51 protein-coding genes (1 of these 51 only partly in view) are annotated in these 57189 nt (G+C 69.8%); 23 read left to right on the top strand and 28 right to left on the bottom strand.

Annotated features, from left to right (window positions below):
- From ACYQ78_RS37220 to ACYQ78_RS37210, 3 genes are all read right to left on the bottom strand, one after another.
- Positions 1-124, bottom strand: the start of a protein-coding gene (locus ACYQ78_RS37220; RefSeq protein WP_459805691.1) for an ArsB/NhaD family transporter. It extends 1169 nt beyond the left edge of the window; the window shows 124 of its 1293 coding nt (coding positions 1-124); the start codon lies at positions 122-124; the stop codon falls past the left edge of the window.
- Positions 121-561, bottom strand: a complete 441-nt coding sequence (locus ACYQ78_RS37215) for a CBS domain-containing protein (RefSeq protein ID WP_459805690.1) — start codon at positions 559-561, stop codon at positions 121-123. The genes ACYQ78_RS37220 and ACYQ78_RS37215 overlap by 4 nt, the downstream gene beginning before the upstream one ends.
- Positions 562-1493: 932 nt before the next feature.
- Complete coding sequence (locus ACYQ78_RS37210) at positions 1494-2072, bottom strand: transposase (RefSeq protein WP_459805751.1); 579 nt, start codon at positions 2070-2072, stop codon at positions 1494-1496.
- A gap of 25 nt (positions 2073-2097) precedes the next feature.
- Between ACYQ78_RS37210 and ACYQ78_RS37205 the strand changes: the two genes are divergently transcribed.
- The 8 genes from ACYQ78_RS37205 to ACYQ78_RS37170 all read left to right on the top strand — a co-directional run bounded on the left by ACYQ78_RS37205 (position 2098) and on the right by ACYQ78_RS37170 (position 9561).
- Complete coding sequence (locus ACYQ78_RS37205; RefSeq protein ID WP_459805689.1) at positions 2098-2388, top strand: transposase; 291 nt, start codon at positions 2098-2100, stop codon at positions 2386-2388.
- Positions 2389-2711: 323 nt separating this feature from the next.
- A complete protein-coding gene (locus ACYQ78_RS37200; RefSeq protein ID WP_459805688.1) occupies positions 2712-2915 on the top strand; it encodes a transposase in 204 nt (67 codons plus the stop codon).
- 770 nt (positions 2916-3685) lie between these two features.
- A complete protein-coding gene (locus ACYQ78_RS37195) occupies positions 3686-4591 on the top strand; it encodes an NmrA family NAD(P)-binding protein (RefSeq protein WP_459805687.1) in 906 nt (301 codons plus the stop codon).
- 419 nt (positions 4592-5010) lie between these two features.
- Positions 5011-5673: an isochorismatase family protein gene (locus ACYQ78_RS37190; protein WP_459805686.1), complete on the top strand. Its 663-nt coding sequence runs from the start codon at positions 5011-5013 to the stop codon at positions 5671-5673.
- Between the two features lie 12 nt (positions 5674-5685).
- Positions 5686-6396 (top strand): SDR family NAD(P)-dependent oxidoreductase, encoded by a 711-nt coding sequence (locus tag ACYQ78_RS37185; protein ID WP_459805685.1) that lies wholly within the window; start codon positions 5686-5688, stop codon positions 6394-6396.
- A 12-nt stretch (positions 6397-6408) separates the two neighbouring features.
- On the top strand, positions 6409-7392 hold the full coding sequence (locus ACYQ78_RS37180; RefSeq protein WP_459805684.1) for a zinc-dependent alcohol dehydrogenase family protein: 984 nt from the start codon (positions 6409-6411) through the stop codon (positions 7390-7392).
- A 79-nt stretch (positions 7393-7471) separates the two neighbouring features.
- Positions 7472-8812 carry an isocitrate lyase/PEP mutase family protein gene (locus tag ACYQ78_RS37175; RefSeq protein ID WP_459805683.1) on the top strand — a complete coding sequence of 447 codons (1341 nt, stop codon included), beginning with the start codon at positions 7472-7474 and terminating at the stop codon, positions 8810-8812.
- A 596-nt stretch (positions 8813-9408) separates the two neighbouring features.
- On the top strand, positions 9409-9561 hold the full coding sequence (locus tag ACYQ78_RS37170; protein WP_459805682.1) for a hypothetical protein: 153 nt from the start codon (positions 9409-9411) through the stop codon (positions 9559-9561).
- A gap of 87 nt (positions 9562-9648) precedes the next feature.
- Here the strand turns inward: ACYQ78_RS37170 and ACYQ78_RS37165 are convergent, their stop codons facing one another.
- Positions 9649-9795, bottom strand: coding sequence for a hypothetical protein (locus ACYQ78_RS37165; RefSeq protein WP_459805681.1), 147 nt, complete (start codon positions 9793-9795; stop codon positions 9649-9651).
- Between the two features lie 131 nt (positions 9796-9926).
- A complete protein-coding gene (locus tag ACYQ78_RS37160) occupies positions 9927-13973 on the bottom strand; it encodes a WD40 repeat domain-containing protein (RefSeq protein WP_459805680.1) in 4047 nt (1348 codons plus the stop codon).
- A 129-nt stretch (positions 13974-14102) separates the two neighbouring features.
- Here ACYQ78_RS37160 and ACYQ78_RS37155 point away from each other — a divergent pair, with 129 nt between their 5' ends.
- Positions 14103-14735, top strand: a complete 633-nt coding sequence (locus ACYQ78_RS37155; protein ID WP_459805679.1) for a hypothetical protein — start codon at positions 14103-14105, stop codon at positions 14733-14735.
- Between the two features lie 242 nt (positions 14736-14977).
- Here the strand turns inward: ACYQ78_RS37155 and ACYQ78_RS37150 are convergent, their stop codons facing one another.
- Both ACYQ78_RS37150 and ACYQ78_RS37145 read right to left on the bottom strand, forming a co-directional pair.
- The gene (locus ACYQ78_RS37150; RefSeq protein WP_459805678.1) at positions 14978-15616 is read right to left on the bottom strand and encodes a response regulator transcription factor; all 639 of its coding nucleotides are present in this window, start codon (positions 15614-15616) and stop codon (positions 14978-14980) included.
- Positions 15607-17340 (bottom strand): sensor histidine kinase, encoded by a 1734-nt coding sequence (locus ACYQ78_RS37145; RefSeq protein ID WP_459805677.1) that lies wholly within the window; start codon positions 17338-17340, stop codon positions 15607-15609. The genes ACYQ78_RS37150 and ACYQ78_RS37145 overlap by 10 nt, the downstream gene beginning before the upstream one ends.
- 127 nt (positions 17341-17467) lie before the next feature.
- Between ACYQ78_RS37145 and ACYQ78_RS37140 the strand changes: the two genes are divergently transcribed.
- Positions 17468-18031 (top strand): ricin-type beta-trefoil lectin domain protein, encoded by a 564-nt coding sequence (locus ACYQ78_RS37140; protein WP_459805676.1) that lies wholly within the window; start codon positions 17468-17470, stop codon positions 18029-18031.
- Between the two features lie 48 nt (positions 18032-18079).
- On the opposite strand, the gene ACYQ78_RS37135 is transcribed toward ACYQ78_RS37140, so the two are convergent.
- From ACYQ78_RS37135 to ACYQ78_RS37110, 6 genes are all read right to left on the bottom strand, one after another.
- Positions 18080-18184 (bottom strand): TauD/TfdA family dioxygenase, encoded by a 105-nt coding sequence (locus ACYQ78_RS37135; RefSeq protein ID WP_459805750.1) that lies wholly within the window; start codon positions 18182-18184, stop codon positions 18080-18082.
- A 15-nt stretch (positions 18185-18199) separates the two neighbouring features.
- Complete coding sequence (locus ACYQ78_RS37130) at positions 18200-18376, bottom strand: hypothetical protein (protein WP_459805675.1); 177 nt, start codon at positions 18374-18376, stop codon at positions 18200-18202.
- 453 nt (positions 18377-18829) lie between these two features.
- Complete coding sequence (locus ACYQ78_RS37125; RefSeq protein WP_459805674.1) at positions 18830-19909, bottom strand: iron-siderophore ABC transporter substrate-binding protein; 1080 nt, start codon at positions 19907-19909, stop codon at positions 18830-18832.
- 9 nt (positions 19910-19918) lie between these two features.
- Positions 19919-21643, bottom strand: a complete 1725-nt coding sequence (locus ACYQ78_RS37120) for an ABC transporter ATP-binding protein (RefSeq protein WP_459805673.1) — start codon at positions 21641-21643, stop codon at positions 19919-19921.
- On the bottom strand, positions 21640-23292 hold the full coding sequence (locus ACYQ78_RS37115) for an ABC transporter ATP-binding protein (RefSeq protein WP_459805672.1): 1653 nt from the start codon (positions 23290-23292) through the stop codon (positions 21640-21642). Before ACYQ78_RS37115 ends, ACYQ78_RS37120 begins: the two co-directional genes overlap by 4 nt.
- A gap of 162 nt (positions 23293-23454) precedes the next feature.
- On the bottom strand, positions 23455-23865 hold the full coding sequence (locus tag ACYQ78_RS37110; RefSeq protein ID WP_459805671.1) for a hypothetical protein: 411 nt from the start codon (positions 23863-23865) through the stop codon (positions 23455-23457).
- Positions 23866-23949: 84 nt separating this feature from the next.
- Here ACYQ78_RS37110 and ACYQ78_RS37105 point away from each other — a divergent pair, with 84 nt between their 5' ends.
- Positions 23950-24639 (top strand): GntR family transcriptional regulator, encoded by a 690-nt coding sequence (locus ACYQ78_RS37105; RefSeq protein ID WP_459805670.1) that lies wholly within the window; start codon positions 23950-23952, stop codon positions 24637-24639.
- Here ACYQ78_RS37105 and ACYQ78_RS37100 read toward each other — a convergent pair.
- The 5 genes from ACYQ78_RS37100 to ACYQ78_RS37080 form a co-directional block, all read right to left on the bottom strand.
- Complete coding sequence (locus ACYQ78_RS37100; RefSeq protein ID WP_459805669.1) at positions 24596-26305, bottom strand: alpha-amylase family glycosyl hydrolase; 1710 nt, start codon at positions 26303-26305, stop codon at positions 24596-24598. The two genes, ACYQ78_RS37105 and ACYQ78_RS37100, sit on opposite strands and share 44 nt — an antisense overlap.
- 100 nt (positions 26306-26405) lie before the next feature.
- The gene (locus tag ACYQ78_RS37095) at positions 26406-27521 is read right to left on the bottom strand and encodes a cytochrome P450 (protein ID WP_459805668.1); all 1116 of its coding nucleotides are present in this window, start codon (positions 27519-27521) and stop codon (positions 26406-26408) included.
- 17 nt (positions 27522-27538) lie between these two features.
- On the bottom strand, positions 27539-29275 hold the full coding sequence (locus ACYQ78_RS37090) for an ABC transporter ATP-binding protein (protein WP_459805667.1): 1737 nt from the start codon (positions 29273-29275) through the stop codon (positions 27539-27541).
- A gap of 172 nt (positions 29276-29447) precedes the next feature.
- Entirely contained in the window at positions 29448-32003 is a 2556-nt protein-coding gene (gene lanKC, locus ACYQ78_RS37085) for a class III lanthionine synthetase LanKC (RefSeq protein WP_459805666.1), read from the bottom strand.
- The gene (locus ACYQ78_RS37080) at positions 32003-33559 is read right to left on the bottom strand and encodes a cytochrome P450 (protein WP_459805665.1); all 1557 of its coding nucleotides are present in this window, start codon (positions 33557-33559) and stop codon (positions 32003-32005) included. Before ACYQ78_RS37080 ends, lanKC begins: the two co-directional genes overlap by 1 nt.
- Positions 33560-33755: 196 nt before the next feature.
- Between ACYQ78_RS37080 and ACYQ78_RS37075 the strand changes: the two genes are divergently transcribed.
- Together ACYQ78_RS37075 and ACYQ78_RS37070 are read left to right on the top strand one after the other, a co-directional pair.
- Positions 33756-34079, top strand: coding sequence for a hypothetical protein (locus ACYQ78_RS37075; protein WP_459805664.1), 324 nt, complete (start codon positions 33756-33758; stop codon positions 34077-34079).
- Between the two features lie 106 nt (positions 34080-34185).
- Entirely contained in the window at positions 34186-34917 is a 732-nt protein-coding gene (locus ACYQ78_RS37070) for a DsbA family protein (protein ID WP_459805663.1), read from the top strand.
- Positions 34918-34953: 36 nt separating this feature from the next.
- Here the strand turns inward: ACYQ78_RS37070 and ACYQ78_RS37065 are convergent, their stop codons facing one another.
- Both ACYQ78_RS37065 and ACYQ78_RS37060 read right to left on the bottom strand, forming a co-directional pair.
- Complete coding sequence (locus tag ACYQ78_RS37065; protein WP_459805662.1) at positions 34954-35781, bottom strand: metallophosphoesterase family protein; 828 nt, start codon at positions 35779-35781, stop codon at positions 34954-34956.
- Between the two features lie 54 nt (positions 35782-35835).
- Complete coding sequence (locus tag ACYQ78_RS37060) at positions 35836-36948, bottom strand: serine hydrolase domain-containing protein (protein WP_459805661.1); 1113 nt, start codon at positions 36946-36948, stop codon at positions 35836-35838.
- 82 nt (positions 36949-37030) lie between these two features.
- Between ACYQ78_RS37060 and ACYQ78_RS37055 the strand changes: the two genes are divergently transcribed.
- From ACYQ78_RS37055 to ACYQ78_RS37040, 4 genes are all read left to right on the top strand, one after another.
- Positions 37031-37429 carry a hypothetical protein gene (locus ACYQ78_RS37055; RefSeq protein WP_459805660.1) on the top strand — a complete coding sequence of 133 codons (399 nt, stop codon included), beginning with the start codon at positions 37031-37033 and terminating at the stop codon, positions 37427-37429.
- A 165-nt stretch (positions 37430-37594) separates the two neighbouring features.
- Complete coding sequence (locus ACYQ78_RS37050; RefSeq protein WP_459805659.1) at positions 37595-38929, top strand: SWIM zinc finger family protein; 1335 nt, start codon at positions 37595-37597, stop codon at positions 38927-38929.
- Complete coding sequence (locus ACYQ78_RS37045) at positions 38926-41571, top strand: hypothetical protein (protein WP_459805658.1); 2646 nt, start codon at positions 38926-38928, stop codon at positions 41569-41571. The genes ACYQ78_RS37050 and ACYQ78_RS37045 overlap by 4 nt, the downstream gene beginning before the upstream one ends.
- Before the next feature lie 347 nt (positions 41572-41918).
- Entirely contained in the window at positions 41919-42578 is a 660-nt protein-coding gene (locus ACYQ78_RS37040; protein WP_459805657.1) for a hypothetical protein, read from the top strand.
- On the opposite strand, the gene ACYQ78_RS37035 is transcribed toward ACYQ78_RS37040, so the two are convergent.
- Positions 42548-43615, bottom strand: coding sequence for a sensor histidine kinase (locus tag ACYQ78_RS37035; RefSeq protein WP_459805656.1), 1068 nt, complete (start codon positions 43613-43615; stop codon positions 42548-42550). The genes ACYQ78_RS37040 and ACYQ78_RS37035 overlap by 31 nt on opposite strands.
- On the bottom strand, positions 43612-44271 hold the full coding sequence (locus ACYQ78_RS37030; RefSeq protein ID WP_459805655.1) for a response regulator: 660 nt from the start codon (positions 44269-44271) through the stop codon (positions 43612-43614). Before ACYQ78_RS37030 ends, ACYQ78_RS37035 begins: the two co-directional genes overlap by 4 nt.
- A gap of 152 nt (positions 44272-44423) precedes the next feature.
- Between ACYQ78_RS37030 and ACYQ78_RS37025 the strand changes: the two genes are divergently transcribed.
- The 3 genes from ACYQ78_RS37025 to ACYQ78_RS37015 all read left to right on the top strand — a co-directional run bounded on the left by ACYQ78_RS37025 (position 44424) and on the right by ACYQ78_RS37015 (position 48495).
- Positions 44424-46556, top strand: a complete 2133-nt coding sequence (locus ACYQ78_RS37025) for a terpene synthase family protein (RefSeq protein ID WP_459805654.1) — start codon at positions 44424-44426, stop codon at positions 46554-46556.
- Between the two features lie 112 nt (positions 46557-46668).
- The gene (locus ACYQ78_RS37020; protein WP_459805653.1) at positions 46669-47460 is read left to right on the top strand and encodes an SAM-dependent methyltransferase; all 792 of its coding nucleotides are present in this window, start codon (positions 46669-46671) and stop codon (positions 47458-47460) included.
- A gap of 72 nt (positions 47461-47532) precedes the next feature.
- Positions 47533-48495, top strand: a complete 963-nt coding sequence (locus tag ACYQ78_RS37015; protein WP_459805652.1) for an adenylate/guanylate cyclase domain-containing protein — start codon at positions 47533-47535, stop codon at positions 48493-48495.
- A gap of 62 nt (positions 48496-48557) precedes the next feature.
- On the opposite strand, the gene ACYQ78_RS37010 is transcribed toward ACYQ78_RS37015, so the two are convergent.
- From ACYQ78_RS37010 to ACYQ78_RS37000, 3 genes are all read right to left on the bottom strand, one after another.
- Positions 48558-48863 (bottom strand): hypothetical protein, encoded by a 306-nt coding sequence (locus ACYQ78_RS37010; protein WP_459805651.1) that lies wholly within the window; start codon positions 48861-48863, stop codon positions 48558-48560.
- Positions 48864-48946: 83 nt separating this feature from the next.
- The gene (locus ACYQ78_RS37005) at positions 48947-49681 is read right to left on the bottom strand and encodes an ABC transporter permease (RefSeq protein WP_459805650.1); all 735 of its coding nucleotides are present in this window, start codon (positions 49679-49681) and stop codon (positions 48947-48949) included.
- A gap of 201 nt (positions 49682-49882) precedes the next feature.
- Positions 49883-51964 carry a hypothetical protein gene (locus tag ACYQ78_RS37000; protein ID WP_459805649.1) on the bottom strand — a complete coding sequence of 694 codons (2082 nt, stop codon included), beginning with the start codon at positions 51962-51964 and terminating at the stop codon, positions 49883-49885.
- Positions 51965-52160: 196 nt separating this feature from the next.
- On the opposite strand from ACYQ78_RS37000, the gene ACYQ78_RS36995 reads away from it, so the two are divergent.
- Both ACYQ78_RS36995 and ACYQ78_RS36990 read left to right on the top strand, forming a co-directional pair.
- Positions 52161-52844, top strand: a complete 684-nt coding sequence (locus tag ACYQ78_RS36995; RefSeq protein ID WP_459805648.1) for a TauD/TfdA family dioxygenase — start codon at positions 52161-52163, stop codon at positions 52842-52844.
- Complete coding sequence (locus ACYQ78_RS36990; RefSeq protein WP_459805647.1) at positions 52841-53803, top strand: hypothetical protein; 963 nt, start codon at positions 52841-52843, stop codon at positions 53801-53803. Before ACYQ78_RS36995 ends, ACYQ78_RS36990 begins: the two co-directional genes overlap by 4 nt.
- Here ACYQ78_RS36990 and ACYQ78_RS36985 read toward each other — a convergent pair.
- From ACYQ78_RS36985 to ACYQ78_RS36975, 3 genes are read right to left on the bottom strand one after another with little or no spacing between them, the layout of a single operon-like run.
- Positions 53748-54782 carry a macro domain-containing protein gene (locus ACYQ78_RS36985; protein WP_459805646.1) on the bottom strand — a complete coding sequence of 345 codons (1035 nt, stop codon included), beginning with the start codon at positions 54780-54782 and terminating at the stop codon, positions 53748-53750. The genes ACYQ78_RS36990 and ACYQ78_RS36985 overlap by 56 nt on opposite strands.
- Positions 54783-54804: 22 nt before the next feature.
- A complete protein-coding gene (locus ACYQ78_RS36980; protein WP_459805645.1) occupies positions 54805-55458 on the bottom strand; it encodes an alpha/beta fold hydrolase in 654 nt (217 codons plus the stop codon).
- Positions 55459-55463: 5 nt separating this feature from the next.
- Complete coding sequence (locus tag ACYQ78_RS36975; protein WP_459805644.1) at positions 55464-56156, bottom strand: hypothetical protein; 693 nt, start codon at positions 56154-56156, stop codon at positions 55464-55466.
- Positions 56157-56187: 31 nt separating this feature from the next.
- Here ACYQ78_RS36975 and ACYQ78_RS36970 point away from each other — a divergent pair, with 31 nt between their 5' ends.
- Positions 56188-57111 carry a DUF2332 domain-containing protein gene (locus ACYQ78_RS36970; protein ID WP_459805643.1) on the top strand — a complete coding sequence of 308 codons (924 nt, stop codon included), beginning with the start codon at positions 56188-56190 and terminating at the stop codon, positions 57109-57111.
- The last annotated feature ends 78 nt before the right edge of the window (positions 57112-57189 follow it).

Below are 57189 nucleotides of genomic sequence, written 5' to 3'. Positions count from 1 at the left end.
CGTGGATCGCCAGCATGATCCCCGCGCCGCCGAGCGCGGCGGCCACCCGGTGGATGCGTTCGGTGGCGATGAGGGCGTACACCCCCAGGAAGACCGCCAGCGACAGCCAGGCCAGCGCCGTCACGAGCCGGTGACCCGGTCGAACAGGGTCGTGAGCGTGATCGCACCGAGGTAGCGCCCCTCGCCGACCACGGCGACCAGCGGACTGCGCGTTCTGGCCATCAACGCGGCGACCTCAAGGATCGTCGCATCAGGATCGGTCACCGGGAGCTCCCTCGGTTGGGGCGGCAGCGCGTCTCTGACGGTGCGGTCGCCGACGTCATCGAGGAACCGGTCGGCGTGGGCCTCGTCGACGACCCGGGCCAGCGCCGGATCCTCCTGGCAGTAGCCGGGCACGGCCAGGGCGAGCACCTGCGTGCCGGGCAGGACGCTGTGGGGGAGCCCGTCGTCGAGGACGATCAGCCCGGCGAGGTCGCGTTCGGCCATCAATTGGGCGGTGTCGCGGATGCGGGTGTCGAGCGTGACGGTGGGGAAGTCGGTGAGCAGATCGCGAGCGCGCATGACCCGGGGCCTTTCGGTGGACGGCGAACACCACTGCCGACCAGACTTCCCGGCTCACCTGGCCGGAACTCTAACATCGCGTGGACGAGCAGCCGTGCCAGCCCCACCAGTCCGGAGACGACGCCAGGGGAGTGGTGTTGACCCGCGCCAATAACCTCAGGGGATCGCGCCACGCAGCGCTCAGCATCAGATAAATACGCCAACCATTCCATGTGTTTTAGCGCAGAACGCTGGCGGCAGAAAAAGACAGATTGCGTTTACAAAAGGCAACCTGAGGCGCCGGGCGACACCAGACAGCACACGCATCTTGGTCTGCTGACTGCAGACAAAAGACGGACGGAACCTCCCACCGCCTGCCAAAGCATCAAGGAGAGCCCGTCCGAGCGGGGACCGGTAGCCGGTCCCTCCTGGTTTGAGGGCCCATTCGAGCAACAGCATCGTCACCTGCATCAGCAGGAGCAGAGACTGTGAGTCCTGACGCTCAGTCGGCGTGGGCGCCAACGGTGACCCAACTCCTTCCTCATCGATCCCGATCTTTCATCGACGCGCCCGGGGACCCCCGACCGCGTCGACAAGAGCGGGCCTGATAAGGCTGATGCCGCTGGAGAAACAATAGCTGACTCGCGGCCCTTCTATGGCATCCGATGGCTTTCGGGGAAATGTGTGTCAATTGCCGAACCCTTCGTTGCGCAAGACGCAACTCGCAATACTTCGCGGAAATAGCCGTAATGACAGGTCAGAGGCGTGGTGGCGTTTGTCGGCCGGGAAGAGGCCATCGGCAGTCGGGGCTGCCCCCCGCATCACCCTTCGTCTCGCGTAGCCTTCCCCGCTGGCCGGTGACGGTCTGTCCGAACGGGTTGCGCGGCGTTGCGAGCACGATTTCCTGCTGCTCGACCGCGTGCCCGGAACTCCTCATCGTCCTAAGAGGTTGTTTAATCCTGCGGATAGCGGCTTGCACTGCTTAGGTGTTTCGCCAGGTTGGGGTGTTTTTCGCCGGTCAGGCGGCGGGACATGTTGTCGATCATCGCGAGGTGGATCATGGCCTCGGAACTGGCAGGCAGGGTTTCGTAGTCGCGGGCCAGACGGCGGTGGAACATCAGCCAGCCGAAGGTGCGTTCGACCGTCCATCGCCGAGGTAGTGGGGTGAATCCCCTGGTCGCGGGCGGGCGTTGGACGATCTGGAGGTCGATGCCGACGGTGGCGGCGTGTTCGACCAGGTGGGGGCGGTAGCCGCCGTCGGCCCAGGCTTTGGAGATGGTGGGGTGTTCATCGGCGATGTGGTTGATGAGGGCGGTGCCTGCGGCGGAGTCCTGAACGCTGGCGGCGGTGACCAGGACCGCGAGCAGCAGGCCGAGGGTGTCGGCGACGATGTGACGCTTGCGGCCGACGATCTTCTTAGCGGCGTCGACGCCTTGGCCGGCTGCCGGGACGTCGGTGGAGGTCTTCACGCTTTGGGCGTCGATGACACACGCGGAAGGGTCGGCGTCGCGGCCCTCGGCAGCGCGGACCAGGTGACGCAGCAGACCGTTCAGGTGGGTGAAGACCTCATCGTCACGCCAGGCGGCGAAGATCCTCTACATCGACCGCACGGGGATCCCCTGGCGCTACCTACCCCGTGACTACCCGCCCTGGGGAACTGTCTACTTGGTACGCGTTCAGGATGGCGCGCAGGTCGTGGCCGGGCGGGCGGCCGATGCCCAGTGCGGCGGCCTGCCGCTGCTCGCGCCAGTCGGCCAGGACGGGTCCGATGAGATGCCACCGGGCGTCAGACAGATCGCTGGGATACTTTCGGTGTTCGCTCATGCGCAGGGCGTATCGCAGCGTTGATGGCCCGGTATATCCCCGTCGGGGTCACACTGGCGAGCTTTGAGCGGCGGTCAACCGGCAGTGGGACACGGGCAGGCAACGCGGGTCCAGACAGGATGAGACAGGCAAAACGCCGTCACATCCGTCTCGGGAGTGCGCTAATGAGAAGACGAGCACCACGACGAACGCCCTTCGTGCCGTACCCTGGCCAGCCAAAACGGCGGAGAGCAACGCATAAGCGAATCAAACACCCTCTAAGTGCGTGTTTGAGAAGTGATGATTCCAGCCGATAAGGGCCGGAGTGTCGCACAGGTGTCCGGCGCGACCACGATCAGCCTGGCTTGATGGCCCGTGAACGCCGCTATCCCTCCGACCTGACCGCTGCGAAATGGACGCTGATCGAGCCGCTGTTACCCGCACCGAATGCTGGCGGCCGGCCCGAGAAGCACGCCCGTCGCGATGTCATGGACGCGATCCTGTACGTGGTGCGCACCGGCTGCTCCTGGCGGCAACTGCCCATCGACTTCCCGCCCTGGCAGACCGTGTAGTGGTACTTCGCCCGCTGGGAACAGGCCAAGGTCACCGAACAGGTCCTCGCGGCACTGCGGCGGCGTCTTCGCGCCGGGCAGGGCCGCCAGGCCGAGCGGTCCGTACCCGAGAGCCTCGCAACTGTGAGCGGCCTGGCGCCCGGCGTCGGCCTCGGCGGTCCGCAAGGCGCCGAATCGGACGCCGACCGGCCCGAGCCGTGCCCTGGAGGCTGCCACCATGTCTGCGGTGCTCATCGGCCCGCCCCTGGTTCATCGGCCGAGAAGGCGCCGATCATGGCGGTGCCGCCGAGGTCCCATGAGTGCGGCGCGCTGAAGGCTTCTCCTTTGACTTTCCTGCGGTTGACCACCATGGGGAGTCACTCCCCTTTGCGTATTTTTTGAATTCGCTGACTGTATTTACCGATAGGGCAGACGTGTCCGATTGTCAGTCACTGAAACCAGTGGCGACGACCTGTAAAAACGCGTGGCGCCCGAGAGCGTCGGGGCATAAGCGCCAGCATTCCTACGCTGACCCTGTGATGGCGTCGTAACACTGATGACGAATCAGGCTCCAGCAGGCGGTGATCAGAGTCGCATCTGCCGGGATTAAGCATGTGATCGATGCGGCCAACACTTCAAACGCAGGCCCACGTACCGGGATCAAATCTGCCGACCTGCGGGAACTTCAGGCCGGGCAGACGAATGGAGACCGTGACGGTCGGCACGACAAGATCTATCTCAAGTCGAATCTGACGGAAGCCACGTTCCTGCGGTTCACGAAGGGTGTTCAGATGACCGACGACAGGCTGTTCCTGGTCACCGGAGCGACCGGCAAAACCGGGCGCCCCACTATCGACCTGCTGCTCCGGCGTGGCCATCGCGTCCGGGCGATAGTGCACCGGGAGGACGAGCGTTCGCGTCGGCTGGACGAGGCGGGCGCCGAGGTCGTCGCCGCGGACCTGCTCGATCTGGACGCCGTCAGCGCGGCCATGGAAGGCGTCAGCGGCGCCTACCTGTGCTACCCGATCAGCCCGACCGCCATCGAGGCGACCACCATCTTCGCCCAGGCCGCCATCGACGCCGGGGTCCGGTCTCTGGTCAACATGTCGGAGCTTTCCTGCCGCCGCGACGCACGCAGTGGCGCCACCCGGCAGCACTGGCTGTGCGAACGGATGCTCGACCGGACCGGCCTGCTCGTCACGCACCTGCGGCCGGCCTTGTTCTCCGAGTGGATGACGCAGTACTGGGAGCTACGGGGAGGCGAGGGGTACATGCGGCTCCCGCTCGGCGAAGGCCGGCATGCGCCGATCGCCATGAGCGACCAGGCTCGCGTGATCGCCGAGGTGCTCGCCGATCCTGAGCCGCACGACCACGCGATCTACACCCTGCACGGCCCGGTCGAGATGAACTACCACGAGATCGCCCGCGCCATGGCCGATGAGCTCGGCATGCCCGTGCACTACGAGCCGATCAGCATCGACGAGTTCGCCGCGGCCATGACCGAGCTCGGCATGCCGCCGTACATCATTCAGCACCTGAGCCATGTCGCTCTCGACTGCCAGAACGGCGTACTCGCCGGCACCAACGACAACGTCGAGCGGATCGGTGGCCGCGCTCCGCTGACCGTCCAGGAGATCGTCGCGGCGAACAGGAAGGCCTTCGACGTCAACGGCCCCCGGGTCGTCGCCCCTCACTGACCTCGATGATTCCACGACGGCGGAGGTGATCCATGGTGCTCAACAAAGTTCCGCGAGGAGTGACAGAGACTCTCGAAAGTATTCAACCAACCAGAGGCATCGTTTTCCTGGGCGGCGCAAACTTTGTTATGCACAAGTGTGAATTATGAGGTAACTGTGCGGTGTTACGTTTGTGTATGATGTCACGCCTTCTCCGCAAGTGCCACCGCTTGGGGGTAGGCATATGCACATCTTTGATGCGTCAGAATTCGACGGCAATGACCTTGGGTGCTTTGCTCAGCTATGACGTGCGGCTGAGATCGTGTCATCCCGCCCATTTGTGTTGGGAGCTTTTGGTTACAGCGCGTGAATATATGACCACCGGGCGTCGATGATGAAAGGGAAGGCGCATTATGCTCTTCACACATCACAATCCCGAGATGGAACTCGACAAGGAGCACACGGCTCTGGTGATGGCGGATCTGCAGAATGACTTTCTGCGGGAAGACGGGAGTTACTACCCGCTGATCGCCGACAGCCTCCGGGCCCACGGCACGATCGAACACATCGAACAGCTCCTGGAATGCGCGAAGGACAACGACTTCGCGGTCGTGCACTCCCCGCACTACTACTACCCGACCGACCGTCAGTGGGTCGTCCCGCCGGGTGCGATCGGGCACTACCTGAGCACGATCGACTTCGTGGGCCGCAAGGACCCCGTTGATCTGGAGGGTTTCGAAGGGTCCGGCGCCGACTACGCGGAGGGCCTCAAGAAGTACCTCATGGACGGCAGGACCGAGAACACCTCACCGCACAAGTTCTTCTCCACGGAGTCGAACGACGTGATCAAGCAGCTGCGGCTGCGGCGGATCCAGCAGGTGATCATGGCGGGCCCGGTCGGCAACATCTGCCTGGAGAGCCACATGCGCGACATCATCGAGGCCGGTTTCGAGGTCGCGATGGTGCGGGACGCGGTCGCGGGCGGGCGTAACGACGAGGGCGACGGCTACCAGGCCGCGATGGTCAACTACCGCTTCATGGCCAATGCGGTGTGGACGACCGAGGAGACCGTCAAGCGCATGGAGATGGCGGCAGCCGCCTGAGGAGGCCTTCCCATGAGTACGGATCAGAAAGTCGTGGTCGTGACCGGCGCCTCACAGGGACTGGGTGAGGCGTTCGTCCAGGCCTACCGGGAGCGCGGCTGGCGCGCGGTCGGCAACTCGCGGTCCATCAAGCCCTGGGAGGACCGTGACTACATCGCGATCCCCGGCGACATCGGCGAACCCGCCGTGGCCAGGAAGGTCGTCGAGACCGCACTGGAGAAGTTCGGCCGGGTCGACACCCTGATCAACAACGCCGGCATCTGGCGCCCCGCGCCGATCGAGGACATCCCGGAAGAGCTCTACCGCAGGGTCATGGCGACCAACCTCGACAGCGTGTTCTTCGCCACCCAGGCCGCCGTGCCCGCCATGAAGCGGCAGGGCGGTGGTCACATCGTCCAGATCAGCACGAGCCTGGTCGAACACGCCCTGCAGGGCGTGCCCGCAGTGCTCGCCTCCATGTCCAAGGGCGCCTGCGTGGCGGCCACGCGAGGCCTGGCGATGGAACTGGCCGCCGACAACATCCGGGTCAACGCGCTCTCACTGGGCATCGCCCGGACACCGCTCCACGAACCGGACACGCTGGAGGCCAAGAAGTCCTTCGCGCCGCTCAACCGCATCGCCGAGATCTCCGACGTCGTGCGGGCCCTGATGTACCTGGAGGACGCGAACTTCGTGACGGGCGAGATCTCGTATGTGGACGGCGGCCGCACCGCCGGTCACTAAGGAGCATGCCACGTGAAAGCTTTGCAGCTCCGCGCCCACGGTGATCCGTCTGAGGTCGTCGAGCTCGTCGACGTGCCCGATGTCGGCGCACCCGGACCCGACGAGGTGGTCATCGACGTCGAGGCGTCGCCGATCGAACCCACCGATCTCTACATCATCGCAGGCGGTTACGGGGTGCTGCCGCCGTTGCCCCATGTGCTCGGTGCCCAAGGCGTCGGCCGCGTCTCGGCTGTTGGCGGGGCGGTGAAGTATCTGGAGGAAGGCGATCGCACCCTCGTCCCGCCGCTGAGCAACGCGTGGGCGCAGCAGGTCAAGATGGACGCCTCGTGGCTGCGGCCATTGCCCGAGGGTGACGTCGCCCAGTTGTCGATGCTGGGGATCAATCCGCCGACCGCCTTCCTGCTGCTGACGGAGTTCGTGCCGCTCAAGCCCGGTGACTGGGTGATCCAGAACGGTGCGAACTCGAGCGTCGGCCGGTCGGTGATCGCGATCGCGAAGGCACGCGGCATCAAGACGGTCAACGTCGTACGGCGACCTGAGCTGATCGACCAGCTCACCGAGCTCGGCGGCGACGTCGTCCTGGCCGACGGCCCCGATCTTCCAGAGCGCGTCGCGGCGGCGACGGGCAGAACGGAGATCGCCCTGGCCCTGGACGGTGTCGGCGGCTCGTCAACCCAGCGACTGCTCGACTCCCTGCCCCGGTACGGCATCCTCGTGGTCTACGCGGGCATGAGCGGAGAGCCCGCCACCGTGTCCAGCCCGGACCTGGTCTTCACCGGCCAGTCGATCCGCGGGTTCTGGATCGTCAACTGGTTCGGAGCGCAGACCGACGCCGACAGGGTCGCCGCGCTCTACCAGGAGGTGGCCCCCTTCGTCGCGTCCGGCGCCATCTCATTTCCCGTCGCCGGACGTTACGGCCTGGAGCAGTACCCCGAAGCGCTCGCCGCCGCCGGGAAGTACCACGGCAAGGCGATCTTCGAACCGAATCGATCGTAGCGAGCCTGCCGGCAGCGCCGCGCTGGGCGGCCCCGCCAGACACTCTCGCTGAGATGCGACCATCCGAAGGAAGCGACGCATGACCATCCAGACCAAGAAGGCACTCGCCCTGCGAGCCCTTAACGAGAGCGGAATCTACGTCCTGCCGAACGCCTGGGACGCCGGAAGCGCGGTCCTCATCGAGAGGGCGGGAGCCGACATCGTCGCCACCACCAGCGCGGGAGTGTCCTGGGGACTGGGCCACCCCGACGGAGAGCAACTGACCCGCGAGGAGAACATCGAGGCCATCCGGCGCATCGCCGAAGCCGTCCAGGTCCCGGTCTCGGCCGACGTCGAGGCTGGCTACGGCCTGTCGGATGACGAGGTGGCGCACACCGTCACCGACGTCGTCGCGGCCGGAGCGGTCGGAATCAACCTGGAGGACAGCAACGCCGCCACCGGGCAACTGTTCCCCATCGCCGAACAGGCCGAGAGAATCCGTGCCGCACGTACCGCCGCCACCAAGGCAGGACTTCCGGAACTGGTGATCAACGCCCGCACCGACGTTTTCCTGTTCCAGATCGGCGCACCCGAGGGCCGCTTCGACGACGTCCTGGAGCGAGCCGCCGCCTACGCCGAGGCGGGCGCGGACGTTCTGTTCGTCCCAGGCCTCAGCGACCTGGCGGTGATCAAGAAGCTCACGGCCGCTTCGCCGCTACCGGTGAACATCATGGTCGGCCCCGGATCACCGAGCGTCGAGGAGCTCCAAGCGGCGGGGGTGCGCCGCGTCAGCCTCGGATCCGCGATCTCCCAGGCCGCCTACGCCCTCGCCCTGCGCAGCGCGAGGGAAGTGCTCACCAAGGGCACTTACGAAGAGCTGAGCACCGCTGAGTCATTCGCTGACATCAACGGCGTTCCCGGCTCGCTGAGACCTTGGCGGGCTTCCAGCGAAGAACTCCTAGCGTGCGGACAGGGCGACGCCGCCACTACGGCATGCCGCTCGGAGATCACCACGGAGGCAGTAGGTAGAGCGGCACACCTACCGACTGTTGATCCAAACCGGCTGCTCGCAGCGCCGGGTGACGCTTCTGATGCCGGTGCACACTTGACTACGTCGATCTGGCTGAAGAGAGTGGTCTTCTCGCTGCAGCCCCACTCGGCGCCGTTGGCGTCGGCGACGGTGTGGATGCCGAGGATCGAAGTGGCGTACTCGGCCCCGACGTACAGGTTGTCGGCCTTGTTGTCGCAACACCACGATGTGCCAGCGGTCCTCAGAGACACGAATGCTCCCGGCGCCGGTCGAGTGGCCCCACCCCGGGCCGGGATCAGCAGGCACCGTGGACGCGGCGACCGTCGCGGTCAGGACAGCCGAGAGGGTGAACACACGAAGGAGCACAACGATCCGTTCCAGGAGAGGCCACCAAAACGGCTGTCGTCCTGAACGACGTGCCCCCTGGGGTTCGCGCATTGACGAAGGCTTGACCTTGAGGCGACCGGGTTAAGGGGAAGCAGAGGGCTGGCTGGCTCAGTTCTGGCGGGTGCCCTGTGGCCGTCACATGGGACCAACTTGACGGCGGCCCCGCCTAGCGATCTTCGCCCGGCATGTGGACATACCAATGAGCAATCGGCGAGCAACCACGGTCGATCTCGCCTCGCGGCCGAGGTCCCAAACCGGGGCATAGCCACCGGTCAAATCGGGTCATAAGTGGTGGGACGCCAGGGATTCAAGCCCTGAACCTACGGACTAAAAGTCGATGTTATTAGTGTCGCCGAATTCTGGATGCCATCTATTTCTATTAGATCGCCCGGATTTGTTGCTGTCAAAGTACCCGCTGGTGATGCGCAATGCCGCTCCGGAGGCTGCTTCCGCATATCTTTCATGGTCTGGCTATACGGCGTCCACGGATTGGTGTGCCTGCCGATTATTCCATCCGTCCAGGTGCAGGCAGGCTTCGATTCCTGACGAGGAGTAGTGCGCGCCTTCCTCCGCCGCTTCACCGCCCTGACCGGGCAGCCGCCGCTGACGTACCTGACCTGGTGGCGCCTGACCAGCGTGGCAGGTCTCCTGCGCTCCTCCGACGCCTGCTCGGCGAGGTGGCCGCCCGCGTGGGTTACGACTCCGAGTTCACGTTCGCCCACGGCTTCAAGCGCGCATACGGCCCCACCTCCGGCCGCAACCGTCGAGGCTGACCAAGCTCAGGGCGGGCCGCCGCCAAAGCCGATCTTGTTGCCGTCGGGGTCGCGGTAGGTCATCTTGCGAACGCCGATATCACAGGTCTAGCGCTTGGCGGGTTCTAGCCCGCGCAGGGTGATCCCCTCGATCATCGTGTCGAGGTCATGAGTGAAGATCGCGGTCATCGAGTGCCCGGCATGCGCGGGCAGCAGTTCGATGTGGACGTCACGGTGCTCGGCCAGCTCCCACACCGCCTCGCGGTCGTTGGGAAGAAGACGGCTCTACGCCGAGCGGATTCTCATACCCGTCGAGGGCCGCCTGGAGCTCGGACGCGGCGATAGGAACGCGATGCGCGACACGTGATCTGTTGCGCTACGTGCAGTCACGAAGCACGGGTGACGGTGAAGTCTCCGCAGTAGCGATGGAGGACCTTCCCCTTGAGCTCGACCGGCCGTCTCTGTCCTGCGGCGATGTCGGCGCCTAGGCCGATCATCACGAAGCTGTCCGGTTGTTTGATCCAGCGGCCCGGCCACAGGCGCAGGCGGCCGTTGGTGACCTGACCGTGGACCGTGTATGACCCTTCGGGGATGTCGGGCTGGGTCTTGGTCGGACCCAGATCGAGCCGGGCCGAGATGAAACCGTCCTCGCGTGTCGGCGAGACGGTGAGCTGTAGGGACGTCTCACCCTGAAGGCAGTGATAGCTCCCCTTCCAGACACCAGCGAGATTCACATCATCGCCCGGTGGACGCGGTGCCGGAGGGCGGTCCGCCGAGCACGGTCGGCGGAAGGGGATGTTCGGATCGACGAAACGGCGCCATACGCCCTCCGTCATCGACCCCGCGGAAAGCGCACAGATCCGGTCGATGACCGCGCCGACGTCCATCGACCAGAGAAGTACGGTGTTGTCTTCGCCGGCGCTGGCCAGCAACTGACCGTCGCGGCTGAAGGTGACGCTGCGAACGCTGGCGCTGTGACCGACGAGGGGTTGCCCGATGGTGAACGGATGCGTCGGATCGGACACGTCCCATATTTGGATGGTGTGGTCGTCGCTGCCACTTGCCAGGGTTCTGCCGTCGGGGCTGAACGCGACCATATTCACGGCGTCGACGTGAGTGCTCTCGAGTCTCGCCAACGGCTTCAGCCACTCAGGGCCGACGGCCGACCAGAGCTGGATGTCTTCGTTGGTGCTGACACTCGCCAGGATGCGGCCATCAGGTGAGAACGCCAAAGACGACTGCCGGTAGCCCCTGGTGCCATCGGCGAGGCGGCGGGGCGATGAGGGGTCGGAGACGTCCCAGAGGACGACGTCTCCATTGCCGTGGCCGATGGCCATGACATCACCCGAGGGGCTGTAGAGGGCTGTGAGCGCCGGATACTCATGGTCGTCGGTGCGGCCGATGAGCCGGGCGTTCTCCGGATCGGTCACGTCCCAGAAACGGACCTCCCCTTCGACGGCGGCGGACCATATTCCGCCCTTCGGACTGAACTGCGGAGCGAAGACCGCATCTCCGATGAGGAGGCGCTCCCCGACCGGGACTGGGTCTGAAACATCCGATACATCCCACAACTGCACACTTTCCAGGTCGAACAATGTGGAGAGCAGTCTTCCGTCAGGGCTCCATGCGGATTCCACGGAGAAGAGCCCCTCGCTGGCATGAACGGGTACCCCGGCGAAACGTGGTTCGGCCGGATCGGCTATGTCCCAGAACCGCACGGAACGGTCCGTGCTCGTCGTGGCGAGCTTCGTCCCGGTCTTGTCGAAGACGGCGGCGGTCACACTGGATGAGTGACCGAGGAGTTGTGACCGCGGCAGGCTCCACAGCCGGACGACTCTGTCGGCTCCCGCGGACACGAGATGCTGACCGTCTGGGCTGAACCTGACCATGGAGACGTCGTTGGCGTGCCCGGTCAAAGGCGGACCGACCTGAGTCGGCTGGTTGATGTCCGCCATATCCCAGATCCGGATGGTCTGATCATCGCTTGCGGTCGCCATATATGCGCCGTCAGGGCTGAATGCCATGTTGAAGGCGTTGGTGTGGCCGGTGAAGGTGAAACCGACCACGTCAGAGTCGTCGTCACCGCGAAGGTCGCTGAACTGCACCGTTCCGGTTGTGCCGCGAAATGCGAGATACCTTCCGTCGGGGGTGAATTCGGCGTTGTTGACGGTCGTGCTGCTGAAGGTTCGCTTTGCACGCCGGTACTCGGAGATATCCCATACCTCGATCCCACCGAAGTCCCCGGAAAGAATCATCAACCGGCCGTCGGGGCTGATATGGATCCCGTCGACTGCGGTGGTGAGGTCGGTATCAAGCGTGACGTCCTGCTTTATCGGACGACGAGGGTCGGAGATGTCCCAGACCGCGAGGGTGTCACCTATGCCCGTGCCCCACATGAACTTGCCGTCCGGACTTAACGCGACATCGGCGTCGTCCTCCGGTTGTCCCTCGTTGTCGGTCTGACTGAGCAGCAGGGGGTTCGACGGATCCCGCACGTCCCACAGCCGGTACACACGCTGCCAGTCGGCGGTGGCCATGAGCTGTCCGTCACTGCTGAAAACCACGGAATTGAGCGCGTCCTGCCCGCGGATGATCGGAGGGCCATGAGGCACGGGGTGTTCCGGGTCGGAGAGATCCCAGAGACGGAAGGATTTGTCCCAACTGGCGCTTGCGACTGTCCGGCCGTCTGGGGTGTAGGCCACGGCGCTGACCGCGTCCGTATGTCCCGTCAGGGGAATGGACAGCCCTGACTGCTGGGTGGCGAGCAGTCGCTGAGTGGTTTCCCGACTGGGGCGCAGCCGGTGTGCCACCAGAGCTAGTTGAGCTGAGAGTGACAGATCCGATGAACGTAGCCGATCAGCCTCGGTCGTCACCCGGTTGTACACCGCGAGGTCACGCTCGTTCAGGGCCTCAGCCCTCAACTGGAAGGCGAACACTGCGGCAGCGCTGGCGATGAGACCGAGAGCGGTGAGAACCGCGATGGTAGCCTGGCGCCGCCGCGCGGTCCTGCGGTGCAGCCGATTGGAGGCGTCGAGGAAGTCGGCGATGGGCCGCTGGATCGGATTGACCGCCCGCCGCGCCCATTCACGGGCCTGATCAAGCCGGGTTCCTCGATAGAGGGAATCCTGGTCCCCGCGCTCCCTCCACGAGACGGCGGCTTCCCGGAGCGCCTGCTCGATCAGTTGATCATCTCGATGCGCGGAGAGCCACGTGCGCAGTCTGGGCCAGCTGCGCAGCAGTTCGTCGTGGGTGATCGTGATGGTGTCGCGATCTGCGGTGAGGAGCCGGGCGCGGGTGAAGGTGTTCACGATCTCATCGGCCGCGTCGTGATCATGGCTGGAGTCGACCAGTTCCGATCGCGGCAGAGCGCGCCGGGCATCCGGTGTGTCGGCTTCACCGAACTTGACGAGTCGGGCCAGCAGCCCCGGAGCCATCGCCCTGGCTCGTTCGGTCATGCCGGCGAGCGTGTTGTCGGCCGTCGTCGCAATGGCGCCGCTGATCCCGCCCGTGGTCAGGTAGCCGGAAACCGTGAGAGTACGTCCGTTCCGCTGCTGCCAGCTGGCTCTCAGGGCATGAGCCAGCAAGGGAAGGCGCCCGATCTCATAGTTGCCGTCCTGATCGGCGCCCAGATCGCGGAGAAGAAGTTCTACGAGGCCGTAGTCGACGACCATTCCCACCTGTCGGGCCGGATTGAGAATGGTCTGCCGGAGTTCGTCGACCGTCATGCCCTTCAGAAGAAGGGGTTGATCCTGAACGGCCCTGAAAAGAAGCGGCCATCGAAGGCAGGCGCCGTAGAAATCGGCACGCAGGCCGATCACGACCCAGCCGATCCGCTCGCCGAACTCCTCTAGGAGCATCAAGAACCGGTGCCGTTCCGAATCGTCGGCACACAAGGTGAAGAATTCCTCGAACTGGTCGACCACCAGGACCGCGGGCAGGTCGACAAGATGATGCTTCAGAACATCTACGCAGTCGGCTTCCGCGATCGGACCGGTGACCAGTGCGGCGATCCGTTCCTTGAGCGCGTTCACGGGATGCGTGCCGGGCGTCATCAGAAGTTGCGGCCAGGACCTCGACCCGGGCAATGTGGAATCACGGAGCTTGGGCAGGAGGCCCGCGCCCAAAAGCGACGACTTCCCCGCTCCTGACGGCGCGATGATCATTTGAATGCCGCGATCCCGGCGGTCGAGCAACTCCATCAGCATGGAGAGCACCGCCCCCCGCCCGTGAAACCATGCGGCGTGCTCCGGACCGAACGCGGCCAGGCCAGGGTAGGGGCAGACGTCGACAACCTGGCCGGGGATTGTGCTGCGAAGCACGCGGGTTCCGTCTTCGAAATATAAGTGCTGGTCCCCGCCGACCTGATTGATCTGCGCGGAATCCGTGGCATGAGCTTCGAAGAACACCGCCGGTTCTTCTTCTCGTTCGTTCATCAAGGTTATGGTAGATCGCTTTGCGTAGATATAGAAGTCACGACCTTTTGTCACATCAACATTTTTCGGATGCGTGAATCACATAAAAAATCATGGCCGTTTCTTGCATCCTGAAGTGGAGGGGAGTTCGTGAGCGAAGATATACAGGTGGGCCGTATCGCGATCTTGTGGGTAGCTGCGTCACTGTGTGCGGTGCTGGCAGCGATCCTGGGAATTCTGGTCATCGGACTGGAGGCTGCGGACGAACTCGCGAGCGTATTGGGGTTGGCCGTTGCGCTTTCCGGCCTAGCCCTGACCATGCGTAATGTCATCAAAATCCGCTCTCGCGAAGGAGAACCGATCGTGAATGAACTGACCGGTGCGGAAGCCGCCGCGTTGGTCGATGCCATGGCAGGCGACAACTGGTGGACGGCCAGGGCGGCTCTCCTGTCCGTGTGGGCGGAGGTCCTCCCTGAACGCCAGTCGGCCGTTGAATCCGCCCTGGACGATACGCGCCGGGAACTGGCGGCGCCGCCTCCTTCCGGCGGACCCGGACTTCGCGAGGAACTCGTCACGGAGTGGCAGGCCAGGCTCCGGCGGTATTCACACACTGAGCCGGCGTTTCCAGCCGCTCTGCAGGACGTCATCGCACGGAAGATCCTGCCTCTGTTGCCGCAGCCTCCGGCCGCGAGAGCGGATGTGCAGATGAACGCCATCGCCTTCGACCAAGCCCGGATCAACCAGTCCGGGGGCGACATGCACATCAACGAACGCGGGACATGAGGCTGACCGCCCCAAACGGATGCCCGGCTCAGGTGGATTCCGGACCGGCCACGCGATCAGGGAGCTACGGTGCCGAGACCTTTAGAGGATGCTCACCGCGTCGGTGCCCGGCATGACGACGAGCTTGCAGGTCAGGGTGTACGACCCGCGCGCTGACACGTCGACGTTGAACCGGCTCATCACTGGAACAGCCGGTCATCTCCTCGACACCCATCTGATGATCAGGGCGCCGACCTGACGCTTCACGTCGTCAGCCAGGCCAGGACCGCGTGCACGCGCCGGTTGTCGGTAGAAGTGTCGGGCAGGTCGAGTTTGGTGAAGATGTGCCGCACATGCGAGCCGACCGTATTGAGGGAGATCACCAGGCGTTCGGCGATGCCTCGGTCGGACAGCCCTTCGGCCATCAGCGCCAGCACTTGACACTCACGTTCGCTCAGCGCCGCGAGCGGGCCACGACGCGATCGCATCAGTGACCGCACCAGTTCCGTATCGACGACCGTCTCGCCGCAGCCGACCCTCTCGATCGCCTCCTGCAGCGCCTCGGCGGCGGTGATGCGGTCCTTCAGCAGGTAGCCGACCCGGGCGGGGACGTGTTCGAGCAGCCAGACCGCATACGAGGCGACGACGTACTGGGAGAGCACCAAGGTGCCGACCTCCGGATGCCGGGCCCGGATCGCGGCGGCCGCTCGCAGTCCCTCGTCGGTGTGGGTGGGTGGCATCTTGATGTCGATCAGCACGACCTCCGGCGCGTACCTGGCCACGTCGGCGAGCAGCCGGTCGGCCCGGTCGGCGCGGAAGACGACCTGATGCCCGAGGCCGGACAGCAGCCGGGCCAGACCTTCGCGGACGATCAGGGAGTCGTCGGCCAGCGCTACCCGCACGGCAGCTCCACTCCTACCCGGGTGCCCTGGCCGGGCGGGCTGTCGACGGTGAACGTGCCGTCCAGCGCGGCCACCCGGTCGGCCAGCCCCCGCAGACCGGTCCCCGCCAGGGAGGCGCCGCCGCTCCCGTCGTCCGCGACGGTGAGCAGCAACCGGCCGGGCTCCCGGCGTACCGTGACGCTGATGCCGGTGGCGCCGGCGTGCTTGACGGCGTTGGCGACGGCCTCGCTGGCGCAGAAGTAGGCGGTGACCTCGACCGGAGCGGGGAGCCGGCCGGCGTCGTCGCCGATCACCGTGAGGGGCACCGGGCAGCGCAGAGCCAACACGGCCAGGGCGGGCCGCAGCCCGTGGTCGGTGAGCACCGCCGGGTGGATGCCGGCGGCGAGTTCTCGTAGTTCCCGCAGCGCGCCCGCCAGGTCCCGCTCGGTCTCGGTCAGCAGGGCCGTCCCGGGGCCGTCGGGGCCGATCTCGCGGCGCAGCAGCTGAAGGGCCAGGCCGATGGCCAGCAGTCGTTGCTGCGCCCCGTCGTGCAGGTCGCGTTCCAGCCGCCGCCGGGCCTCGTCACCCGCGGTGACGATCTGGAATCGGGCGGCGCGCACCTGAGCGGTGAGCCGCGCGTTGTCGAGCGCGAGCCAGGCCGCCGTGACCGCCGCGTCGAGCAGGCCCCGGTCATCGAGCAGCGCGGGATCGTGATCGAGGACCGCGATCGGCGGGTCCCCGACGGGGGTCAGCGTGCGGTCGGCGGCGTCGGGCCGATAGGGCGTGCCGGACACGTCCACCAGCCCGTTCTCCGAGGGGAACGCCACCCGCAGGCTCGGGTCGCGCAAGGTCGTGGCCAGGCCCGCCTCCACCGTGTCGGGGGTGGAGTGGCGCAGCCGTCCGACTAGATCGCCCACCGACGCGAACGCCAGTCGCTCCCGTAACAGGCCGGTCAGGAATCCCGCAGGCAGCGCGACGACGCCTGCCCAGCCCATGACCGCGTTCACCCACAATCCGGCCCGGATGGTGCCGGCGACGGACCCGGGCGAGTCGGAGTACAACTTCGCCTGAATGGCGAACAGGGCTGCGAACATCACCACGCTGAAGCAGGCCGCGCCCAATGCGAACCCCAGCACCCGGCGCTGACGTGGGGTCGAGCATGCCATCCTGCGGACCAGCAACATCAGGGCGAGCGCCGCCAGCGCGATCCAGACGCCCGCCAGGCCCGACCTGACCGAGGAGTAGAGCACGGGATCCGCCACCATCTGAAAGGGGGTCGTGCACCGGCCGTCACAGACGCCCGGCACGTGTGTCCTGGTCACCAGGACGAGCGCAGCTCCCACGACGGCGACCGCGAAGCCGGCGGCGACCAGGATCCGCTCGGCCCGGCCCGGCAGGCGCCCGGTCGGGAAGGCGAGGATGAGGTGCCCGGCGACCGGGAACTGGAACCAGAAGGCCACCCCGCCGATCACGACGATCGCCTCGGCACCCGTCAGGTCAGGCGGCAGCCGAAGGCTGATCAGGTTGGACACCAGGATGACCGTGCCCAGCGCGACCATCCACGGGCCGGTCCGGCTACGCGACCGCCACTTCCAGGCGGCCAGACCCGCGACGACGAAACAGCAGCCCACGGCCGCCTCGGAGATCATCGAGGGAACGGGCGCCGTGCCGTATGCCAGGCCGAGCCACAAGCCCGCCCCGGCGAGGCCGGCGGCGAGAGCGCCGCAGGCTACCAGCGGGGGCATGCTCGGAACGGGTGAGCCGTCGGCCACCCTCCCATGATGGCAGCCGAATCACGATTTTCCGTGATGTGGCCGACCGGCACCGGAGCGCACGCTGAATCGCGGCACGACCCCCGTCCAAGGAGTTCAGATGAAGACCGCGATCCGCAAGCTGGCCACTTTCGCGCTGGCCCTCTCCACAGTGGCGCCTTTCTCCGGCCCCGCCTCAGCCGACGTCCCGGCCGCCCGGACTCGGGTGGCCCTGCTCGCCGAAGCGCCGGGCGAGCGGCACAACGTGATCCTCTACAACTACCGCAGCGCCCGGTGTGTCAACGGGCCGGGCACCGACGGCGGCAACGTCCTGCTGCTCAGGTGCAACTCGGGCTGGGGACACGACCGCTGGGAGCTCATCAAGGTGAAGGACGCCGCGGGCCGTGACGTGCCGCGCCAGTACTTCGTGATCAACTCGGCCACCAAGGCCTGTTTGGAGGTGGGCGGCTGGTCCACGGCCGACGGCGCGACCGGCATGACCTTCGGCTGCCACAAGGGCACGAACCAGATCTGGCAGCTCAGCCTTTGGAACGACGGCTACTACGAGTTCCGCAACCTGGCGACGGGAAAGTGTCTCGACGCCCGGTTCGTCGAAGAGTGGACCGACGTCTACTCCTGGCGCTGCCACGGCGGCGGCGAGCAGCGGTGGTGGATCGGGGTCTGATGCGCGGCGGCCGGTCCTCCCGGGACCGGCCGTCCTTCCGGCGTCAGCTCATGGCGACCAACCGGTGAACGGCCGGCGTCCGTGCCCCACGAGCACGTTGTCGATCAGGAGGACATCGCCCGCCTGCCAGTTCACGTTGACCGTGTACTCCAGCCCCAGGTCCCATACCTAGATGACGTGGGCAGCTGGGATCGGCGTACTGAACCGACTGCGGCAGGTCCTCGACGGCGCGATACCCGCCAGCATCATCGCCGTCTCGTCGCCCAGAGACGTCGGGTGCCACTGGTCGGACTGGTCGAGCCAGAGGCGGATCGGGTCACGCGGAGGCCTCCGTCGGAAGGCCATGTCCACTCCTCCGACGACCCGTCGAGGAAGGTCTCGACCGCTTTCTTGTCCGAGGTCTCGGAGGTCCCCTGCCAACTCTTCCCGAGGCCCATCGCCCCATGCAGGTTCTGGGTGTAGCGGACCCCCTTGGCGAAAGCCTCCCGTACATCCGGGTCGAGGGATTCGAGCCAGGTCACCCCGTCGACCAACGTCGGCCTCGACCGCCTTCGCGCTCGTTGTGCATGAAATGGTGTATTCGACCGGGTACTCGGTCAATGACCGAGCGCAGCGAGCTCGACCCGAGCGAAGCGAGGCCCTGCCAAGGAGCGCGAGGGGCGGAGCCCTTCGCACGGAGCGTAGCGACCCCGGAGCGAAGGCGACGGCCCGGACCGCGACAGCGGGCCAGGGGGAGAGTGAGGGGGCGAAGCCCCCTCACAGCGGGGGGTTCGGGGGGTCGTCCCCCCGGACAACCAGCTAGTCCGCAGCCGGCTCCACCCTGGTCGCCGGGTCGCCGTCGACCGCCTGGGCCAGCTGCGGCACCAGCCGGTCGAGCACGTAAGGCAGTGACAGCACCGTCACGAACGAGAACGCCACGCCGTAGTTCGTGCTCTCGCCGATGAAGACCTCGCGGCCCTCCTTCGCCACCTTCATGTCCTTGTAGACGGCGTCCTTGTGGAGCGTCTCGACGTCCTTCGTCGTGTCGGGGACCGTCCAGATGATGAGGTCCTGGTCGAGGAGGTCGGCGCGTTCCTTGGAGATGCTGGCGCCGAACGTGTCGCCGATCACCGAGTCGAGGTCGGAGGGCAGGGTGAAACCGAGGGACACCATGTTGCGCGAGCGCGTGTCCTGGCTGCCGTACACGAAGAAGCCCTCATACGGCGTCGCCACGACGGCCTTCTTGCCGGCGAATTCCGGGTGTTCGGAGGCCAGGGTCTTGAACTTGGTCTCGACCTCGGTGACCAGCGCGGTGGCGTCGGCCTCCTTGCCGAGGGCCTTGCCGATGGTGACGGTCTGCTCCTGCCAGGGGATGCCGTAGTCGTTGTACGCGGCGGGCTGGGCGACGACCGGGGCGAACTTCGACAGGGTCTCGTACTGTTCCTTGGTCAGGCCCGAGTAGAGCGCCAGGATCAGGTCGGGCTTCAGCGCCGCGATCTTCTCCACCTGGGGGCCGGTGCCGGGGTCTTCGAGCAGGGTGGGGACGGGGGCGCCGTTGAGCAGGGGGGTCGCCCACGGGCCGACGGCGCCGGGGAAGCCGCCGAACCAGTTGGTGGTGCCGACCGGGACGACGCCGAGGGCGATGGCGGCGTCCTGGTCGGTGAGGCCGACGGTGAAGACGCGCTGGGGGGCGGCGGGGATGGTCGTGGAGCCGAATTTGTGCTCGATGGTCACCGGGAAGGCGGCGGCGGGGGCCGTCGTGCCGGCCGGAGGGGCGGCCGGGGCGGACGTCGCGGGGGTTGCCGTCTCCGACGACGACCCGCAGGCGGCGATGGTGCCGAGCAGGAGGGAGGAGGCGAGCACCGCGGCGAACCGGATGCCTCTCGTAATGCCGAGCATCGAATTTCCTTATTCGAGATGGTTATCAGTGGGGAGGCGGACTCCGGTCCACGCTTCCCAGAGGGAGGCGTACCGGCCGCCGGAGGAGCGCAGCTCGTCGTGAGAGCCGCTCTCCACGATGCGGCCGCCGTCCATGACGACGACGCGGTCGGTCGCCGCCGCCTGGGTGAGGCGGTGGGCGACGATGAGGGCCGTGCGGCCCTCAATGGTGGTCTCGATGGCCTTCTCCAGGACCCTCGCTCCGGCGCTGCCCGCTTCGGCGGTCGCCTCGTCGAGGACGGCGACCTTCGGGTCGGCCAGGATGAGGCGGGCCAGGGCGAGCTGCTGGATCTGGGTCGCGGTGAGGCGGTGGCCGCCTTCGCCGACGATCGTGTTCAGGCCCTCGGGGAGGGTTTCGGCCCAGACCAGGGCGTCGACCCTGGTCAGGGCCTCTCGGATCTGGTCGTCGGTGGCGTCGGGGTGGGCGAGCCTGAGGTCGTCGGCCAGGGAGCCGGCGAAGACGTGGACGTCCTGGGTGACCATGCCGACCTCGCCGGGGACGGCGATGGTGCCGGTCAGCGGGCGGTGGATGCCGGCGATCAGGCGGGCCAGGGTGGTCTTGCCCGCGCCGCTGGCGCCGACGAGGGCGACCCGTTCGCCGCTCTTGATCGTCAGGTGGACGTCGGTCAGGACCGGGCGGCCCGCTTCGTAGGCGTGGTCGAGGTTCCGCACCTCGACACCGGCGGACTCCGGACGGTCGAGAGGGGCCTCCGCGGGCTGGTCGATGACGCCGACCAGCCGGGCCAGGGCGGCGCCGGCCGACTGGGCGTCGTCGATGAGGACCAATGCCGTGTTCACGGGGGCGAACAGGGAGTGGAAGTAGAGGGCGGCGGCGGTCGCGGTGCCGATCGAGGCCGTGCCGGAGCGGACCATGAAGAAACCGGCGACCAGCACGGCGGCCAGGCCCGCGTATTCGGCGACGTGGAGGCGGCTGTAGAAGCGGAGCACCAGGTTGACGCCGCGCAGGGTCAGGTCGACGGCCGTGGTGGAGCGCTGCGCGACCTTGGCCGTGTGGTCGGCCTCCAGGCGGAAGGCCCGCACGGTGGTGGCGCCGCCGATGGTGTCGAGGAGCTGCTGCTGCTGGGCGCCGCCCGCCACGCGCTGGTGGGCGTAGAGGGGGCCGGCGTTGCGGACGTACCAGCGCGCGGTGTGCCACTGGATCGGCACCGAGATGAGCGCGGCGAGCAGGAACCGCCAGTCGAGGATCGCCAGCGCGCCCAGGGTCAGCACGATGGCCAGGCCCGAGCGGGCCATCTCGGGCAGCGCGATCCTGACCGCCTCGGCGATCAGTGAGACGTCGCCGGTCACCCGGGAGGTCAGGTCGCCGGAACCGGCGCGTTCGACCTGCTCCAGCGGCAGCCGCAGCGCCCGGTCGACGAACCGCTCGCGCAGCCGGGCCAGCACGGTCTCACCCAGCCGGGAGACCAGCGCGAGCCCGGCGGTCATCGCGCCGCCCTGCGTGATCGCGACCACGACCAGCGCCAGCACTGGCCACGTGATCGCCGACGCGGGCTGCTTGGTGGCGACGAGGTCGACGATCCGGCCCAGTAACGGTTGCGTGAGCAGTCCGATGGACGTGGCCACGACCATCACGGCGAATCCGCCGACGGCCAGTCTCCGGTAGGGGCGCATCAGGTCGAACAGCACCGCGCGGGTGCGCGCCGCCGTGGCGACGGGGAGCAGTTCGCGGCTCATGCGAGGACCGCCGTCCGGTAGGTGGCGTTGCGGCGGACCAGGTCGGAGTGCGGGGCGGTGTCGGTGATCCGGCCGCCGTCGAGCAGGGCCACGCGGTCGGCGACCGCGAGCAGCGCGGGGGAGGTGGTCACGAGGATCGTGGTGCGGTCGCGCCGCACATCTCTCAACCGGGAGGCGATGCGGGCCTCGGTCACCGCGTCGACCGCAGTTGTCGGGTCGTGGACGATCAACACGGCGCGATCGGCCGCCAGGGCCCTGGCCAAAGCGACTCGCTGCCGTTGGCCGCCCGACAGCGACTGGCCGCGTTCGCTGATCCGGCCGTCGACGCCGCCGGGGAGTTCGCCCGCCACCTCGTCGGCGCCGGCGGCGGCCAGCACGTCGGGGTGGGCGTCGCCGACATTCTCGCGCAGGGTGCCCTCGAACAGGTCGGCGTCGTGGTCGGCCACGAGGAGGACGTCGCGCAGCGCGCCCGGGTCGAGGTCGGTCAGGGCCACGCCGTCGAGTTCGACCGTGCCGTCGTACGTCGTGGTCCGGCCCAGGCAGCGCAGCAGCGACAGCGCGTCGGCGGGGTCGACGGCGGCGACGCCGAGGACCTCCCCGGGGGACACCTCCAGGTCGACGCCCCTCAGGGTGTCGTGGGAGAGGTCGCGGACGCGGAGCGCACCACGTACAGAACCGGGCAGGTCAGAAGTGCCGGCGGTGACGGCGTGCGGGGCGGCGAGGACCTCCGCGATGCGGGCCGCCGAGGCCCTGCCCATCGCGAACTGGGCGTTGACCCAGGCGAAGACCTCGAGCGGGCCGATCAGGAAGAGGGCGAGGCCGACGGCCGCGACCAGTTCACCGGGGGTGATCTCACCCGAGGCGGCCAACCGGCCGCCGACCAGCGCGACGACGGCGATGAAGATGCCGGTGACCGCGATGACCAGCCCGGTCTGTAACGCCTCCGCGCGGGCCGCGCGCAGGGTCGCGGTGAGGGAGTCGCCGCTGGTGACGCGGTAGCGGGCGACGGCGGCGGTCTCGGCGCCGATGCCCTTCAGCACCCGCAGGCCCTTGACCAGGTCGGCCGCGACGCCGGACGCGTGGGCGGCCCGGTCCTGCTGGTCTTCGCTGGCCTTCTCGAGCGGCTTGCTCAGCAGGTGGCCGAGGAAGAGCAGCAGGGGGGTGCCGACGAGGACGACCAGGCCGAGCGGTATCGAGATGCGCAGCAGCACGGCGGCCGCGACGACGATGCCCATCAGCGCCGACACCGCCAGCATCACCGACATGTTGACCGCGCCGACCCGTTTGGCGTCTTCGGTGGCGGTGTTGGTGAGTTCGCCGGGAAGGTGCCCCTCTTCGGTGCCGCCCCGGGCGTCGAGGACGCGTTCGACCAGTTCCATGCGCAGGGAGTGGGCGGCCTTCTCGGCGGCGCGCTCACCGGCGCGGGCGCCGAACCGGTAGGAGAACGACAGCGCGACGTAGACCACGGCGAGGACGACGAGCCAGCGCGCCAGCGCGGGCAGGTCGCCGCGGGCCACCCCCTGGTCGATGACCACACCGATCAGCACCGGCACCATGACCTCACCGGCCTGGTGGGCCGCCCCCAGCACGGCGCCCGTGACGACATCACGGCGCTGCCCCGAGATCGCCCGTCGCAGGACAGCCCTCACCCGTCACCCTCCGCCTCGACCCAGTAAAACTTAGGTAAGGCTACACTAACCCCTGAGTGTGGGCCAGATCGGCACGGGCGGCGCCGTGGCAGCGACGCCACCCGTACCCTTCGCGCGGCGGCTCGGCGGCATGAGCCGCACCGGCGCGGGTCCCCGGATCCGTCAGGTTCCGCAGGCTTCGTTCAGGGCGTTGCCCTGGTTTCTGAGGGTCTGGTCGAGCTTCTTCACGTTCTCCGCGCGGAGCCGGTCGGATTCGGCCTTCTCGGCCCACTGCTCGGTGATGCTGGAGCCCGACACCGTCACCTGGGTCGGCCGGAAACCGGCCATCGTGGTCTCGACGTCCTTGAGCGCCTTCTTCACCCCTTCGTCGGAGGTGCTCGCGACGATGGGGGTGAGGCGCGTGCCGACCGTCTTGGTGATCTCGCCCACCACCTCTTCGGGGGCGACGGAGGTCATGCTCAGGGCGTACCGGATGAGCTTGTGGCCGTCCTGGCACGCCTTCGTGTCGGCCTCGCTCAGCCCGCCGCATCCGGCGAGCAGCAGGACGGAACCCGCGATCAGCAACCGCCGCATCGGTCCTCCTTCGTAGGGTTCTTTCAACATAAGAATCGTTGAACAATTCGACAAGAGGTTTGTCGGCATGTTCTGCTGGTCACTGTGCGTGAACGGACGACCGGCCCCCATCTCCTGAGAACCAGCACCGCCGAACTCGTGGCGGGCGTCCTGCGCGACCGCATCGCCCAGGGGGTGTACGAACCCGGCGAACGCCTCTCCGAAGAGGCCATCGGCGCCGAGCTCGAGATCTCCCGCAACACGTTGCGCGAGTCGTTCCGGCTGCTGGGCCACGAGAGACTGCTCGTCCACAAGCTCAACCGGGGCGTCTTCGTCCGGGTCCTGTCCGCCGCCGACGTGCGCGACCTCTATCTCGTCCGCCGTGTCATCGAGTGCGCGGCCGTGCGCAACGGCGCCGGGGGAGACGTCGAGGCCTGCCGCGAGGCGGTCGACGACGGCGAGCGCGCCGCCGCCGAGGGCCGCTGGCGCGATGTCGGCACCGCCAACCTGCGCTTCCACCAGGCGCTCGTCGCCCTCCAGGGCAGCTCGCGGCTCGACGAGCTCATGGGGCAGCTGCTCGCGGAACTGCGGCTGGTGTTCCACGTGATGGAGAACCCGCGCGCCTTCCACGAGCCGTTCGTCGCCCGCAACCGGGCGCTGGTCGGCCTGCTCGCCGAGGGCCGCCTGGCCGAGGCGGAGACCTACCTGTCGGGCTACCTCGACGACGCCGAGGCCTTACTGCAGGCGGCCTTCAGCTCAGGATCGCCATCCCGGCCGGGGGCAGGCCGACCCTGACCAGGGCCCTGCCGTCGTGGTGCACCACCGACGGCGGGGTGGTCTCGCCATAGAGGACCGACAGCACCGAGCCCTCCGGATGGAACGGCCGGTGCACGGTGACCAGCGCCGTCATCGGATTCAGGGTCGGGTTGAGCGCGACCAGCACCTCGCGGTCGTGCAGGATGCGCGACCACGCGGTCATCTCGCCCGTCGCCGGCAGCCGGAACGCGTCGCCGACGGAGATCTCCCGCAGGTACATCCGCCCGCGCCGCAGTGCCAGCCCCACGCCGTCGGCGCGGTTCCGCACCGCCGCCAGTTCTCTGATGCGCGTGTACGCGGGATGCTCCGGATCGAAGAAGTGACACCCCTCGGTGCCGAACGCCCCGAACCGCCCGCCGAACATCGACTCACGGATGTACCGGTCGTCGCCTCCGACCGGAGACGCGCCGTCGAACGCCTGCTCGGTGCCGTAGTAGACGCACGGGATGCCCAGCGTGGTGAGCTGCACGCCGACCGCGTGGGCGACCTGCGTGTCGGCGTGGGGCCCGGTGTTCCCGGCGGAGAAGCGCCGCCGCTCACGGCCGACCATGTCGTGGTCGTCGAACATCGTCACGTGGTAGCGGCCGGTCTCGCGGTGGCCGCCGAGGATGTCGTGGCCCTCGTATTGCGCGAAGAACGCCCGGGGATCGGCGAACCCCTTCACCAGCCCCGCGATCAGCGCGGCGGGCTGCCCGATGTCGAGCACGGCGTCGACGTTGCGGCCGAAGACGTCGAGGTAGTCGCGGGCCATCGCGGCGCCGCCGGTCACCTCGCCGAGCAGCAGGAAGTTCTCCTTGCCTATCGACTCGGCGTATTCGCGGATCGCGCCGCAGAAGTTGCGCGACACCTCCCACGGCACGTGCTTCACCGTGTCGATCCGGAACCCGTCGCAGTCGGTGAACTCGATCCAGCGCTTGTAGACGTCGACGACCGCCGACAGCACGTCGCCCCGGGTGAGCGTGAGGTCTTTCAGCGTCTGGAAGTCGCCCCGGCGGAACTCGACGTCGGGGCTCCGCGGGTCTTCCCACGGCTCGGGGTCCCAGCGGCCGATGCTGCCCGCCCGGGTGTACCACTCGGGGTTCTGGAACGGCTCGGGCCAGACGCCGTCGCCCCGGCTCGCGATGTGCCGGATGCTGGCGCCCTGCGCCGAGCGCCAGCCGTGCATCGGGTAGGGCGGGCTGTGGCGGTAGGGGAGCTGGGAGACCGGGACGCCGCCGTCGTCGTAGAACCAGTTGTCGCCGGTGTGGTTGTAGATGACGTCGAGCAGGACGTACATGCCCAGGTCGTGGGCGCTGGCGACGAGGGTGCGCAGGTCGTCGGCGCTGCCGAACCGGGGGTCGACGTCGGTGAAGTCCTGGATGCCGTAGCCGTGGTAGGTCTCCAGGTCGGGGCGCTGTTTCCAGACCGGGCCGAGCCAGAGCGTGGTGACGCCGAGGTCGCGCAGGTAGCCCAGCTTGCTCGTGATGCCGGCGATCGTGCCGCCCTGGAAGCGTGACCCGGAGTCGGCCCAGGCGATCGGGTCGCGGGCCCGGTGGGTGTCGGTGTGGTCATACTTCGGGCGGGTTTCCTCCCGGCCGTCGCTGAACCGGTCGGGGAGCAGGAAGTACAGGAACTGGTCACGCCACGTCACCGGGCTCGGATGCATGGGTTCCTCCCCTTGGTGTCGGCGTCCATGTTTGTCATGGTCCGGACCATCGGAAGGTAAACCGTCCGTGCGCGAAGTGTGACCAAGGAGTGTCGAAACGTCACCCGAGGACGACCATCAGCCTTCCGGGGTGCTCCTGCACCGGCTCCAGCCGCAGGCGGGGGAAGCGGCGGGCCAGGGTGGCGAAGGCGATCCGGGCCTCCGCTCTGGCCAGGGCCGCGCCGAGGCAGTGGCGGTGGCCGAGCCCGAAGGCCAGGTGCGGGTTGACCGGACGGCCGGGGTCGAAACCGCCGGGGTCGGTGAAGTGGGCGGGGTCCTGGTTGGCGGCCGGCAGCGCGCAGTGCACGCCGTCGCCCTTCGGGATCAGGACACCCCCGATCTCGACGTCCTCGGCGGCGTACCGGGAGGCGAGGGCGGCGGGGGAGACCACCCTCAGCAGTTCCTCGCAGATGCCGTCGACCTGGTCAGGGTCGTGGACGAGTTGCTCCCACCTCGCCCGCTCGCCGAGCAGGCACTCGACCCCGCCCACGAGCAGCCGGGTCACCGGGCGGTTGCCGGCGACGAGCAGCAGCCGCACCGACGACAGCACATCCGGCAGTGACGACGTGAGGGCCATCGCGCTGATCAGGTCGTCGGCGGGTTCCTCGCGCCGCTCGGCGATGAGCGTCTTGAGGTACTCCGCCAGGGCGATCCCCGCGGCCTCGGTCACGTCGGTCGACTCGCCCGCCTCGGCGACCCAGCCGAGCACGTAGTCGCTCACGTACCGGCGGCCGTCTTCCGGGACGCCCAGGAGTTCGCACAGCGCCACCACCGGGAACGGGCGGGCGAAGGCCCCGACGAAGTCGATCGGCTCACCGAGGGGCAGGGCGTCGAGGAGCCGGTCGGCCTCCTTCTGGATCCGGCCGGTCAGCGCGGCGACCCGCCGGGGCGTGAGGGGGCGGGAGATCATCCGCCGCAGGCGGGTGTGCTGGTCGTGGGGGAGGAAGAACAGGTCCTCCTCGTCGAGGAGCTCCTCGCCGGTGTCGGGCTTGGCGTACGGATGGTCGCCGCGCAGCCGGGGCTCGACCATCGCCTCGGCGGCGGCGTCGTGGCCGATCACCAGCCAGCCGGGCTCCCGGCCGCCCAGGTTCACGCGCAGGACGTCGCCCTCCGCGCGCAGCCGCGCCAGCGTCTCGGGGTCGCGGATCATCGGGATGGTGATCACCGGCAGGGTCATGACAGGACCTTCCTCGGTCAGCGGGCCGTGGCGGCCAGGAACTGGGTGGCGGCGAACTCGGCGTAGAGCGGGTCGGTCCTGACGAGGTCGTCGTGGGTGCCGACCGCCCGGACCTCGCCGCCGTCCACGACGACGATGCGGTCGGCCAGGATGACCGTCGACAGCCGGTGCGCCACGACGAGCACGGTCGTGCTGCGGGCGGCGTCGGCGATCGTGTCGCGCAGGGCCGCCTCGTTGAGGGCGTCGAGCTGCGAGGTCGCCTCGTCGAGGAGCAGCAGGCGGGGGCGGCGCAGCAGCGCGCGGGCGATGGCCACGCGCTGGCGCTCGCCGCCGGAGAGTTTGGTGCCGCGCGGGCCGACCAGGGATTCGAGGCCGTCGGGCAGCCGGGCCACCAGGTCGTCGAGGCGGGTCGTGCGCAGGGTGCGGTCGATCTCCTCCTGGCTCGCGCCGGGCACGCCGAGCACGAGGTTCTCCCTGAGGGTGCCCGACAGGACGGGGGCGTCCTGTTCGACGTAGCCGATCGTGGCGCGCAGCTCGGCGAGGTCCCAGTCGGGCAGGTCGCGGCCGTCGAGCAGGATGCGGCCCGAGGTCGGCTCGTAGAAGCGCTCGATGAGGGAGAACAGGGTGGTCTTGCCCGCGCCCGAAGGGCCGACGAAGGCGGTCATGCCCCGCGACGGGACGGTGAAGCTGACTCCCTGATGGACGGGGGGCAGGTCGTCGGCGTACCGGAAGTGCACTTCACGGAACTCCAGTCCGGCCGGGCCCGAGCCAGGTGCGGGGAGCGGGACCTCCCGGCCGACCGGCTCGGTCGGCAGCCGTTCGGCCTCCATGATGCGGGCGAGCGCGCCGAGGCCCTCCTGATACTGGCCGATCGCCCGGACGAACTGCTGGAGCGGCATGAGCAGGTAGTAGACGTACATGAGGAAGGCGATCAGCGTGCCGACGCCGATCGCGCCGGAGGCCACCCGGGCGCCGCCCATCGCCAGGACCGTGACGAAGGCGACGTGCATCGACAGTTCGGCGGTGTATCCGGCCGCGGTCTGCCACTTGGCCGCGCGGACGCTGGCCCGCCACGACTCCTCGGCCGCCGCCAGCACACTCGCCTCCTCGCGGTGTTCGGCGCCGCTCGCCTTCACGGTCCGCAGCGCGCCGAGCGCCCGCTCCAGCGCGGCGCCCATGCGGCCCACCGACTCCTGGATCTCCAGCCCGGCCCGGTTGATCGTCGGCATCAGCAGCCGGACGACCACCGCCGCCAGCCCCATCACGCCGAGCGTGACCGAGAGCAGCAGCGGGTCGAGCAGCGCCATCAACACCACCGTCGCGACCAGGGTCAGCCCGCCGGTGAACACGCCGATCAGCGAGTCGGTGGTGACCTGCCGGAGGAGCGTGGTGTCGGAGCCGACCCGCGACATCAGGTCGCCGGGCTCGGTCCGGTCGAGCACGGGGATGCGCAACCGCAGCAGCCGCGTGACCAGACGCCGACGCGCGGCCAGCACGATCGACTCACCGGCCCGCCGCAGCACGTATTCGCCCGGCGGCCCGATCAGCGCGCTGACCAGGATGAGCCCGCTCATCAGCAGCAGCGCCCCGGTCACCGGCCGGCCGGCGTCGAGATCGCCGAGCAGCCGCTGCACCGCGAGGGGCAGCGCCAGCCCCACCCCTCCCGCGACCACACTCGCCAGCCCGCCGAACGCGAGCCACCGCCAGTGCGGGCGCACATGCCGCGCCAGCTCCCGCCAGGAGGGCGTGTCCATGAGTGTCCTCTCCGCTCGCCGCACGGGACCGGGGGCCGTCGCGTCGGCCCCCGGTCACCGTCGTGGGGTTACTTGCAGGTGCCCTTGTACGACGTCACGTGGCTGTAGCACGCGGCCGCCTTCACCTGACGGTCGACGAGGCCCTGCAGCTGGAGAACCTGAGCCATGTGTCTCATTTCCTTTCGTTCGCCCCGCCCCCGGAGGTCCGGAGGTCGAGGACGGGGATGATCGACGCGCTCCGGTCGAACGCGACGCTGAGGGCGACCAGAATTCCGGCGGCACCCGTCCCGAGGTCCATGGACAGCCGCATCAACTGGTTGCCGGGGAAGGCCAGATGGCCCTGGTAGGAGAGGGCGTGCCAGCCGAGCCGCCGGATGTGGTCGCGGACCACCGGCCGGTCGCCGGGCACGCCCATGAGGTGGAGCGCGGCGATGGTGCCCGCCCGGCCCATGAACAGGAACGGGTGCCGGACGAACGCCGCACGGCAGGCCCGCCGGGCGCCGTCGACGACCGCGCGGAAGGCGGGCTCCTCGCGCCGCGTGAGGTACTGCGACAGGACGAGAGCGAGGCCGCTGCTGCCGGTGCCGAGGTAGGTCAGGTAGCGGTTGTCCTCCAGGAGCTGGAAGGTCCCGTCGGGCAGCTGTTGTCCCCGGTCGATCTCCTGGCGTAGTGCCAGCCGGGCCAGGTCGAGGTGGCGGGGGTCGGCGGTGGTGTCGTACAGGCGCAGGAAGAAATGGGCGACGCCGGTCAGGCCGTACTGGAGACCGACTCTTCCCACGGACGGGCCCGCGTGGAGAGCGGCGGCGAGCCGGTCGCCGAGCTTCAGCGCCTCCTCACCCAGCGACGTGTCACCGGTTCTGCTGGCGAACCACAGCAGGTTCGCGCCCGCTCCGGCCAGCCCGTCGTGGAGGCCCATGGGGGAAAGAGCGTCGTGGCGCGCTCGGCCGAGGAGGTCGAGGGCGTCGTCGCGGCGGCCGAGTGACTCCAGCACCGCCGCCACGCCGTGCAGGCCGTCGAGGAGACCGGGACGGGGATCGTCGGCCCGGCGGACCGACGCGAGGAGCCAGTCGATGTACTCGTCGGGAACCGTCGCGCCGACCTCGTGGAGCGCCCAGAGCACCCCGGCGGCGCCGTTGGCCACCGGGAAACCACCGGCGGAGTACTGGAGCGGGTCGCCGGGGAAGAGCCGGTCCTCGCGGTCGGGCGTGGCGCTCGCGTGGATGCCGGCGACGAGGGAGTCGCGGATGGTGGGCCAGTCGGGCTCGCCCTCGAACAGCCGGGCCGGTACGTCGTCGCCCAAGGGACCGTGCGCCGCGTCGAACCGGCGGACCAGCCGCCGCCCGAACGCGGGCGGCACCGGGAAGGTCCGGGTGACGACCTCGGTGAGGCTGCCGAGCTTGACCGGGGCCAGCTCCTGGAGCGGGGTGATCGGCAGGAACATCCACTGGCGCAGGCAGTCCATGACGTAGTCGTCGGCCGCCCGCCCCCTCACGCCCTCGGGGGCGCAGAAACCCGGCGCGGCCAGGCCCGGTTCGTCCGGATCCGCCAGGTCGGAGGCGATCTCGAAGTCGACCAGCGCGACCCGGCCGTCCGGCCGGACGATGACGTTGGCCGGGTGGAGGTCGTTGAAGCACACCCCCTTCGCGTGGACGGCCATCAGCGCGTGGTCCACCTTGGCGAGCGTCTCGGTCGCCCAGGTCGTGTACGCCGCCAGCGCCTCTGGAGGGGGATCGGGATTCACCAGCGGATAGCGGGAGAACACCTCTTCGAGCAGGGTCGTGCCCTCGATGTACTCCTCGACGAGGAAGTGGTGCTCCCAGATCACCCGGTAGTCGAGCACCCGGGGGACGCAGTCGAGGCCGTCCAGCCGCTCCAGGATCGCCGCCTCCCTGGCCAGCCGGGTGACGGCGTCGGCGCCGTGCGCGTCGATCCCGGCGTGCGGGCGCGCCTCCGACAGCACGACGTAGCCGTCGGTCTCCCTGCCCCGCGCCAGGTAGACACCGCCGCCGTTGGAGAAGTGCAAAGGGCGTTCGATCTGGTACGGGAACTCCTCGGCGTCCTCCGGGTGGAGCCGCGCCAGGGACTCCCGCAGCACGTCGGGCGGGGTGACCCACTCGGGGACGGAGAACACGGGCGACCGGTCGTCGGGGACCAGGTCGCCGCCGGGGGTGCGCATGGCGTAGACGACCGTGCCGTCGGGCATTGTGTGGGTGATCGCCCGGAACGCTCCATAGCGGACGTAGAGTGGCCCGTCCTCGTAGCGGAGATCGCCCAGGATGTACGGCCCCGCGACGTCCTTGAGCAGCGCGGCCAGCGGGGGGAGCACGTCGGCCAGCTCGGTGTCGTCGTGCGGGTAGAGCGTGATGAGCTTGCCGCTGGTGCCGCGTTCGGCGTACTTGCTGTTGAGCAGGCGCATGACCGCGCCGCTGCGCAGGAACTTGACCGCGAGGTTCCGGCCGAGGCAGAAGGCGGCCACCCGCTCGCAGACGTCTTTCGCGTCCGCTTCGGTCGACGAGACGTGGACCTTCCAGCCCTGGTCGGGCAGGTCGTCGTCGCCGGGTGGGTGGAAGACCGTCCAGAGGCCCTGTTCACCGCGCCGCCAGCCGCCGGGGAGCGGCATCGAGGTCGTCGGGAAACGGGTGTCGTGGTCGTCGAGGCGCCAGAGCGGTTCGAAGAACACCGGGTCGGCCTGGCAGAACGTCATCAGTTCGGGAAGCGCGTCGTCCATCACGGCTCCAGTACGACGGGCAGGTGCAGCAGGTAGCGCACCCGGCTCTGCCGGTAGTCGAGGGTCCCGGGGGCGACGTCCATCCGGGGGAAGCGGCGGGCGAGCGTGCCGAGGGCGAGTTGCGTCTGCGCCCTGGCCAGGGCGGCACCGAGGCAGTAGTGGTGGCCGTGGCCGAAGGAGCGGTGCGCCGATCCGGGGCGGCCGATGTCGAGCAGGCCGGGGTCGGGGAAGATCCCCGGCTCCCGATTGGCCGCGACGAGCGAGGCGCTGATCAGGTCGCCTTCCGGGATCGTGACGTCACCGACCTCGATCGCGGCCGTGACCGTCCGGGCGAGACCCACCGGGAACGGCGTGACGAACCGCAGCAGTTCCTCGGTGGCCGGCTCGACCAGCGCCGGGTCGTCGACCAGTCGCCGCCACTGGTCGCGGTGGGTCAGCAGGGCGGCGACGCCGTTGGCCAGAAGGGTGGCCGGGGCGCGGTGCCCGCCCACCATGAGGAACCGCACGGCGGAGACGAGGTCGCTGGTGTCTCCTCCGTCGGCGGCGACCCAGCTGATCAGGTCGTCCGCCGGTCGCTGCTTCTTGGATCCGATCAGGTCGCGGAAGTAGTCGTCGATGTCGTCGTGGGCGATGGGCGGTTCGGCGCGCATGCGCTCCACGAGCCATTCGTGGACATAGCCACGGTCGGCTTCCGGGACGCCGAACAGGTCGCACAGCACGATGATCGGCAGCGGGATGGCGAACCCCGCGACGAGATCGGCCGGCTCGCGTGGGTCGATGTCGTCGAGCAGGGCGTCGATCTCGTGCTGGATGCGCGGGCGCAGCGGGTCGATCCGCCTGGGGGTGAGATACGGCCCGACCAGGCGGCGCAGCCGGGCGTGCTCACCGCCGTCGATCGTGATGAGGTCCTTCTCACCGCGATGCGTGAGCGCCGGGTCGTCGGACTGGAGCCGGAAACCCGCCGTGATCGCGACCCTTCCGGCCAGCCGGGCGTCGGCGAGCGCGGTGGAGGTGGCCTCGTGGCCGGTCAGGATCCACGACGTGGCGACGCCGGGGATGTTGACCCGGTGGACGGGGCCCATCTCCCGTAATCGGCTCATCACATCGGGGTCGTTGAGCAGGACGGGGGTGAGCGCGGGAAGCCTCACCGGGCAGTCGGCGGGTTCCGCTGTGTCCAGGTCGTCGAGGAACCGGAGGACCTTCCCCAGGTCGGTGGTGACCAGCGCCGGGCAGGACAGGTCCCCGGCTTCTGAGTCTGCGTTCACCGACACGACGGCGGTGACCCGCTCAGGGTGGAGATCGGCGACCTCCATCGCCGCGTGTCCCGCCGTGCCGTCTCCGATCAGGACGGCCTGGTCGGGGCGGTCGGGCGCGGCCAGGAAATCCCTGATCGCGTCGACGGACGTTTTCATGTCGGTGATCGGCACTTCCGTCGTGGATACCCGCCAGCCGCGGTCTTCGAGTTCGGCGGCCAGGCTTTCCGCGCCCAGGTTGAGGAGAATCGCCCAGGCGAATTTCCGGTCCGGATGGTTTTCGAGCGCGCTTTGGGCAGCCATTGACGATCAACCCCTTGAGTCCCCCGTGGACGCGCGGGGACCTTCCCCATCAGGGCACCCGCCCTGGGGAGGATCCCCGGCCTTTCCTCTGCAATGCTGAATCAGGCGGCGTCCCTCGGTATCGGGACAAACAGCCCTTTTCTTTGGGACGTCAGGGCTTGAGCTGGGCTTTTGTCGAGGGGTGACCGTGATGGGAATGTTCAACGTCCTCCGGAACGCCGTCCGGATCACCTGCGAGCACTGCGGGAGCGCGGGTTTCCGGGTGATGCAATTCACCTATGGCGCCCTGGAGTTGCGCTTCTACGAAATCGACGACAGGCTCAGATGGGACGACGATCCGGAAGGTGAACCGGGCCTCGCGGAAGTCAGAGTGGAAGCCATTCTTGAAAGCTGCCCGGACTGTGGCGGGGATTCCAGCGAAGAGATGTATGAAATCCTCGTTCGGGACGACGTCATAACTTCCGTGAAGCCGACCGAATTAGGCGCGCTGTATCCGGGCTACGTCGTCGTCCGCCGCTAGGCTCTGATGATCTTTGCGGAGTGACGCCACCCTTGCTTCTATGGTCCATAGAAGTTCTCGTCGTCATCTTCTACATTGGGTAGAAATTGACGGCGGGAGGACTGCGGTGGCGGCGAGAGAAGTCCGGGCCAGGGCGCGGCGAGCGAAGATCGACTCGATGCGCGCCCGTAACCGGCGGCGGGAGGCGCGCCGGCGCAACGTGAAGGCCACGCTCGCGGTCATCGCGGCCTTCGCCGTCGTCGCGGTGGCGTTCGTGCTGATCAACCGGGCGACGAACGATCCCGGCACCACGCTCACGGCGGGGGAGACCCAGTACGTCCGGGCCGACAGTCACCGGCTCCAGACGGCCGCCGACGGCAAGGTGACCCTGGTCGAGTTCCTCGACTTCGAGTGCGAGGCCTGCGCCGCGTACTTCCCGCTGGTGGAGAGCCTGCGCGAGCAGTACGACGGCAAGGTCACCTTCGTCGCCCGCTACTTCCCGCTCCCCGGCCACTTCAACGCCGAGCGCGCGGCGCGGGCGGTCGAGGCGTCGGCACAGCAGGGCAGGTTCGACGACATGTACAGGAAGATGTACGAGACCCAGAAGACCTGGGGCGAGAAGCAGGTCCCGGCCGACGCCCTGTTCCGCGGGTTCGCCGAGGAGATGGGCCTCGACATGGCGCAATGGGACACGTCCTACGACGACCCCGCCACCCTGACGCGCGTCAGGAAGGACATGGCCGACGGCGAAGCGCTGGGAGTGAGCAGCACCCCGACCTTCTTCCTCAACGAGAGGAAGATCCACCCGCAGTCCGAGGAAGAGTTCAAAGCGGCCATCGACGCAGCCCTCGCAGGCTGACCCTGCTTCTGGTCACCCTGGGGCCGACCGGCGGGGTCAGGCGATGGGCAGGATCTGGCGGAGTTCTCCGGGGGTCTTCGCCCTCGGGCGCCACTCTCTCGGGTAGCCCAGGGAGACCTCCTCGAAGCGCACCCCGTCGTGCCAGGTCGTGCGGGGAATGTGGAGGTGGCCGTAGACCATCGCGACCGCGCCGAACCTGATGTGCCAGTCGGCGGTGCGGTCGGTGCCGCACCAGATGGCGAACTCGGGGTGGCGGAGCACGAACGTGGGGTCGCGGACCAGCGGATAGTGGTTGACCAGTACCGTCGGGAGGCCGCCGGGGCGGTCGGCCAGGCGGCGCTCGGTCTCCTCGACCCGGGCCGCGCACCACTCGTCGATGCCGTCGTAGGGGTCGGGGTGCAGGACCATCTCGTCGGTGCAGACCACGCCCTTGTCGTAGGCCAGCTTCAGGGCCGCCTCTTTGGTCGTGATGCCGGGCATTCTGTACGAGTAGTCGTACAGGACCATGAGAGGGGCCACCGTCACGGGGCCGTCGGGGCCCTCCCAGGTCGGGTAGGGGTCTTCGGGGGTGACGACGCCCAGGTCACGGGCCACCTTCACGAGGTGTTCGTAGCGTTCCACGCCCCGGAGCTGAACGGTCTCGCTCGGGTGGGTCCACAGGTCGTGGTTGCCGGGCGCCCAGACGACCTTGGCGAAGCGGCGCGCGAGCGTGCCGAGCACCCATTCGAAGTCGGCGACCTTCTCGGACACGTCTCCGGGCAGCAGCAGCCAGTCGGTTTCCGACCGGGGCCGGATGCGCTCGACGATGCCCCGGTTCTCGGGGTAACCGACGTGCACATCGCTGATCGCCAGAAGAAATGTCATAACGGGCAGTCTCTCCAACCTGGACGCCCAAATCCACCTGCGAGCCGCTCGCCGTCACGTGGCGACGTCACGGCGTACCAGATCGCTGATCGCCGCGGCGGTCGTGAAGTCGGCACTCAGCACGTTCTTCGTGAGGGCGAAGGCCAGACCGGTGCGGGTGTCGGCATAGGCCGTGCCGCCCCCGGCGCCGGGGACGCCGAACGTGGTCGGGTGAGGGTCGTCGAAAGCGCCCGGGTGGCCGATGCCGTAGCCGAGGCTCCAGCGCATCGGGTTGCCGAAGACCGCGTCGGTGCCCTCGCACGAGATCGCCGAGATCTCCTCCAGCCGTTCGGGCGAGACCAGCCGCACGCCGTCGACCTCGGTCATCAGCGCCGAATAGAGCCGGGCCATCGCGCGGGCGGTCATCTTGCCCCCGGCCGGGATGTCGGCGGCGAGGATGTCGGGACGGTTGCCCAGCGCGGCGGTCGGCATCAGCGACATCGGGCCGGCCTTGAACATCGGCAGGTCGGGCAGTTCGGCGGGCATCTCCATCGGCATGTCGGAGGGGGCGTCTTCCAGGACGGCCAGCCGGGGCTGCTGGTCGGCGGGCATGCCGAAGTAGAGCTCGTCGGCGACGCCGAGCGGGGTCGCGACCTCCTCCAGCAGCACCTGGGAGATCTTCTTCCCGGTCACCCGCCGGACGATCTCACCCACGATGTAGCCGAAGCTGTAGGCGTGGTAGCCGATCTGGGTGCCCGGCTCCCACCAGGGCTCGGCCGCCGCGATGGCCGCGCACATGGCGTCCCAGTCGCAGAGATCCTCCTCGGTCGTGCTGAGAGGGATGCCCGGCACGCCCACCGAGTGGTTGAGCGCCATGCGGACCGTCGCCTTCTCCTTGCCGTGGGCGGCGAACTCGGGCCAGACGTCGGCGATCGGCGTGTCGTAGCCGACGAGACCCCGCTCGGCCAGCACGTGGAGCACGGTGGAGGTCGCGCCCTTGCCGACCGAGTAGTTGTAGAACGGCGTCGCGGACGTCACCGCGCGGCCGGTCGCCGGATCGGCCACCCCGGCCACGGCGTCGACCACGGGTTTCCCGCCGATGTAGACCGACACCTGGACACCTCGCTCGGTGCCCTTCTCGACGAGTTCGTCGATCGCGGCCTGCACCTTCCCCTGAAGATCGCTCATGTGTTCGAGTCTATCGCAGAACCCGATACGTCATCCGCCGATCACGTTGTGTGCTCCTGGTGGTTGGCGAATGATGGCCACTATGGGCAGGCGTGTGCTGATACGGGGTGGGATCGCGGTAGCGGTGGCCGCCGCGGTCGGGCTGGGTGTCTATTTCTCCCAGGTGGAGTTGGCCGAGGCCGACCAACTGGCCAGCGTGATCGGGGTGTTCGTCGCACTGGCCGGGCTGGGGGTGGCGCTTTACGGGCTGCTCTCCCGCCGAAGCGGCGATGCGAGTGATGTCGCGGCTGCGGAGCCCGGCGATCGGCAGGCCGAACGAAACGTCACGGCGTCGGGTGAGCGGTCGGTCGCCATCGGAGGGGACAACAGCGGGATCGTCTCCACCGGTGACGGGGCCCGCAACGTGCAGATGAACGCGAAGGCGTCGGGGTCGGCCCGGGTGTATCAAGCCGGGGGCGACCAGACCATCAACGAGCGTTGAACGCTCCACCAACGCCGACCGCGCACTTCCGGTGAGCTGCTAACGATCATGCCGGCGATCGGGATCCGTGCTCGCAGGCGCCGTCGTAGCGCCTGAGAACTTCTGCCCGGTGGCGCAAAATCGCTTCTGCCCCGAATGTCGGTCTCCGCCGTTAGAGTCCCGCCCATGTCTGACGCGCACATCGCGTACTCCTATTCGCGAGCCTCCGAACTCGACCTCGACGCCGGCTTACTGGGCCTGTCCACCTCCGGTGGGCTCACCTCGTCCGGACTGGTCGCCCGGCCTCATTTCTTCAGCGGGCTGCTGACCCGTGCGGCGCCCGCCGCGGCCGCGCTGATCGGCCTCGCCGACGTGGCCAAGACGCGCTACTACGACGTGCGCGCGGTGACGTTCATGCGCGATCCCGTGGTGACCTGCAACGGCGACCGGCTGCGGTTCGAGTCGTTCTCCGCCTGCGGCGGCGTCTACGCGCGGCTCGACGTGCTCCAGGAGGCGCTCGACGGTGACGTGGTCGAGCTCGGCACCACCAACGTCGACGTCAATGTGCCGCTGCGCAAGGCGCTGGCCCGGGTCGGCGGCAACGATCCGCTCCACCTGGCGGTGGGCGACGACGAGGTGGTCGCGACCACGCTCGACGGCGCCGTGGTCGAGAAGAAGGTGCCGCTGCCCGAGCGCTGGCTGCGCGGGTTCGCCGAGGTCCAGGTGATCGCCTCCGGGTTCGACCTGCGGGCGTCGCTGGGGCGGGCCGAGGCGGTGAAGTTCGTGCGCGACCTGCCCAAGAAGGGGGTGCTGTGGGCGGTGCCCGCGGGGCGGACGCTGCGGCTGGCGGCGCGTCCGGCGCCCGGCGCGGTCTGCCTGGCCGGGCCCGAGCGGCTGGCCGTGCTCGCTCCGCTGCTGCGGTTCGCGACCGCGCTGCGCGCCTACGGTCCCGTGGTCGAGGGCGGGCTGCCGATGGCGTCGGCGTGGGAGCTGGAGCTGCCCGGCATGCGCTTCACGCTCACCCTGTCGCCCGAACTGCGTCGAGGATTCTCCGGCGAGGGGGCCGTCCTCGACGATCTGACCGGTGACACCGTGGCGGACGACGCCGATCTCGTGGGCGCGCTGCTGCGCTTCGAGCCCCGGCTCGACGCCGACCTGCTGGCCGAGCAGTCGGGCCTGACCCGGGCGCGCGTCGGCGCCGCCCTCACCCGCCTCGGGACCGGCGGCCGGGTCGGCTACGACGTCGCCGAGGCCGCCCACTTCCACCGCGAACTGCCCTACGACGCCGGACGCGTGCTGGCCATGAACCCCCGACTCAGGTCGGCCCTCGACCTGGTCGAACGGGGGGCCGTCCACTTCTCCGCGCCCGGGGTCGCCCAGGTCAACGGGAAGACGGTCCGGCTCGACGGGAAACCCACCTGCACCTGTCCCTGGTGGATCGACTACCGGGGGTCGCGGGGGCCGTGCAAACACGTGCTGGCCGCGCAGAAGGTCGCGTCCCAGGTGGAGGTGTCCGCGTGAACGCCGTCGTCGAGCTGATCTCGAAGCGCCGTCACGGCGACATCCCCGCCGCCGTGGCCGCCCTCGACCCGGCGGAGCGCAAGGAGCTGCTGGCCGCGCTGACCGAGCGGGCCAGGAAGTTCTCCGAGTGGCGCTGGGCCAGTGACCACGGCCACGAGATCACCGGGCTGCGGCTCGCGGGCGCGCTCTGCCAGGGCGGTGCCGCGCAGGTCGCCACCTGGCTCAACCGGCGTGAGCTGCGCCAGCCCGACGACGCCTGGGCCGACGCGCGGATCATCACCGCGGCTCTGCGGGAACGTCCACTCGAATGGCGCGCCGACCTGACCGAGCGGCTGGTGGCCGCGCTCAAGCCGCCGCGCGACGCCAACTGGTCGTGGCGCCGCCGCGACAACGGCCCGCCCGGCTACGCGCTGGCCCGGACCATGGTCCTGGAGACCGGCGTCGAGCCCGAGGGCGACGCCTTCGTCGCCTGCTGGGCCTGGCACGTCTACCTCAAGCCCGACCTGAAGAACGACCCCGTGGCCGCGATGATGGTGCCGCGCCTGTTCGAGGTCGAAGCGGCGTCGGCGCCGTTCCGGCAGAACTTCGACACCACCCGCTTCGACCTGTTCGTCGACCGCCTGGCCGCCGAGGTCGCGAAGGGCCGCTTCGACCGGGCCATGGTCCTCGACGGCACGGTCGGCCGGTTCCTCATCGGCGGCGACGCCGTCAACACCGGGCTGTTCGTCGAACTCCGCCGCAAGCTCGACCCGGCGCTCGACGAGATGCCCGCCCGCGACCTCGTCCGCTGCCTGCCCGCCGGGGCCGCCAACGTCGCCGACCGCGTCCTCGAGGAGCTGCGCGCGCTCGACCTGGCCGGGGGGCTCGACGCCGGGCTGTTCGGCGAGGCCGTCGGCGCGCTGGCGCTGCGCGCGGAGAAGCGCCACGTCACCGCCGCGCTCAAGTGGATCTCCGAGACGTTCAAGGCCACCAGGGCCGACCCCGTCAGGGCCGAGGGCGCGCTGCTCGCCCTGGTCGACGTGTTCTCCTCCGAGAGCCCCGCGACCCGCCTCCGCGCGGTCCGCCTCGCGGTCAAGCTCGGCGCCCCCGACCCCACCACCCGGGCGGCCGTCGCCGAAGGAGCCGCCCTGCTGCCCGCCGACGAACGCGCCCCGCTGGCGGCGGTGTTCGGCGAGGTCGAGGCGGCCGACGACGAGGTGTTCACCGGTGTTCCCCTGGTGGGCGCGCCGCCCGTCCAGCCGCCGATCCGCGACGTGCCCGAGTTCGTGGTCGAGCTGAAGGACGTCCAGCGCACCGACGACATGGACGCCTTCGAGCGCATCATGGCCGCCCTCGTGGAGTTCAGCCACCGCGACCGTGACGCCATGGCCGCCGACCTCAAGGCCGACTTCGAGCCCACCGCGTGGGACTTCTTCCGCACCATCAGCTACGTCCCCGATGACAACGGCTGGCTGCTGTTCTGGGCCGCCGCGCTGGTCGGCGAGCACGCCGACCGGAAGTTCACCGGCCACGCCCGCACGCTCCTGGGCCCCGAGCGCTCCCTCCTCGAACGCTTCAAGGAGATGCTGCTGCCGCCCCGCAACCCCCACAAGAGCCGGCAGCCCCCGCATGCCCGCCTCTTCAGCCAGCGCGTCATGGAGATCCTCTGCATGACGGCCGAGGGCGACACCCGCCCCGGACTGCTCGCCACCCCCACGTCGCCCGGCCACCTCGTCGACCCCGACACCCTGCTGACCCGGCTGGAGGCGCTCGGCGACCGCGAGCCGCTGCCTGCCGACCTGACCCAGGCGCTGCTCCGGCTGCCCCGCGAGGTCGACGCCTCGGTCGCCGACCGCGCCGAGAAGATCGGCGGCACCGGCGGCCGCGCGCTCGCCGGGTGGATCCGCGGCGGCGGCCTCCCCGACCCGGTCATCGAGTGGACCGTCCGCGTCCACCGGGACCACGGCTACACCGAGCGCAACGCAGCCGTCACGATGGACCCCGGCGTCCGCCTCCCGGAGGAGATCGACGCCCTGGTCCGCCTCGCGCCCGCCGACGACTACGAACGCTGGATCCACCCCCGCGACCTCTGGCCCGGCGCCCTCCCCAACCACCCGGAGGCGACGGCCGCCTACCTGCTCCGCTGGATCTGCGACTGGGCCGACCAGACCGAACCGGCCGGTGAGGCCGTCATCCCGCTCGCGGTCAGCCCCGGCCCCGTCGGCCCGGTGGTCGCCGCGGCGGTGGTCGCCGCGATGGGCCACCAGCGGGCCGTCCAGCGCGCAGCCGCTGGCGAGGCCTTCCTGGCGCTGGCGGGCCGCCCCGACTACCCGGGCCAGGGCGTCGGCGACGCAATCCGCCGCCTGGTCACGGGCGAGGTCACCAAACTCAACCGCATCACCGAGGTTCTCGCCCAGTCGGCCGACGCGGGCGCCCACGCCCAGATCTGGGAGGCCGTGTCGGTCGCCCTGCCGGGCCTGCTGCCGGAGGAGGGCGCCAAACCCCGCTCGGGCCTGGGCGACCTGCTGGGCGTGGCGGTCGCCTCGGCCCGCGTCTGCGGCGCGAAGGGCAAGCTCGCGGGCCTGGCCGAACTCGCGGCGCGCAAGGGTTCCAGCCGGGTGAACATGGAGGCCAGAACCCTGCTCAAACTCATCACGGAGTAGGCGCATGGTGCCGGGCCGCTTCAGGGCCCGGCACCGTCTTCGGTATGAACCGCCATATTTCTTTACGGCTCCCGCCTCCTCTCCGGCCATCCGCGAAGCGGTCGAAGTCGGGCAGAACTCCTGAGGTTTCCGACCCGCAACGCTTCCGGCATCGCTCACAGGGGAGGCGCCGATCGCGCCGTGGTCTTCACGCGCTCGCCAAGGCCGCCTGCCGTGTGGGGTTCCCGGCTCCCTCGGTTCAGCGTTTCGGGGGATGGGGGTTCCGTTGCTCGGGGGACGCCTGCGGGCGTTCCCCGTCCCTAGCCTTCCGGCACGTCAAGCTCGGATTCGTTGGAAGGTAGCCCCTCATGCTCCGTGATCCCGTCCGGTTCTTCCGGACCGCCGCCGGGACCAGCCTCCTGGTCGTCCCCGTCCTCTACGTCGCCGGGATGGTCGTCGATCCCGCCATCCGGGCCGGTGGCGGCATCGGCTACTACGGCGCGAACCCAGGTCAGGTCTCGATCAGCGCCTCGTTGCTGCACTGGTCGTGGGTGGTGCTCGTACCGGGAATTCTCGGCATGATGCACCTGGCCAAAGAGCGGACCCCCGTCGCGGCCCACGTCACCGGCGCGATCGCGGTGCTCGGGGTGATCAACTTCTCGGCGCTGATGCTCGGCGACTTCGTCTACTCGCGGCTGGAGCGGGCGATGGAGCCCGAGGCCGGGTCGGCGCTGGCCGATCTGGCCCTCGGCGACCCGGGTGCCGAGTTCGGGTTCCGCATCCCCGGCTTCCTCGGGATGCTGTTCGTGACGGTGCTGGCGCTGGTGATGGCGTACGGGAAGAAGGCCCCCTGGTGGGCGGGCCCGGCCCTGCTGGTCGGCATGCTCGGGGCGCCGATCTTCCCCATCGGAACCGCCGTCGGCGGGCTCGCCTACCTCGCGGGCGCGGGCGTCATCGGGCTCCGGATGCTCCGGATGAGCGACGCCGAATGGGCCGGTCAGGCCGGGAACCTCGCCACCACCCGGTAGCCCGCGCCGGTGCCGCCGGTCGTCAGGCTGCCGCCGTGCATGGTCACGCGTTCGCGCATCCCGATCAGGCCGTGGCCGGAGCCGGGACCGGCGGCGGCCGCGGTCCCGTCGTCGGTGATCGAGACGGTGAAGGCGGCGGGGTCGTAGGTCAGGGTCACCTCGGCGCGGGTGGCACCTGCCGCGTGCCTGCGGACGTTCGTCAGCGCCTCCTGGACGATCCGGTAGACCGACAGGTCGACCCCGGGAGGCAGGTCGCGCGGGTCGCCGACCCGGGTGAGGCCCACGTCGAGGCCCGCCGTGCGGACCTGCTCGACCAGGTCGTCGAGGTGGCCCACCGGGGTCGTCTCGCCGGGTTCGCGGAGCATGCCGAGCATCAGCCGCAGCTCCTCGATCGCCTCGCGCCCGGCCTTCTCCACGCCGTGCAGCAGCTCGACCTCACGGGGACGCTCCGCGCCGAGCAGCCGCCGCACCCCGCCCGTGTGGAGCGTCATCAGGCTCACGTTGTGGGCCACGATGTCGTGCAGCTCCCGGGCGATCCGGGCGCGTTCCTCGGCCACCGCGCGTTCGCGGTCGAGTTCCAGGCGGGCGGCGTGCTCGGCCATGCGGCGGGTGCGGTCGATCTGGCGGCGCAGCGCCACACCGGTCAGGTAGGCGCCGCCGATGAAGACGGCCGAGATGAGCACCTCGGCGGGGTCGCTCCACTGGCGCGTGTTCAGGTGGACCCACGTCACCAGCACCACCGCCACGCCGAGCAGGCCCTCGCGGGTGCGCAGCTCGTACGCCCACCCGATCGTGTGCGCCAGGATCAGCGTCGAGTAGAAGTGCCAGGCCGGGTAGTAGGCGCCCTGGACCACCACGATCCCCAGCGCGGTCAGCGCCAGCAGCCCGGTCACGGGGAACCGCGACCGGAAGAACATGATCACCCCGGCCGCCGCCACCCCCAGGGCCAGCGGCGCCGGATGCGCGATCTCCTGCGGACGGCCGAACGTCTCCACCATCCCCGCCACGACCACCGCCGCCGCCAGCAGCCATCTCATCGGAGGTCCCCCGGCCGGACCAGCCCGGTCTCGTAGGCGAACACGACGGCCTGCACCCGGTCGCGCAGGCCCAGTTTGCGCAGCACCTGGGCGACGTGGCTGCGTACCGTCGCCTCCCCGACGAACAGCGACGCGGCGATCTCGCGGTTCGAGTGTCCCCGGGCCAGACCGGCGAGGACCTCCCGCTCGCGGGTGGTCAGCGTGCCGAGCTCGGGCGGGGGAGCCTGCCGCGTGGTGGAGGCGAAGGCGGCGATCACCCGGAGCGTGACGGAGGGGTCGATGAGGCTGTCCCCGTCGGCGGCGGTCCTGATCGCCTCGACGAGCTGCTCGGGCGGCGACGACTTCAGCAGGTAGCCGCTCACACCCAGGCGCAGCGCCTCGTGCAGGTTCTCGTCGGTGTCGAACGTCGTCAGGATGACGATGCGCGGCGCGTCGTCGTCGGCCAGCAGGAGCCGGGCGGCCTCCAGGCCCGACATGACGGGCATCGCGATGTCGAGGAGGAGGACGTCGGGCCGCAGGGAGCGGCTCAGTTCGACCGCCGTGCGGCCGTCGGCGGCCTCGCCGACCACGTCGACCCCGGGTTCGGTCTCGGTCATCAGGCGCAGGCCCGTACGGATCATCGCCTGGTCGTCGGCGATGAGCACCCTGATCGTCACCTGGGGAGCGTACAGAACCGAACAAAGGTGACGGCTCCGCCGCGAGGCGGAGGCCGCTTCATCGTGACGGGTGAGGGACTTGCGGTGATCGCACAGAGGGTGCCAGTGTCGTCACGGCGAGTACCGGTTCCGCCCCCGAGGAGAGGACGCCCTTGAAGGCCTTCACCATGCCCGACTTCTACGTCCCGTATCCCGCCCGGCTCAACCCCCATCTGGAACGTTCCCACACCCACACGATGGCGTGGGCGAAGGAGATGGGCATGCTCGACGCCCCCAAGCCGGGGGGCGGCGTCGTGTGGACCGCCGAGGAGCTCGACCGCATGGACTACGCGCTGATGTGCGCGTACACCCACCCCGACTGCGACGGCCCGGCCCTCGACCTGGTCACCGACTGGTACGTGTGGGTGTTCTTCTTCGACGACCACTTCCTGGAGCTGTTCAAGCACTCCCGCGACTTCACCGGCGCGCAGGACTACCTCGACCGGCTCGAACTCTTCATGACCGACACCCCGCCCGAGCCGGAGAACCCGGCCGAGGCCGGGCTGCGCGACCTGTGGGAGCGCACGATCCCCCACATGTCCGACGGCTGGCGCGAGCGGTTCGTCGTCTCCACGCACAATCTGATGGTCGAGTCGATGTGGGAGCTGGAGAACATCGACCGGGGGAGGGTCGCCAACCCCATCGAGTACGTCCAGATGCGGCGGCGCGTCGGCGGCGCCCCCTGGTCGGCCAACCTGGTCGAGTTCGCCGCCGGGGCCGAGGTGCCCGCCGGCCTGGCCGAAACCCGGCCGCTCCAGGTGCTCCGCGACACCTTCTCCGACGCCGTCCACCTGCGCAACGACCTGTTCTCCTACCAGCGCGAGGTGGCCGAGGAGGGGGAGAACTCCAACGCCGTGCTGGTGCTGGAACGGTTCCTCGGCATCCCCACCCAGGAGGCCGCCGAGCGCGTCAACGACCTGCTGACCTCCCGGTTGCAGCAGTTCGAGACGACCGCGCTGACCGAGGTCCCGGCGCTGCTGGCCGAGCGGGCCGTGCCACCTCATGAGCAGGCCGCCGTCGCCCTCTACACCAAGGGCCTGCAAGATTGGCAGTCGGGCGGCCATGAGTGGCACCTGCGCTCCAGCCGCTACATGAACGAGGGCCTGGTCTCCCAGCCCAGAGCGCTGGGCATGTCCACGCTGAAGATCGGCACGGAGAAGCGGGTGCGGCAGCACTCTCACGTGCCGTTCGAGCGGGTCGGGCCGCAGCCGGTGCCGGAGGCCCACCTGCCCTACCCGATCCGGATGAGCCCTCACCTCGACGCCGCCCGCCGCTCCTCGGTCGGCTGGGCGCGGGAGACGGGCCTCCTCGACGGGGTGATCTGGGACGAACCCCGCTTCACCGGCATCGACCTGGCCCACTGCGCCGCGATGATCAACGCCGAGGGTTCCCTCGACGAGGTCTGCCTGGCCACCGACTGGCTGAGCTGGGGCACCTACGGCGACGACTACTACCCGGTCCTCCGCGATATCGGCCGGGCCAAGGCGCTCAACGCGCGGCTCAAGGCGCTCATGGGCGACACGCCGCCGGAGCCCGTCGAGCCGATGGAGCGGGGGCTGGCCGATCTGTGGCGGCGTACCGCCGGGAACCTGCCCGAACGGGCGCGGGCCGGGTTCCGGGTCGCGGTCGAGGACATGCTCGACAGCTGGGTGTGGGAGCTGGAGAACCAGGCGGCCAACCGGATCCCCGACCCGATCGACTACATCGAGATGCGGCGCCGGACCTTCGGCTCCGACATGACGGCCAGCCTGGCCCGGCTGGCGGCGGCCGAGGTCGTACAGGACGAGATCTACCAGACCCGCGTCATGCGGGAACTGGAGACCGCGGCGCAGGATTACGCCTGCTTCACCAACGACCTGTTCTCCTACCAGAAGGAGATCGAGTTCGAGGGCGAGATCCACAACATGGTCCTCGTCGTGGAGAACTTCCTCGACGTCGACCGGGTCACCGCCCGCGCCATCGTGCTCGACCTGATGAACGAGCGGATGCGCCAGTTCGAGCACATCCTGGCCCACGGCCTCCCGGCGCTGATCGCCAGGGCCGGCGATCCGGGGGTCGGCCGGGTGCTGGAGCGGCACGCGGCCATGCTCAAGGACTGGATGGCCGGGATCATGGAGTGGCACCGCCGCTGCGTCCGCTACACCGAGCCCGAACTGCTCCGGCTGCGCGGCGACTCCCTCACGCCGCCGCCCCGGCTGCGGCTGCTCCCCTCGGGCCTGGGCACCTCGGCGGTCCGCCCCCGCTAGGGCTTTCCCGCCGTGAGCGGAGTTCGTGACCAGTTCACGGGCTCCGCTTCGCCGCGGGTAAAGGACGCTGCGGCTAGGTTGGCCGGAGAGGGTGTTCGAAAGAGGGAGAAGGATGGCAGGCACACCACGCCAGCGCCTCGACACCTCCCTGCCCCACCCCGGGCGGGTCTGGGACTACTGGCTCGGCGGCACCGAGAACTTCGCCCCCGACCGTGAGGTCGGCGACCAGATCAGGGCCGTCTGCCCCGAGCTGCCGATCATCGCCAGGGCCGAGCGGCAGTTCATCGGCCGGGCGGTCACCCTGCTGGCCGGCGACCTCGGCGTCGACCAGTTCCTCGACATCGGCACCGGCATCCCCACCGAGGGCAACACCCATCTGGTGGCCCAGAAGGTCAACCCGGCCTCCAGGATCGTGTACGTCGACAACGACCCCATCGTGCTGGTGCACGCCCGCGCGCTCCTGGAGAGCACCCCCGAGGGCGCCACCGACTACCTCGACGCCGACCTGCGCGATCCCGAGCTGATCATCCAGGCCGCCTCCGACACCCTCGACTTCACCCGGCCGGTCGCGCTGATGCTGATGGGGGTGATCGATTTCGTCGTCGACGACACCCTCGCGATCGACGCCGTGAACGCCCTGGTAGACGCCCTCGCGCCGGGCAGCTACCTGGGGGTCGCGTGCAGCACGCCCAGCGTGGCGATGGACCAGGCGGTCGAGATCTGGCACGCCCAGGGCGGCACCCCGATCGTGCTGCGCGAGCCCGCCGAACAGGCCCGTTTCTTCGACGGGCTCGACCTGCTCGACCCCGGAGTGGTCTCGCTGCCCGCCTGGCGTCCTGACGAGCTCACCGACTACACCGGCCGGGACGTCTGTCAGTACGGCGGACTGGCACGCAAACCCTGAACATTTGACCAAATAGCCGGATAAAGTGGCTGGTGGCAAGACTTTTCCCCCACTGACGGGCGCCGTTTTTGCATGACGATTGACGACCCTCGGGTCGACGGGCTGACGGAGGCGTTCCTCCGGCAGCAACGTCGCTACACCAGCCACCAGGTAGCGAACATGGCGGGAGTGCCGTTCCACCGGGCCCGCCGCTTCTGGCGCGCGCTCGGCTTCGCGAACGTCGCCGACGACGCGATCGAGTTCACCGACGCCGACATCGAGGCGCTGCGCACCCTCATGGGCCTGCTCGCCGACGGCACCTACGACGACGAGCACATCATGCTGATGGCCCGCTCGCTCGGCCGTGCCTCCGCCCGGCTGGCCGAGTCGCAGGCCGAACTCGGCGCCGAGACGCTCGACCTCGCCGGGGTCCCGCTCGCCAGCCGCAGCATCGCCTGGCAGCGCCGCGCCGACCGGGTCGTCCCGGACCTGGAACGCCTCCTCGTGTACGCCTGGCGCCGCCACCTCGCCGCCTCGGCCGGCCGCATCGTCGACCAGGAGACCGCGTCGGCCCGCATGGCCGTCGGCTTCGCCGACCTGGTCGGGTTCACCCGGCTGAGCAGGCAGATCTCCGAGACCGAGCTGGCCCGGCTGGTGGAGCGCTTCGAGAGCCGCTCGGCCGACATCGTGGCGTCGTCCGGCGGACGCATGATCAAGACGCTGGGCGACTCGGTGCTGTGGGTCAGCGACTCGGCCGCGCGGGCCGCCGACATCGCGCTCTCCCTCATCCAGGCGCACGCCCGGGTGAAGGGGATGCCCGAACTGCGGGTGGGCCTGGCGATCGGCCCGGTGATCGGCCGCATGGGCGACGTCTTCGGCACGACCGTCAACCTGGCCTCCCGGCTGACCTCGCTGGCCCCCGCCAACGGAGTGCTGGCCGATCCGGCCATCGCGGGGGAGCTGGAGGACCATCCCCGGTTCGGGCTCCACGCGGAGAACCGGCAGGTCGTGCGGGGTGTGGGTCAGCTGGTGCCGTACGTCGTCACGCGTGCCTGAAGCCGCCCCGGTCGGATGCGGTCCGGGGCGGCCCCAGGGGTCTCCTGGGGTGGGTCCTGGATCTACCTCGCGGGAGCGTGGACCCGGGAGTTGCCCGACGTGCGGGTGCCCATCTCCATGTCGGAGTCCATCTTCCGCATCTCGTCGTCGGTCATGTGGGTCTCCTCGACGCGGAGCGCCACGCCCATGGCCATGAGCGTCGGTGCCCACTGGCCGATGAAGATCCCCCACCGGTCGGCCCGGTCGATTCCGGCGCTCTCCATCGACCGCGAGACCATCCACGTGCAGAAGGACAGTCCGATCGACGCCATGGCCGCGGTGTACATGTGCGAGGACCTGAGGCCCATGTTGTGCAGCTTCTTGATCATTGGTGTACCCCCTTCGGTTCGGGATGGGCGTGCCCGCTCCGAAGATCCCAAATTCGGGACATATCACGATATGGGGCAGAACTTTACGGCCGGATCAGCCGCCCTCGGGCCGCCAGTTCGACGGTGACGACGACCGCGAAGGCCTCCGCCGACAGCAGCGCCACCAGCACCACGAGCTGGACGATCCCCGCCTCCACCGGGGAGGCGCCCCCGATGAGCATGCCGACGAAGGCGCCGGGGAGGGTGACCAGCCCGACCGTCCTGGTCTGGTCGAGGGCGGGGACGAGCGCCTGGGCGGCGGCCGGGCGGCAGATCTCCAGCCGGGCCTCCCTCGGGGTGAAGCCCAGCGACATCGCGGCCTCCACCTCGCCGTGCCGGGTGGTGAGCTCGTCGGTGGCCCGCCGACCGGCCAGGGCGGTGGCGATCAGGCAGCCGCCGAAGACGATCCCCGCGACGGGGATGATCACGATGCCGTCGAGGCTGACCACGCCGGTCGCGGTGAGGACGCCCAGGATCGGGACGCTCCCCGCCGCGATGGGGAGCCAGGCCCAGTAGGTGCCGATGCGGCGGGCGGCGGTGTGGGTGGCGAAGACGTACATGACCAGAATGAACCCGGCGACGGCGAGCCCGTTGGCGACCACCCACGCGATCACCAGCGAGACGACGGCGAGCTGCACCACCCCCCGCAGGCAGGCCCGCACGACCGCCCAGCCGTGCCCCAGCCCTCCGGCCGCCGCCACCGCCGCCCCACCCGCGACCATCAGCACCAGGGCGACCGGCAGTGCCGGGGTCAGCGAGATCAGGGAGGAGGATTCCACGCCTAGCAGTATTTCGGACAGCAATGCGTGTTATGAACCGGTTTGGTCCGACAAGCTCGGGTCAGAGACGGAGCCACGAAGAGTCACCCGACGGATCCGGTCGTTCCCGTGGCCGGATTCGGTCGGTGATCGTCTCTATCGGGGTTCTTGGGAGCGCTCCGCCTTGGTCAGCTCAACATTTCGGACTGTAGCTGACTCAAATCAGAAGGTCTCCCACAGTTGATCTTCCGGCGCGCGGGCCGGCGGGGACCCGGCGCGGGCGGCGAGGGCCATGGCCTCCGCCAGCAGCGGATGCCCGTCACCCAGGGCGGGCTTCCCGTGGGCCAGGGCCCGGCGATCAAGGAGCGGGGCGAGCAGGTCGCCCACCTCGGCGGCCCGGTCGGAGCGCACCCGCTGGAGCGCGAGGCCCAGACGGGCACCCAGCACTGTTGGGTGGGTGGTGTCGATCTCGGTGCCGCCCATCGCCAGCACCGCCTGGCACGCCTCCTCGGCGGCGGCCTCACGGCCCAGGACTCCGAAGACGCGGGCGCGGAGCAGCTGGGTCTCGGCGCTCTCGGGCGTGGAGTCGTCGGGGCCGAGGTCGTCGAGGATGCGGGCGGCCGACGCCGGGTCGCCGGCGGTCAGCCGGGCCTCGGCCAGGGCGCGCAGGACGGCGCGGGTCTGGGGGAGCTCGGCCAGGTCGTTGGCCGCCGTCAGCGCCTCGCCCGAGTGGATCATGCCGAGCGACCGCACCAGCACGGCCTCCTCGTGGAGGCGGGGGGAGACGCGCTCGGCGAACCAGGTCGTGGTGACCGTCGCGTCGTCGAGCAGGCGGACCGCCTGCGCGGGGAAACCGGCGTGCAGTTCGATCTCGGCCAGGCGCATCAGGTCGTATTGGGGCCAGTAGCCCTCGCCCGGGAGGTAGAGCGCGCGCAGGCGCATCGCCTCGGTCAGGTGGTGGCGGGCCTGGGCCGGATGGGCGGCGGCCAGCAGCGCCTCGGCCAGGGTGAGCCGGGCCGAGGCGGTGTTGACGTTGTCGGGGCCGAGCCGGTCTTCGCGGTCGGCCAGCGTCGCCTCGGCCAGGCGCACGCCCTCGACGACCCGTCCCGATCTGGTGGTCGCGCGGGCCAGTGCCTGGCGGGTCAGGGTGTGCCGGCGCCACTCGGGCCCGGCGCCGGTCGCCGGCACGGCGGCGCCCCGGCGGGCGGCGACGTCGGCGAGGATGCGGCGGCCCCGATCGGGGTGCCCCTCGTCGATGAGGAGCTCGGCCAGGTTGTGCTCGGCGCGGGCGATCAGCGACGGCGGGTCGGCCGAGTCGGGCAGCTTCTCGGCGATCCGGCGCGACTCCTCGAAGCAGGCCCGCGCCGCCGCCAGGTCGCCCAGGCGCAGCAGGGCCAGCCCGCGCCGCGAGGTCACGTCGCACAGCGTCATGCCGTCGGCGGGGGCGGCGGCCAGCAGCGGCACCAGCTCGGCGCCGACCTCGGCCGCGCGGGCCAGCAGAGGGCTGCTCTCCAGCAGCACCTGGAACACCACGACCAGGGCGTTGGCGCGCGAGCGGCCGTTGGGGCCGATCTTCTCGATCAGCTCGGCCGTGCGCTCGGCGGCGTGGAGGCGGTCGGCCCACTCGCCGGTCAGCGGGATGAGGTCGCGGGCCAGCCAGTAGGCCGCCAGGCCCTCGGCCTGACGGTCGGCGGGGGCGTCGACGTCGTCGGACATGGCGCGGAAGGCCAGCTCGGAGAGCCGCTCCGCGCTCTCCTTCGCCCAGCTCTCGGGCGGTACGGCCACCGCGCGGGCGGCCTGGTCGAGGCGGGGCGCGAGATATTCGGCGTACGCCGTCACCCGGCCCTCCCAGCCCGCGGCGGCGGCCGAGCCGTAGGTGCCGGTGAGCCACACCGGGGGGGTCTGCGCCGCCGAGGGGCGTTTCTCCGATGTAGAGATGTCGCCGATGCCCAGCCGGACTTGGGCCAGCAGGAAGCGCTCGACCTGGTGGAAGCGGGCGATGCGGCGCAGCGCGGCGGCCACCGACTCGGCGGCGCCGATCATCGAGGTGACCGGTTCGGGAGCGCTCTCGCCGCCGGTGAACTCGTCGAAGGCGTGTTTGGCGGCGAGCGCGACCAGGACCCGGCGGCTGCGGACCTCGTTGTAGAGCCACACGGCGGAGCGGCCCGTGTCCTTCTCGCCGCCCCGGGGCAGCCTGACCCGTTCGGCGACGTCTTCGGCGCGGACCTGGTGATAGTCGCTGTGCCGGAAGGCGGCGGCGGATGCCGCGGCGATCGCCGCGAGCCTTCGCTCCTGGGCTAGCACCGCTTGGTTCCCCCTATATGAGCTCATTACTTGCGAATATATCTCACTAAGGTTGGGCGAACCTTAGTGAGAGGAGCTGACTCTTGCAAGGGTCAACCCGTAAACGCCCCGGTCTTGCCCACGGTACGACCCGCCACCGCACCAAGGATGCCGCTTCTCTGGAGGGACCACGCACCGGCGGATCAGGGGGCTTCCAATGCGGGCGACCGAAATGACCCATGCCGACATCGGACCGGGCACACGGGGATGGGCGGTCCTGCGGGGCCCCTGGGACGTGCCCACCCACGCCGAGGCGCTCGGCTTCGCGGCCCGGTTCGGCCGCCCGTCGTCCCGTGACGGCGGCCGGGCCGTCTGGGAGGTGCGCCCCCGGCCACTCGGCGGCACGTTCTCGCAGCGCAGTGGCCCGGTGCCGCTGCACACCGACGCGCAGTACCACCCCGACCCCGAGGACGTGGTCTGCCTCTTCGCGATCCGCCCCGCCGCCGACGGCGGCCACTCCTTGCTGCTGACCGCCGACGAGGCCGTCACGGCCCTGCGCCGCCATCCCGGCGCCGCCGCCACGGAGGCGGCCCTGCGGCGCCCTCAGTGGTCGTGGATCACTCCGGCGGCCTTCTCCGGCGGGGAGAAGGCCCGGCGCGGTTCTCCGCCGGTCCCCGTCCTTTCTGGGACGTCGCTGCGCTGGCGCCCGGACAACCTCGTGCCGGGCTCCGATCCGGCCGCCGCGACGTTCACCGAAGTGCTGGCGGAGGCCGGTCCCGCCGAGGTGCGGCTCGCGCCCGGTGACGTCCTCGTGCTCGACAACCACCGGACCCTCCACGGCCGCACCGCCTTCGCCGACCCCGAGCGGCTGATGCTGCGGGTCCGGGTGTGGTCGCGGTGACGCTGACGCGGAGCGAGTCGGGCATGTGGGCGTGGGCGGCGGGCCGCGCCATGTCGGCCAGGGACGTCCCGGCCTCAGGACCCGAGCACGCCGCCTGGACGGTCAGGGGCTGGGCCGAGATCGCGCTCGGCTGCGCCCTCCTGGGCCCGGCGGCGTTCGACGGCCTCGACACGGTCGTCCTGGCCACCCGCATCCGCAGGGGAGGCCCCGCCGCCGACCGGCTGCGCGCCCTGCGGGCCAGGGCGGGCCGGGTGCCGCGCGGCTACCCGTCGTCGGAGGACCCGGGGCCGGTGGCCGGTCCCGACGAGGAGACCCGGGAGGCCTGCCGGGTGCTGGCCGGCTGGTGCGCCACGATCCCCGACGGCGACGGCCCGGTCAGGCCCGTGCGCGACCATCTCCGCTGGGGCGAGCGGTACCGCCCCAGCGCCACCCGCGACGTCACGATCGTCGACGGCTCCCGGTTCGTCGGGCTGGCCTGGCGCACCTGGATGCGGCTCCCGGGCGAGCGCGGCCCGGTCAACGTCCTGGTCGCCCACACCCACCGCGCGCCGGAGATCCGCCGCCGGGTCTGGCGCGGCATCCACGACGGGGCCCACCTCGACCACCTGGCGGTCACCACCGCCGACATCGAATTCGGCCGGGGATTGCTCGCGGCCGAAACCTACGCGATGGGCGTCGAGCTGACGGCCCTGGCGGAGACCCCCGACCCGGCGGTCCGCCGCGTCCTCAAGGCCGGAGTCCTCGAACGGATCGCCCGCATCCCCGGGAACGGCCCCGACAACCCCGAACTCCAGCGCCTCCCCACGCTCGCCGCGACCTACGTCACGGGGGCGCTCCGGCTGCTGGGCGGCGACCCCGAGGGCGTGCCGGAGCGACTGCGGGAACCGCTGCTGGCGCGGTGGATCAGGGCGACAGCTGGCGCAGCACCATATCCGCCTTCTCCGGTTCCGGCACGCTGAGATGCACCTCCCAGCCCCGGCTGCGCGCCAGGTTCTCGCTGATCGCCGACCACAGCCAGTGCAGCCCGGCCCGGACCGCCATGCGGCCGTGGCCGGTCCCGATCAGCGGGAAACAGATGGTCTTCAGCCGGTACGCCACCCGCTCCTCCTCCGCGAGCGCGAACACCCGGTGCACCGCCAGCATGATCGTCGACGGGGTGACGTCCTGGTCGTCGGTGCCGGGCCGGGGTACCGAGACGGCCGCGTGGTAGATCCGCCGCACCCCGTTGAACGCCAGCGACCCCGGCCCGGTGGGCACGACCGTGCCCGGCGCGACGGTGAGCCCGGGGCGGTGGTGCTTGGCCATCCACTCGTGCAACTCGCGCTGGACGGTGTCGTCGAGCAGCTCCCCGGCCGGCCCGCGCCGTGACCCCGCCTTCCTGATCGCCCCCGACACGCTGGGCGAGAACACCCGCGCCATCTCCAGATAGACGTTCTCGGGGTTCACCAGCACGTCCACCCCCGAGATCAGCTCGATCGGCCGGACCTGGAGGATCGCCCGCCCGCCGTCCGTCTCGATCGGGATGCGCGCCCCGAGGGCGACCCGGGGCAGCGCGGCCTCCCCGCCCTCGCCGCAGAGCGCGATGATCTGGTCGGCGACCTGCCCCAGCAGCACGCGCTCCTGGTTCTTCCTGAACCGCTCGACGCTGAGCCGGTAGACGTCGGCCGCCCGTTTCCGCCGCGCGGCGGCCGGCCAGTCGCGGGTCCCCTGGACGAGCCCGAACGTGTAGGCGGCCCCAGAGCCGAGCGTCCCCTCACCGAGCCGCCCGACGGCGTCCCGCAGCGTCTTCTCCACGGCGGCGACGGGATCGGTGGCGGGATGACGGAGAGCGGCGGCCCGCCGGAGGTGGCGCAGGTCGGCGCTCCGTAACCGGATCAGTCCGCGCTCGCGGAGGGTCAGCAGATCACGAACCAGATCCTCGTGCTCCGGTACGTCCATGAACCAATTAACGCCGCCGAGGTCATCGGAGGAAAGCCGCGACCTCTTTCACGAACCCCTCGGGGTCCTCGGAGTGGACGCTGTGACCCGTCTTCAGCACCACCCGCCGACCGTGGGGCAGCGCCTCGGTGAACTCCGCCAGCGCCTCCTGCGGCACGAGCTCGCTCAGCCCGCCCCCGACGACCAGCACCGGCATGGTCAGCTCGGACAGCCGGGCCCACCACACCGGGTCGATCCGCCGGACGTCGGTCCGGATCACGTCGACGACGGACGGATCGTAGTCCTCGTCGCCGGTCACCTCGTAGGGCTCGATGACCTGCGGTTCGCGGGCCGCCGGGAACGAGTCCTCCAGCACCAGCCGCCGGACCAGCCCCGGCCGGTCGCGGGCGACCAGCGTGGCGACCCTGCCGCCCATCGAGTGGCCGACCAGGTCGATCTGGGTGAGGCCCCGGGCGTCGAGGAACGCCAGGGTGTCGGCGGCCATCGCCTCCAGGCCGTAGTGGGCGTGGCGGGGGCTGGCGCCGTGGCCGCGCAGGTCGGGGGCGATCCAGTGGCGCCCGAGGGGCGGGGCGATCCGGTCCCAGGTCGACGAACTGCCCGTCAGGCCGTGCAACAGGACGACCGGGACGTCTCCCGGCGATCCGCCTTCTTTCCACGCAAGGGGTACGACATCCATGAGGGTCAGGCTACGGGCAGGGCGATCCAGGTGGCGCGGGCGCGGGCGACGACCTCGTCACCGGCCAGCAGCGCCGAGGCGCTGAACAGCTTGCGCCCGGACGACTCCAGCGGCCACCCCACCGCGACCAGCCGTTCCCCGGCCTCGACCGCCCGCCCGATCTCGGCCTCGAAGGTGCCCAGCAGGGCGATGGCGTCGGTGCTCCGCGCGAACGGCGGATAGCTCACGCAGTCGAGCGCCGCCCAGACGATCTCCGGCCGCACCACCCCGTCGTCGGCGACGGTCGCGTCGGGCTCGAAGGGCGAGGCGGCCATCTCGGCGCCGGTCACCGGCCCGGGGGTGACCCGGAGCCCGTCGGCCCGGTCGTGCCCGCAGACGAAACAGCCGGTCAGCAGGTTGTCGACCCCGATCCACGGATGCCGCTCCCGCGCCGCGACCGCCTCGGCCATTGTCGGCCGGACCGGCGGATCGAGGAAGTCGACCGAGGAGGGCCCGGCCTCGCCCACCACCACCCCGCCGTGGGTGACCCTGACGGTCTCACCGTCGCGGGCGGCGTCGAGGGGGGTCTCCAGCGGCGGCGGTGTACGGAGCAGCACCCGAGCCGGGCCGTCGACGAACGCGGCGGCCAGTCCGCTGAAATATCCACCGTTGGCCGAGGTGGGCGGCCCGTTGTACCGGGCACCGATGACGATCTCCACGGCCTCCACTCAACCACGAGAGGATCAGGGCATGGACACCGCCGACGTCTACCGCGTGTTCGGCACCCGTGAAGCCCGGGGTGCCTACCGGGAACTCGCCGCCGCCATCGCCGCCGATGCCGACCTGATCGCCCTCATCGACGCGTTGCCCCCGGACAAACGCCAGCCCAACCTCCTCCTGGCCTCGGTCCGCTACGAGGGCGGCCCGGCCACAGAAGAAGACGGCTTCCGCACGTGGGCCAAAGCCAACTGGCCTCAGGTCATGAAGACCGTCGAAGCCCGCCGTACCCAGACCAACGAGGCCGCCCGCTGCGCCAGCCTCCTACCCGTCTTCGGCCTGATCGAGGGCCCGCTCGCCCTCATCGAGGTCGGCGCCTCGGCGGGTCTCTGCCTCCAGCCCGACCGCTACCGCTACGCCTACGACGACCGGGACCCCTTCGGCCCCGGACCCCTGACGCTGACCTGCGCGACCGAGGGCGATCCGCCCATCCCCGACAAGGTCCCCGACGTCGCCTGGCGGGCGGGCGTCGACCTGGCCCCCATCGACGTCACCGACCCCGCCGAACGCCGCTGGCTCGAATGCCTCGTCTGGCCCGGCGAGGACACCCGCCGCGACCGCCTCCGCACCGCCCTGGCGATCGCCGCCGAGCGGCCGCCCCGCCTGGTCGAGGGCGACGCCACCGAGGCCCTGCCCGCGCTGGTCGAGGAGGCGCGGAACCACGGCACCGTCGTCGTCTACCACTCGGCGATGCTGCCGTACCTGACCCCGGAGGCCCGTGACCGGTTCGTCGACCTCGTCACGGGCCTCGGCGTCCGGTGGATCTCCAACGAGGGCACCCCGCGCCTGCCGCGGTTCCGGATCCCCGACCCCGACCGGCTGACCTTCGTCACCGCGCTCGACGGCGTCCCGAAGGCGCTCACCGACCCCCATGGTTCCTGGCTGCGCTGGCTCTAGGTGTACTCGGTCACGACGTTGGTGACAGGCGGCTGATCGGTGGATGACCGTCGAGTGCGCTGTGACGTCGTCGGGTGT

This window comes from Herbidospora sp. RD11066, assembly GCF_054661255.1.
The sequence above is the reverse complement of the archived record's forward strand: the minus strand, read 5'-3'. Positions and strand labels throughout refer to the sequence as shown.

Excerpts from the sequence above, each read along its gene's own strand:
- ACYQ78_RS37215 (WP_459805690.1), bottom strand. The coding sequence starts at position 561 with ATGCGCGCTCGCGATCTGCTCACCGACTTCCCCACCGTCACGCTCGAC.
- ACYQ78_RS37200 (WP_459805688.1), top strand. The coding sequence starts at position 2,712 with ATGGCCCGTGAACGCCGCTATCCCTCCGACCTGACCGCTGCGAAATGG.
- ACYQ78_RS37195 (WP_459805687.1), top strand. The coding sequence starts at position 3,686 with ATGACCGACGACAGGCTGTTCCTGGTCACCGGAGCGACCGGCAAAACC.
- ACYQ78_RS37190 (WP_459805686.1), top strand. The coding sequence starts at position 5,011 with ATGGAACTCGACAAGGAGCACACGGCTCTGGTGATGGCGGATCTGCAG.
- ACYQ78_RS37185 (WP_459805685.1), top strand. The coding sequence starts at position 5,686 with ATGAGTACGGATCAGAAAGTCGTGGTCGTGACCGGCGCCTCACAGGGA.
- ACYQ78_RS37175 (WP_459805683.1), top strand. The coding sequence starts at position 7,472 with ATGACCATCCAGACCAAGAAGGCACTCGCCCTGCGAGCCCTTAACGAG.
- ACYQ78_RS37160 (WP_459805680.1), bottom strand. The coding sequence starts at position 13,973 with ATGAACGAACGAGAAGAAGAACCGGCGGTGTTCTTCGAAGCTCATGCC.
- ACYQ78_RS37145 (WP_459805677.1), bottom strand. The coding sequence starts at position 17,340 with ATGCCCCCGCTGGTAGCCTGCGGCGCTCTCGCCGCCGGCCTCGCCGGG.
- ACYQ78_RS37140 (WP_459805676.1), top strand. The coding sequence starts at position 17,468 with ATGAAGACCGCGATCCGCAAGCTGGCCACTTTCGCGCTGGCCCTCTCC.
- ACYQ78_RS37130 (WP_459805675.1), bottom strand. The coding sequence starts at position 18,376 with ATGGCCTTCCGACGGAGGCCTCCGCGTGACCCGATCCGCCTCTGGCTC.
- ACYQ78_RS37125 (WP_459805674.1), bottom strand. The coding sequence starts at position 19,909 with ATGCTCGGCATTACGAGAGGCATCCGGTTCGCCGCGGTGCTCGCCTCC.
- ACYQ78_RS37120 (WP_459805673.1), bottom strand. The coding sequence starts at position 21,643 with ATGAGCCGCGAACTGCTCCCCGTCGCCACGGCGGCGCGCACCCGCGCG.
- ACYQ78_RS37110 (WP_459805671.1), bottom strand. The coding sequence starts at position 23,865 with ATGCGGCGGTTGCTGATCGCGGGTTCCGTCCTGCTGCTCGCCGGATGC.
- ACYQ78_RS37100 (WP_459805669.1), bottom strand. The coding sequence starts at position 26,305 with ATGCATCCGAGCCCGGTGACGTGGCGTGACCAGTTCCTGTACTTCCTG.
- ACYQ78_RS37095 (WP_459805668.1), bottom strand. The coding sequence starts at position 27,521 with ATGACCCTGCCGGTGATCACCATCCCGATGATCCGCGACCCCGAGACG.
- ACYQ78_RS37090 (WP_459805667.1), bottom strand. The coding sequence starts at position 29,275 with ATGGACACGCCCTCCTGGCGGGAGCTGGCGCGGCATGTGCGCCCGCAC.
- lanKC (WP_459805666.1), bottom strand. The coding sequence starts at position 32,003 with ATGGACGACGCGCTTCCCGAACTGATGACGTTCTGCCAGGCCGACCCG.
- ACYQ78_RS37080 (WP_459805665.1), bottom strand. The coding sequence starts at position 33,559 with ATGGCTGCCCAAAGCGCGCTCGAAAACCATCCGGACCGGAAATTCGCC.
- ACYQ78_RS37075 (WP_459805664.1), top strand. The coding sequence starts at position 33,756 with ATGTTCAACGTCCTCCGGAACGCCGTCCGGATCACCTGCGAGCACTGC.
- ACYQ78_RS37065 (WP_459805662.1), bottom strand. The coding sequence starts at position 35,781 with ATGACATTTCTTCTGGCGATCAGCGATGTGCACGTCGGTTACCCCGAG.
- ACYQ78_RS37060 (WP_459805661.1), bottom strand. The coding sequence starts at position 36,948 with ATGAGCGATCTTCAGGGGAAGGTGCAGGCCGCGATCGACGAACTCGTC.
- ACYQ78_RS37055 (WP_459805660.1), top strand. The coding sequence starts at position 37,031 with ATGGGCAGGCGTGTGCTGATACGGGGTGGGATCGCGGTAGCGGTGGCC.
- ACYQ78_RS37050 (WP_459805659.1), top strand. The coding sequence starts at position 37,595 with ATGTCTGACGCGCACATCGCGTACTCCTATTCGCGAGCCTCCGAACTC.
- ACYQ78_RS37040 (WP_459805657.1), top strand. The coding sequence starts at position 41,919 with ATGCTCCGTGATCCCGTCCGGTTCTTCCGGACCGCCGCCGGGACCAGC.
- ACYQ78_RS37035 (WP_459805656.1), bottom strand. The coding sequence starts at position 43,615 with ATGAGATGGCTGCTGGCGGCGGCGGTGGTCGTGGCGGGGATGGTGGAG.
- ACYQ78_RS37020 (WP_459805653.1), top strand. The coding sequence starts at position 46,669 with ATGGCAGGCACACCACGCCAGCGCCTCGACACCTCCCTGCCCCACCCC.
- ACYQ78_RS37015 (WP_459805652.1), top strand. The coding sequence starts at position 47,533 with ATGACGATTGACGACCCTCGGGTCGACGGGCTGACGGAGGCGTTCCTC.
- ACYQ78_RS37010 (WP_459805651.1), bottom strand. The coding sequence starts at position 48,863 with ATGATCAAGAAGCTGCACAACATGGGCCTCAGGTCCTCGCACATGTAC.
- ACYQ78_RS36995 (WP_459805648.1), top strand. The coding sequence starts at position 52,161 with ATGCGGGCGACCGAAATGACCCATGCCGACATCGGACCGGGCACACGG.
- ACYQ78_RS36985 (WP_459805646.1), bottom strand. The coding sequence starts at position 54,782 with ATGGACGTACCGGAGCACGAGGATCTGGTTCGTGATCTGCTGACCCTC.
- ACYQ78_RS36980 (WP_459805645.1), bottom strand. The coding sequence starts at position 55,458 with ATGGATGTCGTACCCCTTGCGTGGAAAGAAGGCGGATCGCCGGGAGAC.
- ACYQ78_RS36970 (WP_459805643.1), top strand. The coding sequence starts at position 56,188 with ATGGACACCGCCGACGTCTACCGCGTGTTCGGCACCCGTGAAGCCCGG.